This window comes from Spirosoma migulaei, assembly GCF_054776855.1.
Genome location: NZ_BAAHBG010000022.1, coordinates 173,015 through 230,685, shown reverse-complemented (window position 1 = coordinate 230,685; position 57,671 = coordinate 173,015). Strand labels below are relative to the sequence as shown.

54 protein-coding genes (1 of these 54 cut by a window edge) are annotated in these 57,671 nt (G+C 46.6%); 31 read left to right on the top strand and 23 right to left on the bottom strand.

Going from position 1 to position 57,671, the window contains the following annotated elements:
* The 3 genes in view from ACYVGO_RS22230 to ACYVGO_RS22220 are tightly spaced (at most 35 nt apart) and all read left to right on the top strand, a layout consistent with a single transcriptional unit that may run on beyond the window.
* Positions 1-725: the final stretch of a serine/threonine-protein kinase gene (locus ACYVGO_RS22230; protein ID WP_460971152.1), read on the top strand. It extends 1,462 nt beyond the left edge of the window; the window shows 725 of its 2,187 coding nt (coding positions 1,463-2,187); the start codon falls outside the window, past its left edge; its stop codon occupies positions 723-725.
* Positions 726-736: 11 nt separating this feature from the next.
* A complete protein-coding gene (locus ACYVGO_RS22225) occupies positions 737-1,657 on the top strand; it encodes a tetratricopeptide repeat protein (protein ID WP_460971151.1) in 921 nt (306 codons plus the stop codon).
* Between the two features lie 35 nt (positions 1,658-1,692).
* Positions 1,693-3,507, top strand: coding sequence for a LamG-like jellyroll fold domain-containing protein (locus ACYVGO_RS22220; RefSeq protein WP_460971150.1), 1,815 nt, complete (start codon positions 1,693-1,695; stop codon positions 3,505-3,507).
* A gap of 7 nt (positions 3,508-3,514) precedes the next feature.
* Here ACYVGO_RS22220 and ACYVGO_RS22215 read toward each other — a convergent pair whose 3' ends face one another.
* Both ACYVGO_RS22215 and ACYVGO_RS22210 read right to left on the bottom strand, forming a co-directional pair.
* Complete coding sequence (locus ACYVGO_RS22215; protein ID WP_460971149.1) at positions 3,515-4,306, bottom strand: tetratricopeptide repeat protein; 792 nt, start codon at positions 4,304-4,306, stop codon at positions 3,515-3,517.
* The gene (locus ACYVGO_RS22210; protein WP_460971148.1) at positions 4,303-4,890 is read right to left on the bottom strand and encodes an RNA polymerase sigma factor; all 588 of its coding nucleotides are present in this window, start codon (positions 4,888-4,890) and stop codon (positions 4,303-4,305) included. The genes ACYVGO_RS22215 and ACYVGO_RS22210 overlap by 4 nt, the downstream gene beginning before the upstream one ends.
* A gap of 183 nt (positions 4,891-5,073) precedes the next feature.
* Here ACYVGO_RS22210 and ACYVGO_RS22205 point away from each other — a divergent pair, with 183 nt between their 5' ends.
* Positions 5,074-5,904: a hypothetical protein gene (locus tag ACYVGO_RS22205; protein WP_460971147.1), complete on the top strand. Its 831-nt coding sequence runs from the start codon at positions 5,074-5,076 to the stop codon at positions 5,902-5,904.
* 170 nt (positions 5,905-6,074) lie between these two features.
* Positions 6,075-7,394, top strand: a complete 1,320-nt coding sequence (locus tag ACYVGO_RS22200) for a beta propeller repeat protein (protein ID WP_460971146.1) — start codon at positions 6,075-6,077, stop codon at positions 7,392-7,394.
* Here the strand turns inward: ACYVGO_RS22200 and ACYVGO_RS22195 are convergent.
* Positions 7,391-8,725: an Nramp family divalent metal transporter gene (locus ACYVGO_RS22195; protein ID WP_460971145.1), complete on the bottom strand. Its 1,335-nt coding sequence runs from the start codon at positions 8,723-8,725 to the stop codon at positions 7,391-7,393. The genes ACYVGO_RS22200 and ACYVGO_RS22195 overlap by 4 nt on opposite strands.
* Positions 8,726-8,907: 182 nt before the next feature.
* Here ACYVGO_RS22195 and ACYVGO_RS22190 point away from each other — a divergent pair, with 182 nt between their 5' ends.
* From ACYVGO_RS22190 to ACYVGO_RS22150, 9 genes are all read left to right on the top strand, one after another.
* Positions 8,908-9,561 (top strand): metal-dependent transcriptional regulator, encoded by a 654-nt coding sequence (locus ACYVGO_RS22190; RefSeq protein WP_460971144.1) that lies wholly within the window; start codon positions 8,908-8,910, stop codon positions 9,559-9,561.
* A gap of 105 nt (positions 9,562-9,666) precedes the next feature.
* Positions 9,667-10,743, top strand: a complete 1,077-nt coding sequence (locus ACYVGO_RS22185) for an LptF/LptG family permease (protein ID WP_142771915.1) — start codon at positions 9,667-9,669, stop codon at positions 10,741-10,743.
* 90 nt (positions 10,744-10,833) lie between these two features.
* Positions 10,834-11,760, top strand: a complete 927-nt coding sequence (locus ACYVGO_RS22180; RefSeq protein ID WP_460971143.1) for a DMT family transporter — start codon at positions 10,834-10,836, stop codon at positions 11,758-11,760.
* Positions 11,761-11,774: 14 nt separating this feature from the next.
* Positions 11,775-13,217, top strand: coding sequence for a DUF6056 family protein (locus ACYVGO_RS22175; RefSeq protein ID WP_460971142.1), 1,443 nt, complete (start codon positions 11,775-11,777; stop codon positions 13,215-13,217).
* 13 nt (positions 13,218-13,230) lie between these two features.
* Positions 13,231-14,982 (top strand): hypothetical protein, encoded by a 1,752-nt coding sequence (locus tag ACYVGO_RS22170; RefSeq protein WP_142771917.1) that lies wholly within the window; start codon positions 13,231-13,233, stop codon positions 14,980-14,982.
* Positions 14,983-15,653: 671 nt separating this feature from the next.
* On the top strand, positions 15,654-17,345 hold the full coding sequence (locus ACYVGO_RS22165; protein WP_460971141.1) for a hypothetical protein: 1,692 nt from the start codon (positions 15,654-15,656) through the stop codon (positions 17,343-17,345).
* A gap of 34 nt (positions 17,346-17,379) precedes the next feature.
* Complete coding sequence (locus ACYVGO_RS22160) at positions 17,380-18,402, top strand: glycosyltransferase family 2 protein (RefSeq protein WP_210422457.1); 1,023 nt, start codon at positions 17,380-17,382, stop codon at positions 18,400-18,402.
* A 169-nt stretch (positions 18,403-18,571) separates the two neighbouring features.
* Positions 18,572-19,615, top strand: coding sequence for a glycosyltransferase family 2 protein (locus ACYVGO_RS22155; RefSeq protein ID WP_142771919.1), 1,044 nt, complete (start codon positions 18,572-18,574; stop codon positions 19,613-19,615).
* Positions 19,605-21,137, top strand: a complete 1,533-nt coding sequence (locus ACYVGO_RS22150) for an MBOAT family O-acyltransferase (RefSeq protein WP_460971140.1) — start codon at positions 19,605-19,607, stop codon at positions 21,135-21,137. Before ACYVGO_RS22155 ends, ACYVGO_RS22150 begins: the two co-directional genes overlap by 11 nt.
* Positions 21,138-21,208: 71 nt before the next feature.
* Here ACYVGO_RS22150 and msrB read toward each other — a convergent pair whose 3' ends face one another.
* The 3 genes from msrB to prmC all read right to left on the bottom strand — a co-directional run bounded on the left by msrB (position 21,209) and on the right by prmC (position 23,712).
* Positions 21,209-21,718 carry a peptide-methionine (R)-S-oxide reductase MsrB gene (gene msrB / locus ACYVGO_RS22145; RefSeq protein WP_460971139.1) on the bottom strand — a complete coding sequence of 170 codons (510 nt, stop codon included), beginning with the start codon at positions 21,716-21,718 and terminating at the stop codon, positions 21,209-21,211.
* A gap of 57 nt (positions 21,719-21,775) precedes the next feature.
* On the bottom strand, positions 21,776-22,753 hold the full coding sequence (locus ACYVGO_RS22140) for an AAA family ATPase (RefSeq protein WP_142771922.1): 978 nt from the start codon (positions 22,751-22,753) through the stop codon (positions 21,776-21,778).
* A 110-nt stretch (positions 22,754-22,863) separates the two neighbouring features.
* The gene (prmC, locus tag ACYVGO_RS22135) at positions 22,864-23,712 is read right to left on the bottom strand and encodes a peptide chain release factor N(5)-glutamine methyltransferase (RefSeq protein WP_142771923.1); all 849 of its coding nucleotides are present in this window, start codon (positions 23,710-23,712) and stop codon (positions 22,864-22,866) included.
* A gap of 167 nt (positions 23,713-23,879) precedes the next feature.
* Between prmC and ribD the strand changes: the two genes are divergently transcribed.
* Entirely contained in the window at positions 23,880-24,914 is a 1,035-nt protein-coding gene (ribD, locus tag ACYVGO_RS22130) for a bifunctional diaminohydroxyphosphoribosylaminopyrimidine deaminase/5-amino-6-(5-phosphoribosylamino)uracil reductase RibD (RefSeq protein ID WP_460971138.1), read from the top strand.
* Positions 24,915-24,922: 8 nt separating this feature from the next.
* Here ribD and ACYVGO_RS22125 read toward each other — a convergent pair whose 3' ends face one another.
* From ACYVGO_RS22125 to nagA, 4 genes are all read right to left on the bottom strand, one after another.
* The gene (locus ACYVGO_RS22125) at positions 24,923-25,591 is read right to left on the bottom strand and encodes a Uma2 family endonuclease (protein ID WP_460971137.1); all 669 of its coding nucleotides are present in this window, start codon (positions 25,589-25,591) and stop codon (positions 24,923-24,925) included.
* A gap of 134 nt (positions 25,592-25,725) precedes the next feature.
* On the bottom strand, positions 25,726-26,235 hold the full coding sequence (locus tag ACYVGO_RS22120; protein ID WP_460971136.1) for a hypothetical protein: 510 nt from the start codon (positions 26,233-26,235) through the stop codon (positions 25,726-25,728).
* 14 nt (positions 26,236-26,249) lie between these two features.
* Positions 26,250-29,201 (bottom strand): TonB-dependent receptor, encoded by a 2,952-nt coding sequence (locus ACYVGO_RS22115; RefSeq protein WP_460971135.1) that lies wholly within the window; start codon positions 29,199-29,201, stop codon positions 26,250-26,252.
* 908 nt (positions 29,202-30,109) lie between these two features.
* Complete coding sequence (gene nagA, locus ACYVGO_RS22110) at positions 30,110-31,288, bottom strand: N-acetylglucosamine-6-phosphate deacetylase (protein WP_460971134.1); 1,179 nt, start codon at positions 31,286-31,288, stop codon at positions 30,110-30,112.
* 204 nt (positions 31,289-31,492) lie between these two features.
* Between nagA and ACYVGO_RS22105 the strand changes: the two genes are divergently transcribed.
* Together ACYVGO_RS22105 and ACYVGO_RS22100 are read left to right on the top strand one after the other, a co-directional pair.
* Positions 31,493-32,764 (top strand): 3-phosphoshikimate 1-carboxyvinyltransferase, encoded by a 1,272-nt coding sequence (locus tag ACYVGO_RS22105; RefSeq protein ID WP_460971133.1) that lies wholly within the window; start codon positions 31,493-31,495, stop codon positions 32,762-32,764.
* Between the two features lie 196 nt (positions 32,765-32,960).
* On the top strand, positions 32,961-33,764 hold the full coding sequence (locus ACYVGO_RS22100; protein WP_460971132.1) for a phytanoyl-CoA dioxygenase family protein: 804 nt from the start codon (positions 32,961-32,963) through the stop codon (positions 33,762-33,764).
* 13 nt (positions 33,765-33,777) lie between these two features.
* Here the strand turns inward: ACYVGO_RS22100 and ACYVGO_RS22095 are convergent, their stop codons facing one another.
* From ACYVGO_RS22095 to ACYVGO_RS22085, 3 genes are all read right to left on the bottom strand, one after another.
* Positions 33,778-34,161, bottom strand: coding sequence for a DUF1398 family protein (locus ACYVGO_RS22095; RefSeq protein ID WP_460971131.1), 384 nt, complete (start codon positions 34,159-34,161; stop codon positions 33,778-33,780).
* A 77-nt stretch (positions 34,162-34,238) separates the two neighbouring features.
* A complete protein-coding gene (locus ACYVGO_RS22090) occupies positions 34,239-35,012 on the bottom strand; it encodes a helix-turn-helix domain-containing protein (protein WP_460971130.1) in 774 nt (257 codons plus the stop codon).
* Positions 35,009-35,908: a hypothetical protein gene (locus tag ACYVGO_RS22085; RefSeq protein WP_142771932.1), complete on the bottom strand. Its 900-nt coding sequence runs from the start codon at positions 35,906-35,908 to the stop codon at positions 35,009-35,011. The genes ACYVGO_RS22090 and ACYVGO_RS22085 overlap by 4 nt, the downstream gene beginning before the upstream one ends.
* A gap of 231 nt (positions 35,909-36,139) precedes the next feature.
* Here ACYVGO_RS22085 and ACYVGO_RS22080 point away from each other — a divergent pair, with 231 nt between their 5' ends.
* Together ACYVGO_RS22080 and ACYVGO_RS22075 are read left to right on the top strand one after the other, a co-directional pair.
* A complete protein-coding gene (locus ACYVGO_RS22080; RefSeq protein WP_460971129.1) occupies positions 36,140-37,189 on the top strand; it encodes an NAD(P)H-binding protein in 1,050 nt (349 codons plus the stop codon).
* 83 nt (positions 37,190-37,272) lie between these two features.
* The gene (locus ACYVGO_RS22075; protein WP_142771934.1) at positions 37,273-37,617 is read left to right on the top strand and encodes a DUF4260 domain-containing protein; all 345 of its coding nucleotides are present in this window, start codon (positions 37,273-37,275) and stop codon (positions 37,615-37,617) included.
* Between the two features lie 31 nt (positions 37,618-37,648).
* On the opposite strand, the gene ACYVGO_RS22070 is transcribed toward ACYVGO_RS22075, so the two are convergent.
* Genes ACYVGO_RS22070 through ACYVGO_RS22060 form a run of 3 tightly spaced genes read right to left on the bottom strand, consistent with a single transcriptional unit; the run spans position 37,649 to position 39,999 of the window.
* Entirely contained in the window at positions 37,649-38,671 is a 1,023-nt protein-coding gene (locus tag ACYVGO_RS22070; RefSeq protein WP_460971128.1) for an AraC family transcriptional regulator, read from the bottom strand.
* Positions 38,672-39,253: a Uma2 family endonuclease gene (locus ACYVGO_RS22065; protein WP_460971127.1), complete on the bottom strand. Its 582-nt coding sequence runs from the start codon at positions 39,251-39,253 to the stop codon at positions 38,672-38,674.
* Positions 39,250-39,999: a helical backbone metal receptor gene (locus ACYVGO_RS22060; RefSeq protein ID WP_460971126.1), complete on the bottom strand. Its 750-nt coding sequence runs from the start codon at positions 39,997-39,999 to the stop codon at positions 39,250-39,252. Before ACYVGO_RS22060 ends, ACYVGO_RS22065 begins: the two co-directional genes overlap by 4 nt.
* Positions 40,000-40,120: 121 nt before the next feature.
* On the opposite strand from ACYVGO_RS22060, the gene ACYVGO_RS22055 reads away from it, so the two are divergent.
* Both ACYVGO_RS22055 and ACYVGO_RS22050 read left to right on the top strand, forming a co-directional pair.
* Positions 40,121-40,972: a GLPGLI family protein gene (locus ACYVGO_RS22055; protein WP_460971125.1), complete on the top strand. Its 852-nt coding sequence runs from the start codon at positions 40,121-40,123 to the stop codon at positions 40,970-40,972.
* Positions 40,973-41,010: 38 nt separating this feature from the next.
* Positions 41,011-43,989, top strand: a complete 2,979-nt coding sequence (locus tag ACYVGO_RS22050; protein WP_460971124.1) for an outer membrane beta-barrel protein — start codon at positions 41,011-41,013, stop codon at positions 43,987-43,989.
* A gap of 131 nt (positions 43,990-44,120) precedes the next feature.
* Here ACYVGO_RS22050 and ACYVGO_RS22045 read toward each other — a convergent pair whose 3' ends face one another.
* The 6 genes from ACYVGO_RS22045 to ACYVGO_RS22020 all read right to left on the bottom strand — a co-directional run bounded on the left by ACYVGO_RS22045 (position 44,121) and on the right by ACYVGO_RS22020 (position 48,006).
* A complete protein-coding gene (locus ACYVGO_RS22045) occupies positions 44,121-44,369 on the bottom strand; it encodes a type II toxin-antitoxin system HicA family toxin (RefSeq protein ID WP_460971123.1) in 249 nt (82 codons plus the stop codon).
* Positions 44,359-44,568, bottom strand: a complete 210-nt coding sequence (locus ACYVGO_RS22040) for a type II toxin-antitoxin system HicB family antitoxin (protein ID WP_142771941.1) — start codon at positions 44,566-44,568, stop codon at positions 44,359-44,361. Before ACYVGO_RS22040 ends, ACYVGO_RS22045 begins: the two co-directional genes overlap by 11 nt.
* Before the next feature lie 78 nt (positions 44,569-44,646).
* Positions 44,647-45,717, bottom strand: a complete 1,071-nt coding sequence (locus tag ACYVGO_RS22035; RefSeq protein ID WP_460971122.1) for a M42 family metallopeptidase — start codon at positions 45,715-45,717, stop codon at positions 44,647-44,649.
* Entirely contained in the window at positions 45,714-46,394 is a 681-nt protein-coding gene (locus ACYVGO_RS22030; RefSeq protein ID WP_460971121.1) for a DUF3226 domain-containing protein, read from the bottom strand. The genes ACYVGO_RS22035 and ACYVGO_RS22030 overlap by 4 nt, the downstream gene beginning before the upstream one ends.
* Entirely contained in the window at positions 46,391-47,509 is a 1,119-nt protein-coding gene (locus ACYVGO_RS22025) for an AAA family ATPase (RefSeq protein WP_460971120.1), read from the bottom strand. The genes ACYVGO_RS22030 and ACYVGO_RS22025 overlap by 4 nt, the downstream gene beginning before the upstream one ends.
* A 71-nt stretch (positions 47,510-47,580) precedes the next feature.
* On the bottom strand, positions 47,581-48,006 hold the full coding sequence (locus ACYVGO_RS22020) for a helix-turn-helix domain-containing protein (protein ID WP_142771943.1): 426 nt from the start codon (positions 48,004-48,006) through the stop codon (positions 47,581-47,583).
* Positions 48,007-48,140: 134 nt separating this feature from the next.
* On the opposite strand from ACYVGO_RS22020, the gene ACYVGO_RS22015 reads away from it, so the two are divergent.
* From ACYVGO_RS22015 to argB, 10 genes are all read left to right on the top strand, one after another.
* Entirely contained in the window at positions 48,141-48,830 is a 690-nt protein-coding gene (locus tag ACYVGO_RS22015; RefSeq protein WP_142771944.1) for a ClpP family protease, read from the top strand.
* A gap of 290 nt (positions 48,831-49,120) precedes the next feature.
* The gene (clpX, locus tag ACYVGO_RS22010; RefSeq protein ID WP_142771945.1) at positions 49,121-50,353 is read left to right on the top strand and encodes an ATP-dependent Clp protease ATP-binding subunit ClpX; all 1,233 of its coding nucleotides are present in this window, start codon (positions 49,121-49,123) and stop codon (positions 50,351-50,353) included.
* A gap of 152 nt (positions 50,354-50,505) precedes the next feature.
* Positions 50,506-51,102, top strand: coding sequence for a hypothetical protein (locus ACYVGO_RS22005; protein WP_460971119.1), 597 nt, complete (start codon positions 50,506-50,508; stop codon positions 51,100-51,102).
* A 96-nt stretch (positions 51,103-51,198) separates the two neighbouring features.
* The gene (locus ACYVGO_RS22000; protein WP_460971117.1) at positions 51,199-51,798 is read left to right on the top strand and encodes a hypothetical protein; all 600 of its coding nucleotides are present in this window, start codon (positions 51,199-51,201) and stop codon (positions 51,796-51,798) included.
* Positions 51,799-51,964: 166 nt separating this feature from the next.
* Positions 51,965-52,585 carry a hypothetical protein gene (locus tag ACYVGO_RS21995; RefSeq protein WP_460971116.1) on the top strand — a complete coding sequence of 207 codons (621 nt, stop codon included), beginning with the start codon at positions 51,965-51,967 and terminating at the stop codon, positions 52,583-52,585.
* 23 nt (positions 52,586-52,608) lie between these two features.
* Positions 52,609-53,328 carry an alpha/beta fold hydrolase gene (locus ACYVGO_RS21990; RefSeq protein ID WP_460971115.1) on the top strand — a complete coding sequence of 240 codons (720 nt, stop codon included), beginning with the start codon at positions 52,609-52,611 and terminating at the stop codon, positions 53,326-53,328.
* Between the two features lie 153 nt (positions 53,329-53,481).
* Positions 53,482-54,624: an aspartate aminotransferase family protein gene (locus tag ACYVGO_RS21985; protein ID WP_460971114.1), complete on the top strand. Its 1,143-nt coding sequence runs from the start codon at positions 53,482-53,484 to the stop codon at positions 54,622-54,624.
* Between the two features lie 18 nt (positions 54,625-54,642).
* The gene (locus ACYVGO_RS21980) at positions 54,643-55,020 is read left to right on the top strand and encodes a GxxExxY protein (protein WP_460971113.1); all 378 of its coding nucleotides are present in this window, start codon (positions 54,643-54,645) and stop codon (positions 55,018-55,020) included.
* A 49-nt stretch (positions 55,021-55,069) separates the two neighbouring features.
* Positions 55,070-56,032 (top strand): N-acetylornithine carbamoyltransferase, encoded by a 963-nt coding sequence (locus ACYVGO_RS21975; protein WP_460971112.1) that lies wholly within the window; start codon positions 55,070-55,072, stop codon positions 56,030-56,032.
* 100 nt (positions 56,033-56,132) lie between these two features.
* Positions 56,133-56,924: an acetylglutamate kinase gene (argB, locus tag ACYVGO_RS21970; protein ID WP_460971111.1), complete on the top strand. Its 792-nt coding sequence runs from the start codon at positions 56,133-56,135 to the stop codon at positions 56,922-56,924.
* 91 nt (positions 56,925-57,015) lie between these two features.
* Here the strand turns inward: argB and ACYVGO_RS21965 are convergent, their stop codons facing one another.
* Positions 57,016-57,546, bottom strand: coding sequence for a C40 family peptidase (locus ACYVGO_RS21965; protein WP_460971110.1), 531 nt, complete (start codon positions 57,544-57,546; stop codon positions 57,016-57,018).
* Positions 57,547-57,671 lie beyond the last annotated feature (125 nt).

The following is a 57,671-nucleotide window of genomic DNA, read 5'->3' as shown; positions in this document are numbered from 1 at the left end:
ACCCGGGAGGAACTAAGCTGGCAACAGAGCAGAAGCCCGATAGCCTCTCAAGGGCAGGTATTCCGCCCATCGAAAGTACGAAGCTAACAACCCCAAAATCGTCGGAAACGCCGGGTATGGAATTCGTTTCTGATAAATCGAAAGATGCACTGAAGAAACGAATCGATATTGCCCTTGATAAAGCTCGCCGGGCGTATAAACTAACGGATTATGATCAGGTTGTGGGGCTGACTACTAGCGCGCTACAACTCGACCCCACACGCCAGGATGTAGGCGCATTACGTGAGGCTGCACGTAAAGAAATCCAGAAGAATCCGCCGACCGAACAATCTCCGGTTAGTCCTACGCCAAATGATGAGTCAAAGACAGTACCTGAAACCGGAAAGCCAAAGGAGGTTGAACCTGAGATAGATAATAAGGAAAAACACCTGAAAGAGAAGCAGGATGCCTATGACCAGTTGATTGAAGAAGGCATGAAAGCGATCGCTAACGGGAATAACAAAGTGAAAGCTATTGCTTCTTTTACTAAGGCGGAGGAATTGGCAAAAGACCCGGCATTGAGTACCGATAAAGCGAATGCAGCTTACACACTCTACATGAACAAAGCGAATAAAATCTTCGCAACCGACGAGTTTGAAGGAGCGAAGGCCTGGTATCAGGTAGCACAGTCCCTGAAAGATACGGAGGAGGTCAGACGGAAAATTAAACAGTGCACCAATCAGTAACCCCAATTATAATGCGTAAACCACTACACCAGTTCATCCTGTTTCTGTTCGTATCCGTTGCTGTGTTGCCTGGAAAGCAGGCAATAGGCAGGCCATCCGTAACAACAGTTCATGTCGATGATGAATATGATCGGTACAAAAAACGAGGAGACGATTTTTTTAAGGAAGGTAAATACTTCGAAGCCCGCCGACAGTATCAGAACTGCCTCGAAGTCCCCGGTTTCGAAAACGATGCGTATGCGAAAGAACAGATTCAGGAATGCACAGTAGGGCTGAAGCTGCGTCAACAGGCCGATGAAGCCATGCAGCAGGGTAAAGGACCGGAATCTATCCGTTTCTTTGGTCAACTCCTGAATCTCAATCCCGATGATGCGCTGACAAAGGCGCAGTTGGCTGATTATTACGAGCGAGAGGGCAATCAGTTATACGGTCAACAAAAATATGCTGAGGCCAAAGCGCGCTATATAGAGGCCCTTAAGTATACCACGAAGCAGACAACACTGATGTTACAGATTCGGAACTGCGAAGAAAAAATGAAGCAGATTGCGATCATTCAACGTCCCCCTAAGCTCATTGGGCTAAAAGTAGCTGCAGGCGTAGTTGCCATAGGAGCCGGGGCTTATGCCGTCCTCTTACGGCATGACTACCAGTCGAAAATGGATGCGCTGAATCAGATTAGTCAAACTGCCGATCCAACGGGTAGTGGCGTCATTGCGAATCCAGATACCTACCGGCAATACGGTGATGCCTATAAAGCAGCTCAGGCGGCCCAGCAAAAAAATGGCTTGTTCAAAGCCTGCCTGGGTGTTGCAGCCGTAGCCACCATTACCGAAATCTACCTGCTGGTTCACAAACCAAAGTCGCGCATCAATGCACTGAACTGGAAACCGTCCTCACAATCGTGGGGGCTGGCCATTAGCTATACCTTTTGATTTCTCTATCCACCTACTCTTTAATTCTCTTGACAATGAATCGTTTATCTGGTTATATAGCGCTTTTTTATAAAATAAGTCCGGCCTTTTTGTGGTGTCAGATGCTTACATCTGACGCTGCGAGGTTTCTCAAAACCTCATTTGTACATATTGAGTCGGTTTCTCAAAACCGACCCCAGATCAAACCGTTTTATAAAACAGCCCTGGTTGGTTATATAAGTTTTTGCCTGATGATGAGCAGCGGAGCGCTCTTGTTGAGTTGCGGTAACTGGGAGATTCCTACGCGTAAATCACAACGGGAATGCGTGAAACCAGCGGGTACGCTTGTTACGCAAAGCCAACAACTGAAGGTCGATTTTTCAATCAGCGGCAGTACTGGAACCATCGATAAGGTAAGCTGGGATTTTGGTAATGGCAGCACTACGGCTACCACCGGTATGACAGTTAGCTACACCTACCCAACCTCGGGTACCTACACGACCAAAGCAACGTTGACAAATTCGTGTAACCAGGAAACCGTGCTTCAGCAGGTGATTTCGGTAAGTAATGCCAGTTCGCCAACCGTAACCATGCAGCCCCCGACCGATATATTGACGACATCAGCAGCGGTGCGAATGACGATCACATCGACAGGTAATTCAACCATTACCCGCTACGGAATCTGTTACTCGGCAACCAATACTGTACCGGACATCAACAAGGATAATGTAGTTGACCAAACGACGGCTTTGCCTATTAATAGCTCAGCACCATTTTCGCTAACGGCTCTCCTGCCGAACACGCTTTATTACGTGCGTAGTTTTGCCGTTAACTCATCGGTATCAACACCAGGCTATAGTGATGTGCAAACATTCCGGACTGGACAAAACCCCGCCGTTGCTGTTAATGGCACGGCTTCAATTGGGACGACAACGGCTTCGGTCAATTTTGTTGTGACGAGTCCCGGTAGTCCAGCCGCTGTGGAGTATGGAATCTGCTATTCGTCGAGCAGTAGTACGCCTGATATTAAAAATTCATCGACGGTAAAAGTGACCAGCCCGGCTCCCAATGCGAATGTTGTGGTTAACCTGAACGACCTGACTCCGAACAAAACGTATTACTACCGCCCGTATGCCATGACTGCTTCTGGCGATGTTATTTATGGCGATGTGATGACGTTCACAACCCAGATAGACGCAGTTACACAGGATTTAGTTGCCTCCGTGTCATTTACCGATCGGTCATTGCTGGATGCCAGCGGGAATAGCAATCACGTCAAATTGGTTGGTGCGCCTACTTTCGTAACTGATCATAAAGGCAGGGCTAGCTCGGCGATTTCGTTAAATGGGTCGGGTGATTACTTCTATATGGATGATAATAATACATTAAATCCTGAAGCCCTTTCAATTAGCTTATGGATAAAGCCTGTTGCCGCTACTGGGCGGATGCAGATTTATAACAAGGCACGTTTCAGTGATGGCTTGCCGCAAACGTATAGCTCGTTGATAAAACTAGAGAATGATATAGGTCCTGGTCTTACGTTTATAACGGATATTAAGCAAAATAGTAATTGTCAGGGTGGTGTAGGCTGGCAGGATTTAATATTTACCAGCCCCGTTACATTGAACACCTGGTATCATCTTGTATTTACCTACAGTGGCCGGTCGGCCCGAATGTATTTTAACAACGTGCTGGTATTCAAAACGGATAATCTGCCTGCCGATAAAATGGATTCGTGCCCAGGTGGTGAGTTGAAATTTGGGGCGCAATACCAATCGCTTCCCTGGTATTTTAATGGCGCTATGGACGATATCCGGATTTATAAACGTGCGATAACCGCTGCTGAAGTTCAAACGTTATTTAACCAATAAACCCGGGTTACTCTATTTTTTTTACTACTTGTTTTGCCAGCGATTGGAATGGATTGGCCTTGTCGGCACTGATGGTTTTCAGTATCGGCAGGGCCTTTTCTTTTTGCCCGTTCTTCACATAAGCCAGGGCCAGAAACCACTCGGATTTTTGCCGGATTTTTGCGGATGGAGCGCTTAACGCTTTGGTCAATAACGGGATTGCTTCCGTGGGTTGCTTGTTGGCCAGATAGCTTAAGCCCAGAAAATAATTTTTGTAGTAAATGGTCTTTTTGTCGGCAGGCAGCGTGCTTAGTTGGGCAATAACCTGGTCGTACTTCCCTGATTTATACGTAGCCAGCGCATCCAGCAACTGGGTTCGGGCATCCGGTGAAAACGTGCCGGATGGAAAATCTTTGACCAACTCATCCGACGAGTCGGGCGAAAAAGTTTCGGCGTAGGCAACATCAGTTTGCCGACTGGTGGTTTGCTGGTAGGTATAATAACCCAGGCCCAGCACTAAAATGACCGAAGCTGCCGCAGCCCAATAACGCCAGCTGATCAACGGCCGAACAGCGGTTTTTGAGTCAGGCGTTGCTTCAGGCGTGGCTATCGTTGCTTTGTACTGCAATTTCGCCCGTTCCAGTGCTCGTTCGATGCCCAATGCCCGGAGCCCCAGCCGGATGTCGCGCTGGCGGTTAACTTCCGCCTGAAGTTCGGCATCGGCCAGCATATCGCTCTCGAACAAAGCCCGGTCTGCTGCCGATAGTTCGTTGGTGAGGTAGGCTTCAATAACCTCGTATTGTTCTTCAGATAAGTTCATAATCCGTTCTTATTAGCCGTTTTCTGATAAAACCCTTTCAGTTTTTCGGCACAGTCGTATCGTTTCGATTTAACCGAGGACTCTTTCATGCCAAGTCGCTCGGCAATTTCCCGCAAGGATAGTTCTTCCACATAAAACCATTCAAGTAGCTTTCGGCATTCATCTTTAAGCTGCTGTAACGACTGTCGAACCGCGTTCACAATCTCCATTCGTTCTAAATCCTTCATGACATCGGCTGTATCAATCGCGTCGAATGATTCAGGCATGGTGGCCCGATTCCGGAACCGGGCCGATTTTAATTCGGTCATCCACACCCACTTGCAATACTCAAAGACAACCGTAGTGACACGGGTGCCCGCCTGAAACTGGTATTTGCCGGTCTCGATATTGAGCAGGAAATTGAGCAGTCCCTTTTGGAAAGCGTCTTCAGCGTCCATTTCTGTACCACTGTTGGTTAGCACCCAGTAGCGGAAGGAAGGAAATGATTCTGCGTATACATACTGGTACGCCCGCTCATCGCGCCGACGTAAGGCATCGTAAAAATCCTGATCTGTTGCGTAAATGGGTAGTGGTCGGGTTGGCATAAGGTGGTCGAATAGACGAAGATAAAACCCAATAGCACATCATCTTATCCAGCCGCCAATCATTGGTGAATAGGAGATGTACGGAAAAGGTAAGTGATAAAAAAAATTGAAAAGCCACTTACCTTTTCCGGGTTGATGCTATACATACCCGAATCAATTAGTCGCACTCTGAATAACACGTTTATGTTTATTGAATTTTCATGGAAGTGGTTCACTGTCCTTACAATTCCTATTGTGTTTTCTGCTTGTCAGGATCACCAGCTCACGCCTGATCCTGAGCGGTTTCGACTTAAAAAAACGGTTTATACAAATGCAATTAAGTTTAACACACCCTACCGTAAGGAGGTCGTTTATAGCTACAACAGTACAGGTAATCTGGAGAAAGAGGTAGCTACAATCACTAGTACTTATGAGAACAGGGTTATTATTACGCTATCTGCCTTTGTCTATGATGCCCAAAATCGGCTCATTCGCATTAATTCTGAATCTGATTTAGGAGCGAATCTACCGATTAGACGTATCGAATATACCTACGATGCAGATGGGAATATAGCTAAAGAGACTGCCTCAGTTTCATACACAGGCAAGAACACCGGCGACTATACTATTATAGGTCAAAGCGTATTCACCTATGCTGGTTCGCGTTTCCCGCTAAAGCAGGTTTACACCAATTCTTCAACTGTACAGGTATATGACTATACATATAGCAATGGGAATATTAGTCAGTTGGTATCTACGCAAACGGCTGCTACGCCCTATCCAGCAGTTACCAATACCTATCAATACGATGATAAACCGAATCCATACTATGGTGTCATTCGTGGCGATGGCCTAACGGCTGCGGTTATCAATAAGAACAATGTGATTGATGAGATGACATCACCCGCCCCCAAATATAAACGGGTACTCACGTATGATTCGCTGGGTTTACTAACAAAACTCAACATTGTTTATCCCCCCGATCCATACTATAACTACAACTCACAAACTACCTATGAGTACGAAAAGTATTGATTATGTTTGGCTATTTTGTATTCAATAAATTGATTGTCAGTTAGTTGAAATTCTTTGTATTCTTTATATCTAACACCATCCTTATACCACAACCTTCTGACCCGGTAACTGAAGTTAACTCCGACGATAACTATTTCTACCACACCATTTCATCCCAAAACCTACCCTTTATGGACGTTTCCTCAAAATATTTTTCGCTGTTTCGGCATCCCGGTCCCGATACCATAAAGTATGTCTGGTGTTTCTTACTGGACATCCACCGAGTTGGCAAAGTAAGAGAGCTTTGTTCTTTCTTACTCTGGGAAATTATCTACCAATTTCGATTCTATCAAATTGGGAACCAGTATGTTAAATTTACTAATGATACCTGTTTATCAATCGCCGGTGAACATATATGCCTGTCTGAACGTATTACCCCCGATTCGTTTTTCGCGAAAGAGGGACTGTGTTTACAACCCGTTGCCATTGATTGGAAGTATTGTTTTCAGGTAGCTGATGGAGGACTTTGGGGATGCCGCTATTCGCATTTAAATGGTCTGTATTGTAGTAAAGACGAAAGCCAGTCGGCTGTGCTTGTTCATGTGTTTGCACAGCCAATCACGTCTTTGTTTTGCAGTCAGCAAGGCGTATTATTTGTCTGTTCTAATGGCACTATTTATCGAAGTGATGATGAGGGTAATTCATTTACGGCTGTTCTTCAACTCTCTACCCCAATCAGTTATTTCTTGTTCAATAACGGAATGACCGAGCTGCCGGATCATACGCTAATGATTGGCGAGTATGGTTCGCTCTGGCATGGAAAGACCTGGCAAAATCTAGCCTTCCTTTATTACTCGTCCGATGGCGGCATTACCTGGGACGTATCTGATTTTCTGAAGCACCAGGGCGTGAATAAGCACATCCATCTGGTTAAATATTGCACCCGATTAAAGGCAGTTTTACTGACCGATGGTGATAATAAAAAGCAGATGTGGAAGAACGAAACCTTGACTCACTTTGATAAGCAGGCAAAAAAGCAACAGCATGGATGGCAGCTCATCAATAAATACCATCACCAAACGGGCGGATACACGTCGATGGCTGAAACAAACGAGACGGTTCTATTTGGGAGTGATTATTTAGGCGGAACCAATTTTATTGTCAGAACCTCCGACGGTAAACAATTTAAAAAACTGGTATTACTCGATCCTTACCGCCGAAGTCCAGTCATGAACATGGTTGCCCGGCAATCATTGACTGGTCACGAGATTTGGGCTGCCTCCTATAGCTGCCTGTCAGGAGAGGCCAAAAGTTTGCTGATGTGCACAAAAGATGCTGGAAAAACCTGGGCTCGGGTCATTGAATTTGACGGAACAAAGCATGAGGTACGATTACTCAGTTCCTCACACAATCCGTCAAACGCGCTTTATATGTCTGTAACGACGTTTGGGGATCAGGAAAATCAGCACCGGATCTATAAACTGGACTATAAGATACCAAAGGGGTATTAAACAATCGTATCCCAAAGCAAATACCCATTAAGTCCCATAATCAGGGCGGCCACCGCCCACGACAACGTCTTTAGCCAAACCGGATTGACGAACCGACCCATCTTCGCTTTATCGCTCGTGAACTGCACCAGAGGCACAACGGCAAAGCTGAGTTGAAGGGAGAGGATGACCTGACTAAACACCAGCAGTTCGCTGGTGCCATGTTCGCCGTACAGAATCGTGACTACGAAAGCAGGGACAATTGCAACCAGGCGTGTAATTAACCGACGTACCCAGGGCTTTACTCGTAAATTCAGAAAACCTTCCATCACGATCTGGCCCGCCAGCGTACCTGTCAGCGTAGAGTTTTGGCCCGAGGCTAATAAGGCAACTGCAAACAGAATACCCGCCAGCTTAACCCCCAGAATTGGGTCGAGGAGCCGATGCGCGTCCGTAATGTCCGCAACTTGCTGATTACCCGAAAAATGGAACGCTGCCGCCGACAAAATCAGGATAGCGGCATTGATGAAAAACGCCAGAAACAGTGAGACGGTGGAGTCGATAGTCGCGAATTTAATCGCCGACTTTCGCCCCACATCATTACGCCCAAAATCGCGGGTTTGTACAATGCTGGAGTGCAGATACAGGTTGTGGGGCATAACCGTAGCGCCCAAAATCCCGATGGCAATGTAAAGCATGCCCGGATTCGTTATGACATCCGTATGCGGCACCAGGCCCGAAATAACATCGCCTACATTGGGCTGCGAAACCAGCAATTCATACCCGAAACAACCAATGATCAGGAAGATCAGACTGGCCACGATGCGTTCGAGTACCTGAAACCCCTTGTTCTGTAGGTACAGAAGTAATAGGACATCCAGCGACGTAATGAGAACACCAACGGTCAATGGCAGACCAAACAGCAGGTTTAAGGCTATGGCTGAACCAATAACTTCAGCCAGATCACAGGCGGCTATGGCAATTTCGGCTAGTGCCCATAAGCCAAACCCAACCGGGCGGCTGAAGTGGTCACGACAAGCCTGAGCAAGGTCTCGGCCGGTAGCAATTCCTAATTTTAAGGCTAAGTGCTGAAGCAGGATGGCAAACAGGTTGGAAATCAGTACAACCGATAATAGTTTATAACCATATCGTGCGCCCCCTGCAATATCGGTAGCCCAGTTGCCAGGGTCCATATACCCCACAGCGACCATCAGACCGGGACCTGCGTAAGCCCGCAATGTTTTGAAAAAACCCGCTCCTACGGGTACGTGAACAGAGCTATGTACATCGGCTAATGAGTTTTCACTAGACTCCTGCCGCCAGTTTTTCGTTTGCGTATTGGTTGCCTCCATAGATGTAAGCAATGTTGAGTAGGTTACGAATAGTAAAGCTCACCCATAACGTATCAAATATAAGCATTATTGAAATAAAAATTTAGACTAGTCTAAATTTTTAGAAAGTTTAACATAAAAACTACCTTTGTAAGCAAACTGTTTTGATTTCTTTTGCCGTTCTGCATAAGTAGCCCTAGTCCATGCAATCATTCACCGAAGAAAATTACCTGAAGATGATCTATTCACTTGCCAATCGTAGGCAGGGGGAGGTGAGCACGAATGCATTGGCGGAGATGACAGCAACAAAGGCCGCTTCGGTAACGGATATGTTACGTAAACTTGCTGATAAACAGCTGATTCATTACAAAAAATACCAGGGCGTTCGGTTAACGGAGGAGGGAGAACGACTTGCGCTACAGGTAATCCGGCGACATCGGCTCTGGGAAGTTTTTCTGGTCCAGAAACTCGGATTTGGCTGGGATGAAGTCCATGATATTGCGGAAGAATTAGAGCACATACGTTCAGAAGATTTAGTAGCACGGTTAGATACGTATTTAGGCTGCCCACAGTTTGATCCACACGGCGATCCCATTCCAACGCCCGCCGGTCAGATGCCCGAAACGGGGTATCGTAAACTGTCGGAAGTGGAAATGGGGGAGGACGTTTGCCTGATGGCAGTGCTTGAACACTCACCTGAATTTCTGAAACACCTCGATCACTCGAATTTAACCCTCGGCTGTACCGTAACAGTTAACCAAATCAACGTCTTCGACAAATCGGTACTGGTTCAGATCACTAGCGGTCAGACGGTGTTCGTTAGCCACGAAGTTGCGAAAAATTTATTGGTGAATTAGTTTACGGTATTCAATTTGTGGTATTCGGTGGCTGACGCGAAAGCAATACTCATGCGCAAGCCACCGAATACCACAAACGGAATACCGTAAACCTTTAAAAGATTTATGAAACTATTAGACGCTTATATACTCAAACGTTTTCTTCAGACCTACATCTTCGTCGTCATGGTGATTGTGCTGGTGGTTGTGATGATCGACTACACCGAAAAGGTGGACAACTTTCATAAGACGCATGCCCCTGGCAACGAAATTCTGTGGGATTATTACCTGAATTTTGTTCCGTACTGGGCCAACTACATCAGCCCGCTAATGGTCTTTATCGCCACGGTTTTTCTCACCTCCCGCTTGGCAGCCCGAACCGAGATTATTGCTATTCTGAGTACGGGCGTTAGTTTCATTCGCTTCCTGTTTCCGTATGTATTGGGGGCATCGGTATTGGCCGTAGCAACCTATTTTATGGTAAACTATGTGATTCCGAAAGCCAACAAAACCCGGATTGCCTTCGAGATAAAATACATCAATGATTCGTTTACTTACTCTGGCCGGAATGTGCATTTGAAAATTGCCCCTAACACCTATGCCTATCTGGAGAGCTACAATAACCTGAGCAACACGGGCTATAAGTTTACCCTGGAGCGGGTAGAAGGCAATCAACTTAAGCAAAAACTCACCGCTGATCACATCGAATGGGATGCCAAGAAGAAGAAATGGGCCATTGTGGATTACAAAATCAGGGATATAAACGGTCTGCACGAGTCCCTAACTCCTGGTACGCGTATGGACACGACACTAAACCTGAAACCCGACGACTTCAGCTCCGATTTTAACCTTTACGAAACCCTCACCCGTCCCGAACTTAACAAGCGTATCGAGTTACTGCAAAGTCGTGGTGCTGATGGGGTTGAGACTTATTTAATTGAGAAATACAGCCGGGATACCCGCCCTTTTGCCATTATTATTCTGACGGTTATTGGGGTTATTATGTCGGCTCGAAAGAGTCGGCGGGGGGTGGGCTGGCAGGTGGCCTTGGGATTCATTCTGGCCTTTACGTACCTGCTGTTTTTTATGCTGGCCAAAGGCATTGCGGAATCCGGTAACCTCAATCCAATTGTGGCAGTTTGGTTGCCAAACGCTATTTTTGCCTGCATCGGGGTATTGCTGTATAATACCATACCGAGGTAGAATTAATGAATAATGGATAATGTACAATGAATAATGGCCAGTAAGCACCCATTATTCATTGTACATTATCCATTATTCATTCGCTAATTTATGTCTTATAAGCCTTCCATTACAGATTATCTGCAACTCCATTTCATTGTCTTGATCTGGGGATTTACGGCTATTCTGGGTAAGTTATTGGCCCCACTCGATGCATCGGCGGTGGTGTTATTCCGTACACTGCTGGCTGTAGTGGGTATGGGATTCGTATTACTCGGACGTCGACAGAGCTTGCTGGTTTCCCCAACTGATCGCTGGCGATTACTGGCAACGGGAGGACTGATTGGGCTGCACTGGGTTATGTTTTTTATGGCGGCTCGCTTAGCCAACGTCTCGGTTTGTCTGGCGGGTATGGCCACCAGCTCGCTTTGGGCTAGTGTGCTGGAACCCCTCGTATTACGTCGGCGGGTGCGAACCATTGAAGTTATATTGGGGGCTGTGGTCATGGCAGGCCTTTACCTTATTTTTCGTTTTGAGTTCGATAAGGTCGTAGGGTTACTGGTTGCGGTATTTTCGGCCATGTTGTCTTCCCTTTTTACAATCATAAATAGCCGCTTTACCCAGCGATACAACGCCCTGGTTATCTCCTTTTACGAGATGATTGGTGCGTCGGTGGGGGCGCTTATCCTGTGGCTGATTGTTAGGGCGAGTGCTCCACCCGATGTGAATCATGTTGTTCAGTATGTACCAGACTCCCTGATGCAATGGGGCTGGCTGCTGGTATTATCCCTGGTGTGTACCGTATATGCTTATACAGTAGGCGTAGGCCTGTTGCGAAAATTCTCACCGTATATGGCTGTATTAACCGTAAATTTGGAGCCGGTTTATGGGATCTTACTCGCCGTATTGATTTTTGGCGATACAGAACGAATGACCCTTGGCTTTTATGGTGGCACACTTGTGATTCTGGTGGCCGTATTGGCGTATCCATTTCTGAATAGCCGATTTACCAAAACACAAGCCACTTTACCCACCTGACTATACCCGTTATTATGCCCGAATCCATGCCGTTGCTGCGTGTCGTTACTAGTTTGTTACTTGCTTTTGTAGGCGTGTTAATCGTACCACTCATTGCGCTGGCAACCTTTAATCACCCATCCCCAACCGACGATTATTGTTTTGCCAATACGGCCATGCAATATGGTTTCTGGGAAGCACAACAGTTGTATTACGATGGCTGGACAGGGCGTTTCTTTCACAATTTTATTGTTCATACCAATCCACTGGTAATTGGCTGGTTTGGGGGCTACAAAGTCGTGCCTGTCATTTTTTTAGCTTTATTGATGGGAAGCTTCTATGCACTCGCCAGCCAATGGCTGTATCGGGTGGCTGGAACAAGTAGTAGGGTAGCCCTGGCTGCTGGACTGTTTATTGGCTTTATGGCAACGTTGGCCAGTATTCCCGAATATTTGTACTGGTATACCGGCTTGGCTAGTTACGGCCTCTCAAGTGCATTGTTTCTATTGATACTGGCTACTATGCTGGCTCACCAGCGACAGGGATTTAGATTTCAACCGGGTTATTTATTGGTGGAGAGTCTGCTGGTGACTGCCATTATTGGGTCGAGTGAGATGACTATGGTATTGATGCTGTCGGTATTAGGGCTGATAGCATTCGTTGACTTGATTCAGCGTCGGCGGCTGTCCGTGACGATCGTTTGTTTATTTGTAGTAGCTGGTGTATCGGTGTATTACCTGATGAAAGCTCCTGGCAATGCAATTCGGCTGGGAGGCAATCCTAATAGCAGCAATATTCCGTTGACGCTGATTTCTTCATTGCGGTATATGGCTCCTTATATTGCTCAGCAAGTCGTTCGAACACCCTGGTTGCCGCTTTCACTGTTGTACCTACCCCTTGCCTGGCAACTTACAGGGCCGCGGTTGGCCGGGTCATCAACGTCGGGCTTACCTTCTTATCTGCGTGTACACCCTTTACTGGGCATGTTGCACGGCTTTGCCACGATTCTAGCCCTGATCTCATTGCATTTTTACGGTGTTGGAATTGCGCCCATTCCTCGCCTGATCAATGTAGTGAACCTGACCTTTTGGCTTAGTTGGATATATAACTTAACGCTTTGGGTGGCGTTTTTGCGCCCGCGTCTTCAACCCGATCGTTTACTGACAAATGCCCGTTCTGTTGTATATGTCTTGTTGGTCTGGGCATTAGCGTCTGCGTCGGTCGGGCCAGTACTGCCTGTTGTGTACAGTGACTGGCTGAGCGGGCGGGCAGCCCAATACAACCGTGAAATGGAACAACGGTATGCGCAACTAGCCAAGTCCAGTGATCAGACAAGTCTGCTTGCGCCCTTGAGCCACTACCCAGTTTCCTTATTTCTGGAAGATATCCATGCCGATCCCAAGTACCTATGGAATCGTTGCTGGGCTGATTATTTTCACAAAAAAGCGATCATATTGGCGGAGAAGCCCAAACCATAGGCACCGTAATTTTATGAACTTAACGTCTCTACCTAGCTCTCACTTACTACAATCTGATCGGTTGCGAATGTTGGCTTCCGTATTGGTTGGCATCCCCATTCTATGCTTTTGCGTGATTTTGGTAGCCTATGTGGTCAATGTTCCCTGGATTGATGATATAGATGCGTTTTTGAGTTTTATTATCGGTTATATCGATGCGCCTACCCTTAGCGAAAAACTTGACTGGTTAATTCGCCCCAACAACGAACACCGGATTCTGATGGGAAAATTAATCACGCTAGCCCTTTATAAATTGACGGGTATCGTGAGCTATCGTTGGCTGATTTTTGCCGCCTTTACCTTCCTTTTGGGGCTCCTGGGTTTGTTTTACCGCGTATTCCGGTCAATGAATCTACCTCTGATGGCGTTTGTACCTGTCTCATTTCTATTATTTCAACCCCAATATTACCTTACCAGTATGTGGGCCATCACTGCTATGCAGCATCAGGTGGTGATTATGATGTCCTTTTTAACCATTTATTTAGTAGCAAGTGGTGAGCGCAACCGATTTGGAATTGCATTGGGTGTACAGATATTGACATCGCTCTCAATGAGCAATGGGCTGTTTGGGTGGATAGCTGGAGCCGTGTTACTAGCCTTGCAGCGGCAGTGGATTCGGTTGATTATCTGGCTTGTAGTAGGCATCGCCACAATCATCTTGTACTTTCATGATTTCCCGAATGGGCAGGGTAATGAAAACAGTGTTTCTTTCTTTTTAAACTACCCGTATCTGGTATTCTTTGGCTTTTTTACCTTTACAGGTGGCCTATTCGACTTATTTTCCAAAGCCGATATTCTCTGGCGAAGTGTGCTGCCAACGCTGGCGGGTTTCGTTATTATCCTGACTCTACTGGGGCTGCTTTGGAGGATGAATGAACCTTTGCTTGGTAGGCGGATCGGCACCTACGAAACCACAAATCGGGCAACGAAAGCACTTTGGAAACGCCGGTATTTTTTTACAGGCTGCTATATCTTTCTGATGATCAATGCCGTAATCGTAGCCTTTCTACGCCCTCGTTTTGGCTATGATGTGATGCTGATTAGCAACTATATGATTTATCCGGCAGTACTCGTGATTCTGCTCTATCTGAATATACTGAGCGAACGCCGGTCAGAACCAGTAGCCGTGCTCAACCAGTGGGTTTTGCTTAGCCTATTGATTAGTTTGGTGGTCTGGGGTAACTGGTATCTAGTGAATTTACCGAAAATAGCCTATCGGAAGCATCAGTTGCTAACCTATACCTTTAATCAGAAACACAATAAAACAGGACTTGGGCCAAGCTGGGGGAGTCCTTTTTTAGATCTGGCTCAGCGCACGATGAATGAAACGATTCGGAGGGGCATTTATCAGTATCCTGAAGCCTATTATACGCCATACGAATCACAGCTAATGTCGTTGCCACAAATGAAATCCGATCCAGGCCTAAAACTACACATATCGGGTGGTGGATATAGCTACATAGCGGAAACTGACTACAATGTGCTCCCTCAGCCGATTACTGAGGCTGCGATTGTGCTCCAATCAGCACAGCGGACCTACCTTTTTCCGTCCGAACTTCCTTATACGTTTTCTAATTATTATTTGAATCGCCCCATTCGGACTATTAAGGCTGAAATTATTAACCCAACGGTTGCACCGGGGCGCTATCGAGTAGGTATTTTGATTCCGTCGAGTAGCGAACCTGCTATTCGGTTTAGTAACCAAACCCTGACCGTTCCCGAATAAAGGAATGCCGAATATACCCTCAACATCAAGAAACTAAGCTGCTACCGATTGGAAAGTATCGTATAAAGCCTCTATGGACTAGTAAAAAGCACGAGTAAAAACGTCCAGCTTTGTTTCCTTGTGGACACTCTACGAATGAGTAGTTAATTCTCATTAAATTTTGTAGTTACCAATAGTTACTTCACTTGCTTAATGCCTGTTATTATTAACATGAAGCTGGGATAGATATAGTTTATTTTGGCACAGCGATGCTCCTCTGCGAAGATTCTTTAAGGCATTTTTAATCCCGGGGTCAAGTTATTATTAAGTACCTTACTGTTCAATTGAACATCAAGCTCAATTGAACAGGCCTATTGCGTTTATCATACGCTCTAGAGTTTGCCTGGAATCAGTGTTGCCAATTTATTTTTTTTATGAAAATTACATTATGTGGGCAGCTAATCTGAGTCAATAAGCAGACGAAAGTAGTAGTTATTGACAAGGTTAATCATAGACGATAGATATCAATTAATAAACTAAATAGAAAGATTTTTTTATAAATTTGTGCCCTAAAATTTCAATCTTTTTATTCATCTTGCCACTAATGCATGAGTTCTCTACTTAGCATTGAAATGGTATCCAGTTTTGGAAAATGGTCATTCAAGTAGGCTGACTACTATCCTTTCAATACTATGACGTACAAATCCAGGTCGCTTCAGCAAAGTGCCCCTTTTTTAATTCTCGTACCAATTGTTTGTTTTTGGGCTTTTCTCTTTGCATATGCGGCTGATATTCCCTGGATGGATGACATGGAATCGTTCATCTACTTTCAGTTTAGCTTCCTTCATGCTGATTCCCTATTGACTAAACTAGAGTGGCTACTTAAACCTAATAATGAACATCGCATCCTGTTTGCTAAATTAGTAGCGGCTGGAATGCAAGCTCTGACGGGAAGTGTCAATTTTCGCTGGCTGATTTTGATAGCGTCAGTATGGCTTGTAGGTACTCTCTTTATTTTCTACCGTGTCTTCAAAACCATAAAAGTACCACTCATCGCTTTTTTGCCTGTGGTACTATTGCTGCTACATCCTCAGTATTACCTGATTACGCTGTCGGCAGTAACAAGCTTTCAACATCAAACGACTGTTGCTTTGGTGTTTGCGGTGGCTTATCTGTTAGCTAAGCCGGGTGCCGGGCGATTAAGTGGGGCGTTATGTATCGAAATACTTGCGTCTTTTTCTATGAGTAGCGGCCTGTTTGGATGGGTAAGCGGGGCTGCAACGCTACTTGTACAACGTCGTTTTAAAGAAGCTGCCTTTTGGATAGGTTTCGGTGCTGTTACTATACTTCTGTATGTACATGGTTTTGCCAACTCACAGGGCAACGACACCAGCATGTCATTCTTTTTGCAACATCCGCATCTGGTGTTTTTAGGCTTTTTTACATTTTCAGGTGCACTGCTCGACTTTTTTCCTTCTGCGCCCATCTTACCCAGAAGCATTCTCCCCACGTTAGCCGGATTTGGACTGACCGGACTATTGCTATGGATGCTAAAACGTATGCTGTTGCCATGGCCCCAGGCAACTACTCAGCCGGATGCAAGGGCTGTTCGCCGTAATTTTCTGGTTGGCGCTTACGGGTTTATCTTGATCAATGCCGTCATTATTGCCTTTCTGCGCCCCCGATTTGGGTACTCGGTAATGCTGATCAGTAACTACACCATGTATTCTTCACTGTTCGCTATTTTGCTATATCTGAACGCATTGAGTGAGTTTAGTGCCTGGGAAATTCAGCGAAAATGGATAACGGCCGGACTAGCTCTTGGGATCACGGTGTGGTGCGCCATGTATTTTCAAAGCTGGACCCGCGTGGCCGAACGGAAGCAAATGTTTGAGGCCTTCTCCTTTAACCAAAAACACAATGGCGTAGGCTTAGGGGCAACCCTGGGAACGCCGTTTGCCCCTGCGGCAAAATGGTGGATGGACAGTGCCGTTGCCATAGGATTCTATAACTATCCTCCTGCGTTCTATACCCCATACGAACAGGATTTACTGAAACCGGCTGCTGGTCATCCCATTCACTCAATTAACCTGCTTATTGATGAACAGCCTGACTTCTTTTCCGTTCAGACAGAGGGATTGCCGGTACCAGAACACCTGACGAATGCCTGTTTTATTGCAAAATCAACTGAACGAACGTACCTCTTTCCAGTTCCAACATTATTTAACCCTACGTCTTTTTTTCTGGGGCGTAAAGTGCCTACGTTGAGAGCACAGTTATTGAAAACCTCGCTCTATCCTGGTACCTATCAATTAGGTATTTTAATGACTCCCGTGTCTGGCCCAGCTATTCAATACCTTGATCAACATATTACGATCCGGTAGACTGGGAAACTTACTTAGATAAACTTGTACCATCATGAACGAGATGCCGATGTACTCTTCCTTTGTCTCCGTTATCATTCCCTGCTATAACGAACAGCAGGTACTTAGCGAGACGTATACCCGGCTGACGCAGGTGATGCAAGCCCATTTTACGCGTTATGAATTGATCTTCATTAATGACGGAAGTCGTGATGCGACTCTGCCCATCCTGAAAATCATGGCGGCAGAAGATCCCAACATCTGTATTATTTCGTTTTCCCGAAATTTCGGACATCAACCGGCTGTTTCGGCAGGCATTGCTAACTGTCGGGGCGAAGTGGCTGTGATTATTGATGCAGATTTGCAGGACCCTCCCGAGCTGATTCCTGATATGGTGAAGCTTTGGAAAGAAAAAGACTGTAATGTAGTCTATGCGGTACGGAGCAACCGGGAGGGGGAAACCTATTTTAAAAAACTGACTGCCAAGGCTTTTTACCGGATCATCAATTATTTAGCTGAAGTGCCCTTGCCAGCCGATACGGGTGACTTTCGACTTATCGACCGCAAAATTATTAACGCCTTTAACCAGCTATCCGAGCACAATAAATACATCCGGGGGCTGATTAGCTGGGTAGGTTTCAAACAGGAGCCCATCTATTACCAGAGAGCAGAACGATTTGCTGGAAAGACAAAATACTCGCTGGGCAAAATGTTGAAGTTTGCTCACACGAGTCTACTCTATTTTAGCCATAAACCACTTAGAATGGCTTCATCGCTGGGCGTAATCAGCGTTGGAATAGCTATGGTGCTGTTGGGTTGGGTAGTGTATAATATTATTTTTCTGCCTAATCAGCTTGTACATGGATGGGCATCATTGCTCATTGTAATTATGTTTTTTGGGGGAATACAGATGCTTACGATCGGTGTACTGGGTGAATATATTAGTTCGATTTTTGATGAAATTAAAAACCGGCCAGAATTTATAATTGACGAACGCATCAATTTTTTGCCTGATACGGTAGAAGAAAAAACGCTGGGTTTGCTAAAAAACCAACCAACAAACTGGCAAGCCATCTAAATCTGGCTATACAAAAATTGACTCTAACCTACTTATCGCTTCAGAGTAGCAAGCTGATTGGTATGCTATTGGGTGAATATTCTGGCTGATTTTGAGAGTAAGATACCTGGCTAATTTGGCGATCAGATCGTGACCGCTCCTTAAGAAACTAGTGAGTTTTCTCCCCCCAATGTCAAAAAAGCTTACTTTTGCTAATTCTGCCACTGACTCACTAGCTATTGTTTTGCCAAATCCTCAGATTTCAATTATTGCTCCGCTGTTCAACGAAACCGAGTCGTTCCCGCGGCTTGTTGCGCGGCTGAATGCCGTGATGGAGAATTCGCCCCTGACTATTGAAGTCGTACTGATTGATGATGGGAGCCGAGATGATACGGCCGTACAGATGCAGCAACTGGCCCTGACCGACAGCCGGTATCAATGCATATTTCTGTCCCGCAACTACGGTCACCAGATTGCGCTCACCGCAGGTATTGCCAGAGCCTGCGCTACCGAAGCTCTATTTATTATTGATGGTGATTTACAGGACCCTCCTGAATTACTGACGGATTTCTACCAAAAATACAAGGAGGGTTACGATGTAGTGTATGCCGTTCGGAAGAAGCGGAAGGAAAACTGGTTTAAACGATCAGCCTACGCCTTGTTCTATCGGTTTATGCGATCAATTTCCTACGTTGATATGCCGCTGGATAGCGGTGATTTTTCACTCATCAGTCGCCGGGTGGCCGATGTATTGAACCAGATGCCTGAAGAAAGCCGGTTCATTCGGGGAATGCGAAGCTGGATTGGGTTCCGGCAGACGGGCTTCGAATATGAACGGGATGCCCGCCAGGCGGGGGAGTCGAAATACTCCTTCAAAATGCTCCAGCGACTGGCCTATAATGGAATTTTTAACTTCAGCGAATATCCCGTCAAGATCATCACCCGGATGGGTATGTTTACCTTGGGAATTGCCGGGCTGTATTTGATTCAGACGCTCATCAAACGATTTGTTTACCATGATGTGCCACAGGGCTTTACGGCCCTGTTATTCTTCATTATTCTGTTCAGTGGAATACAGCTGATTGCCCTGGGGCTGATTGGCGAATATGTATTGCGAATATTTTTTCAGGCCAAAGGTCGTCCGCTCTACGTTGTCCGTGAGGTTATTCGCCAGCAACAACGTCAACCCATTCAAGGCTTAAACGGTCAGAAACCGCAGGAGAATGTTATTTAATTCACTACAATTTTTACTGTTCTTTATTGTCGTTACCCTGAGCTACTTCAGCCTGAAGTGGCAAGGCCGGTGGATGTTGTTGTTAGTAGCCAGTTGCTATTTCTACATGGTATTCCAGCCGACCTATATCCTGATTCTGTTTCTAACCATTGTCATAGATTACATTGCTGGTATCTGGATCGAGAAATCAAGCGGAAAAGCCCGCCGATGGCTGTTAATTCTATCGCTGATATCCAACCTGGGTATTCTGGCGTTTTTCAAATACCTCGGTTTCTTTACGGAAAACATTGCGGCCTTGTTCGATGCGTTTCAGATGCCGCACATTGCCGAAACCGTTACAAGGCTGGTAAACCGGGTATTTGTACAGGTACTGCATGTGTTCGGACAAAGTGGCATAGCGTCCTATAAAGACAACATGAGTATTCTCCCCATTGGTCTGTCGTTCCACACATTTCAGGCTATGAGCTATACTATTGAAGTGTACCGGGGGAATCAGAAAGCGGAGAAACATTTCGGCATATACTCCCTTTACGTGATGTTCTACCCGCAGTTGGTAGCTGGTCCGATTGAGCGGCCTCAAAACGTACTGTGGCAGTTTCACGATTACTTCAAGTACGATGTTGAGAATGTAAAGGCTGGGCTTATGCAGATGGCCTTTGGGCTCTTTAAAAAGCTCGTTATTGCCGACCGACTGGCTATGCTCGTTGATTATAGCTACGGCAATCCGTCCGAGCAGAATGGCCTGACACTCCTGGCCGCTACGTTTTTCTATACGTTCCAGATTTACTGTGATTTTTCGGGTTATTCCGACGTGGCAATCGGGGCTGCACGGGTTATGGGGTTCGATCTCATGGAAAACTTCCGAACGCCCTATATTGCGCAATCTATTTCGGAGTTCTGGCGACGCTGGCATATTTCGCTCTCGACCTGGTTCCGGGATTACCTGTATATTCCGCTGGGCGGAAACCGCAAAGGTGAATTTCGGCAGTACCTCAATATGCTGATCGTGTTTCTGGCCAGCGGCCTCTGGCATGGTCCCAACTGGACGTACGTGATTTGGGGTGGCCTGAATGGCCTCTACCAGATTCTTGCCGTTCTGCGCGACAAGCTATTGGCAAAAATGGGCTTTTCAACAACACCCCCGAGCCTGGTAACCTCTCCCGTTAATGATACCCTAAGCCGAAAATCGCCGGTGCGGGTGGTTGTTAACACGCTCATCACCTTCGTACTGATTATGCTGACATGGGTGTTCTTCCGAGCCCGCAGCCTGAGCGATGCATTCCTGATCCTGAAACAAATTGCCACCTTGTCTATCCGTGACCAGATTAATAGCCCGATGAATTCGGTGGAAATGTGGTTCAGTATTTTCCTGATCGTATTCCTGTTAGTGAAGGAATATTTTTATCTGACCATCCCAACACGCAGTACCGCCCGATTCGCGATTTTATTCGCGCTGATCACGTTCATGACCTACCTCTTCGGTGTTTTCTCCTCGAACCAGTTCATTTATTTCCAGTTCTGATCATAACAAACAGGGCACGCAGAATTTGCAATTCGCGAATTGGAAATCTGATATTATCAGCTGGTATGGCTTTACTTCCCAGGCTCAAACACCAACGCCACGCCATTCATGCAATAGCGAAGGCCGGTAGGCTCCGGGCCGTCGTTAAATACATGACCCAAATGCGCGTCACAGACCGAGCAGCGGACTTCTGTTCGATTGCCATCCGCTTCATTATAAATCGCATTTGGGACGATTGGTGCGTAGAAACTCGGCCACCCTGTGTGCGAATCAAATTTGGTAACAGAGCGAAATAACGGGTTGTGGCAGCAGACGCAGGCATAAACGCCCTGCCGGTGTTCATCGGTCAACTCGCTGCTGCCCGGCCACTCGGTACCCTGCTTTCGGGTAATGGTATACACTGATCTGGGAAGGATTTTCTTCCAGTCCGCATCCGTCTTTTCAACGCGACGGTCGCCGGGTGAGGTTGCACCCGCAGGGCGTTTGTGAGGAGGGCGGGGTTTCGCTACATAAGCCCCGTAGAGCCAGAGCGTTCCGGCTACGAAGGCGGCAATAAGAAGGAAGAGGTACGTTGGTTTCATGAGCGGTTAAAGCATCAAAACCAAAACACCGGACAGGATTTCTCCGTTCATTTGCCTTTACCGACCAATCGCTACTTTACGCAATATAGAGTCGATGATCTGTAAGGTCGTAACCCCATCGGCTTCGGCTTCGTAGTTGAGCATGATTCGGTGGTTGAATACATCTGGGGCCACTTCTTTGATATCTTCGGGTAGTACATAGTCCCGCCGGTCGAAGTAAGCGAGCGCTTTCGCTGCCAGATTCAGATTAATGCTGGCCCGGGGCGATACACCGAATTGAATATACCGGGATTCATCGCGGAGGTTATATTCCAGCGGTCGGCGGGTGGCGAAAACCAACTCGATGATGTAGCGTTCGAGCGTTTCGGAGATAGTGATACCATTGATTTCGTTGCGAATGGCTACCAGTTCTTCTTTCCCCAGTACGGGCTGTACTTCGTAATCGAAATTCATGTTCGACATCCGGCGCATGACTTCCAGTTCATCGTCTTTGTTCAGGTAATCGACAAAGACTTTCATCATGAATCGGTCTACCTGAGCTTCTGGCAGCGGATAAGTACCTTCCTGCTCCACAGGGTTTTGCGTGGCTAGTACCAAAAAAGGGCGATCCAGTACAAAGGTTTCTTCGCCGATGGTAACCTGCTTTTCCTGCATCGCTTCGAGCAGAGCCGACTGAACTTTGGCAGGAGAACGGTTAATTTCATCTGCCAGAATCAGGTTCGCAAAAATAGGCCCTTGTTTTACCTCAAATTCAGCTGTTTTCTGATTGAAAATCATCGTGCCAATCAGGTCGGCGGGTAGTAGATCGGGGGTAAACTGAATGCGTTGAAAATCTAATTCAAGAACCTTGGCCAGCGTGTTGATCGTCAGTGTTTTTGCTAAGCCAGGAACGCCCTCCAGTAAGATGTGTCCGCCTGTAAACAAGCCAATGAGTAACCGATTGAGCAGGCGTTCCTGCCCAACCACTACCTGGCTCATCTCACTGAATACCTCGCGGATTTTTGTATGGTAGGTGAAGGAAGTGGTTGGCTGCATTAGTTTTTGGTCATTAATAGTCATTAGGTGTCATTTTTGGTCATTAGATGGTTAGTCAATGCTGAAGTAACGAATGACCGTAAATGACACCTAATGACTACCAATGACGTTTAAAACGTTGCCCGGATGCTTCGATCCTTGCCGTGAATATCTTTATAGACCTGAATTTTTGTGAAGCCCCGATCGGCAAACACCTGCCGGGTTGCATCACCGAACCGCTCATTGATTTCAACGTAACAGGACCCATCTTTGGTTAGGTGACGAACGCAGAAATCGGCAACGGCTTTATAAAACACCAGCGGGTCGTTGTCTTCCACGAACAGAGCGAGATCGGGCTCGTAATTCAGTACATTACGATGCATATCAGCAGCTTCTGAACGGGTTACGTAGGGTGGGTTACTCACCACACAATCGAACCGACGACTGAAATCGGTCGGCACATTCAGGATGTCCTGAATCTCAAAGGTAACGTCGGCGTTCAGATGTTCTGCATTTCGTCGGGCCAGTGTGAGGGCTTCATCGGAAACATCCCAGCCTGTTACAACCGACTGTGGCAGGAAACGAGCTAAGGTAATGGCAATGCACCCACTGCCCGTGCCGATATCAACAATGGGTACATCGTCGGTACGGTCGGCAAAGTCGTGCATAATGAGCCTTACTAAATCTTCGGTTTCGGGCCGGGGAATCAGCACATCGGGCGATACCTCGAATTCTAAGCCGCAGAAAATGGTTGTGCCAATAACATGCTGAATAGGCTCCTGGCGGTTCAGTCGCTCCAGAATCTTAAACCAATCGGGTTCGGTACGATTCGGTGGCAGCGGTTTGTCTGTCAATATATCCGTTTTGCGTAGCCCGAAATAATGATCAAGCAACATAAAGGCCATTTCCCGTGCTTCTTCGGGTGGGTAGGCTGTAATATTCTTACTTAGGCGATCGTATAGAGGTTTGGCGGTGGCCATTGGGTTCTGTCGAGTAATTTTGTCAAAAATAGGGAAGTTTACGGTATTCAGTTTACGGTTTGTGGTTTATGGTAGCTGGCGCATGAATAAAAGACGCGTGCGTGCATCGTAGCAATAGCCCAGCGTAAACCATAAATCGTAAACCATGAACGAACTCGCTACAAACTATGAACCAATTCATGCGTCGTGCTCTCGAATTAGCTACCCTTGGTCGGGGTCATGTTAGCCCAAACCCAATGGTTGGCTGTGTGATTGTACACGAGGCTGCGGGCAAAACACCCCGAATCATTGGGGAAGGCTGGCACCAGCGGTATGGTGAAGCACATGCGGAACGAAATGCACTACTGTCGGTTCGACCTGAAGACGTACATCTGCTGCCCGAGAGTACGGCCTACGTAACATTAGAACCCTGTTCTCATTACGGCAAACAGCCTCCCTGCGCGGATCTGCTCATCGAAAAACAGATTGGACGCGTAGTTTGCTGTAATGACGACCCGAATCCGCTGGTAGCGGGCAACGGTTTTGCCAAATTACGAGCAGCTGGCATTCCTGTTGAAACTGGTGTTCTGGTCGAAGAAGGTCGTGAACTGAATGCACGATTCTTTACCTTCTTTGAAAAGAAACGCCCTTACATCATCCTGAAATGGGCAGAAACCGCCGATGGCTTTATTGGCGCAGAAGGTGGAATGCCCGTTAAAATATCTGGTGATTTAGCCAATCGACTGGTTCACCGTTGGCGAAGCGAAGAAGATGGTATACTGGTTGGCACCAACACTGCCCGTGCCGACAACCCCCGGCTAAATACGCGCCTATGGCCGGGCAAGAATCCGACGCGTATTGTGATTGATAATCAGCTTTCGCTGGATAAAAGCCTAAATCTGTTCGATGGCTCTCAACCTACCATTGTGTATCATCAAAGAGAAGGTCAGGTAATAAAAGAGCGCCCCAAGGTCATTCACTCATTCACTCTTTCGCTCGTTCACTTATTACAAGACCTTCACCACCGCCAGATTCAGTCGGTTTTGGTGGAGGGCGGGGCTACGCTCCTGGAGTCGTTTATCGAAGCTGGTTTGTGGGACGAGATGCGGGTCTTCCGCAGCCAGCTGATGCTGGGTAAGGGCGTGAAAGCACCTGAAGTACAGAGTAAATTGATAAGCCGGGAGATGGTGGGAGAAGACGAGTTAACGATTTATAAGCCGTAAGCTGAGCTTTAAACAGGGGGTTGGCTTTGAAAAATAGAGGCCATTGTTTGCATATTTGTCTCTTCATCAAAAGCCGCCTGAACGGGCATCGTAAAGCCGGGTAGGGCAAAACTTCGGATGCTGCCTTCACTTGCTTTTAGGATCAATTGGTACTGCCCATTTACTAAATGATATTGCTCAATGAAGGACTCATCGGCATCAACAATCCAGTACTCCTCCACACCGTGAGCCTGATAGTCCTGAAATTTGACTCCCCGGTCACGCTTGGCTGTTCCGTCTGACAATACTTCAATGACTAAATCTGGTGCCGGGAATAAGGTTTGCTTACGATCAAATTGATCAGCTTTCTGACGACTGAAGAAACAGATGTCTGGCTCATAATCATTTCGGGTAAGCGCGGTCATGATCTTTTCAATGCCAACAAAGCCAAGCTTATGTTGAATCACATATACATTAAGTAATTGATACAACAAACCAGTGGCCTCATTATGCATTTTCTTGACCGGTGAATGCATCACAATATCACCATTGATGAACTCAACCTTGAATTCATCGGTGATGTCGTTATAAAACGCTTCGCGCTTTTTACGCTCTTCATTTAACACAACCTGGATTTCCTGCATGATAAGATAGGCATCAGGGTATTCTAGAATTTGTTCAACAAGGGTACTATGCATGATACGGTGGTAATGAGCAACTAATGTACGAACTTGTTGGAAAAGTAGAAAACTTCGACAATGTACTCCAAAACAAAACGCCCTGACCGAGCCAGAGCGTTTGTTTTGGAGTACAGGCGTTCTCTAAGTAGTTGCTAATTCGACTGGGCAACGGGTGCTGCATTCGCCCCAATATCCCCATTGGCCACTACGGTTGTGCCGGATAGTATTTTTACATTGGCGCTGTAGGTAGCAAGCTTGTCATAGAAGCCAGCTTCATTAATTGTAAAATACTTATTACTGGAAAATGATCCTGTAGCTCCACTAATGGCATCCAGTGGTTTGAGGGCAGTAGTCAATTTATCGGCGAGTTTGCCCTGATAAATAGACGAGGTGTAGGATGCTCCTAATGTTGTGTTATAAAGCCCCATCTCTACCAGTGTAATGGAAGAGTTGTATTTATAGAACACCACACGCCCATACACTGTGGCACCGGTTGCCGATGTTAACGAGTATGATTTATAGGTCGATACAGTGCCACCACCCGGTGCTGCTGTTGTATTAGGTTCGTATTTGTTTTGCTCACACGAACTTAAGAAAACGACTGCCGATAGAATAAGACCCAGGAGGGGGAGAATGCTTCTTTTATTGAAATATCGATTCATAGCTGGGATTGCAATTAGAAGTTGAACATCACACGACCGTAGTAATAGGCACCGTTAGACCCTTGCTGATTGTTGGAGTATAGATAAAAGCCCTGATTCTCCGGGCGGAGGATTTGTGGGTATTTATCAAGAATGTTGCTGCCACCAATCGACAATTTTAGAGTACGGTTTACCGCATAGCCAAAGCTTAAGTCAAAAATTGCCTGTCCCGAAAACGTCTGATCATAATAATTGCCGTCGTTATCCGCAGAGGTAGACCGCTCAGTAACCGATCCAAAGTAGGTGCCACGCAGCATCGCATCAAATTTGTTAAACCGATAGGCTACAGAAGCGATCAGTTTTGTTCGTGGGGTTCCTGTTTCAAACTGACCAATTACATTCCGGCTCAGGTATTTTTCAACCACCTGATCTTCGGACAAATTCGCTACGTTCAGATTGAGCGACTTCCGATTGAGAACCGAGTTTTTACTGAGAATAGCAGCAAGGGTGAACGTCAGGCTTTTTGACTTGGGCAGGTCAAGGGTATAGTTTCCAACAACCTCGATACCTTTAGAGCGTACATCGGCTCCATTGACGAAAAACTGAGCCTCCCCATCGCCAATTACTTCCTGATAGTTATTGCCAACTTCTGATGCGTTGAAATAGCTGGTTTGGAAAATACGGTTGTCCACATCGATCTGGTAGGCATCTACCGTTACTTCAAAACCACGAACGGGCTGATAGGTAAGGCCGAAACCATAGGTGCGGGACTGCTCCTGCTTTAACCCCTTGATGCCTAATACGCGGGCCGCTGTGCTGTTGGTTGGATAGGTTGTTACATCCAGAGGCTGAGGAATGCCGTTTGCATCCGGTACGAAAGCAGTGGCCGTATGCGTGTAGTTCAATTCCTGTAGCGAAGGAGCCCGGAAGCCACTGGCTATCGATCCACGAATTGAGAGGGTTTTCGAGATTGAATAGCGGGCAGCCAGTTTACCAATGCTTACGCCACCAAAGTCAGAGTAATTCTCCAGTCGGAAAGCACCAGCCAGTAAGAAATTACGAGTCAGTTCCAGTTCGGCATCCAAATAAGCCGCCATGGTCGTTCTGAACTCATTACGCTCGTTCTTGGGACCAAATCCGGAAAAGCACTGGCAGTTAGAGGATAAGTTCTTAACGGTCACTTGCTGGCCAGCATAGACTGATAATGGATTGCCGTTGGCATCAACAATAGGCGTACTGCTTTCATTTTCCAGGGGTTTTCCATCTGGACCAACCAGAAGCCCGGCTTGTGGTACGGTAAGAATACCGGCATCACCATAGATGTAACTTTCCTCCTGGCCTTTCATGATTTTGTAATTTTCCACGCGCATCTCAGCACCGAAAGCGATGTTCAGCCCATTCATTATCCCTTTGAAATAGCGGGAAAAGTCGAGGTTGGTTGAGTTTTGAGTGAACTGGTGCGTGCCGATATTCATGTTCACGGGCGAATTGGAACCGAGCGACGCATTGATTGTATTGACCATACCGATTCGCATGGTGTTTTTGCCGAAGGTATTGCTGAAGTCAACGTTAAACTCCCCGATCTTACTTTTAATACCAACCGTACTGGAAATGTCGGAAGTATTTGACGTCATCTGAGGACGATAGCCGTTGGGATAAAGCAGGTAGTTCGTACGGTCGGTTTGGGCGGGCCGGCGGAAGTAGCAGGAGAAGCCTTCCAGATATTTATACGACGCACCACCAAAACTGTAGAATGTAGTAGTTGGGTTGATTTCGTAACCAGCATTGTAAAATGTACTGCCAAGAGTAATGGCTGGCATACCGGCGTAGACCGCAAAGTCAGCTTTCGTCAGCCCGCGTGCGCTCATCAGCCCATCTTCTGTTTTCAGCGATGTCATCAACGAAGTGTTGCCTGCTACCTGGGCGTTTATCAATTCAGGGTTCGTGATGACCGGATTTCCGTTTTTATCAGTTCGGAGGTTGTTCAGATACGTATTGTCGAAGAAACCCCAATCATTTACGAACGGACGCAATGTGGGTCGGCGCTGAGTGATCTGGCCTGAAATATTAATGAACCCTTTATCGGCAATTTTGAACCCGTAGTTCGCATCAAACTGGTAATTGAATCCATCCGGTTTGCCGTCTTTGGTCAACGCTCCCGCCTGTCCACCCGTATTGGCGTACCCGCCACCCGTCAGGCTGGCCGTTAATTTATTCGTGCCTTTCTTCAGGATGATGTTCACCACACCCGCTACCGCATCTGAACCGTACTGAGCCGCAGCGCCGTCGCGAAGAATCTCCACCCGATCAATGGCTGACACAGGAATCGTCATTAAATCAACCGTAGTAGACGGACTGCCCACCGCCGTTTCAGTAATAAGTAGGGCCGATGTATGGCGTCGCTTTCCGTTAACCAGAACCAATATCTGGTTGGGAGCCATATTCCGTAACTGCACAGGGTCAACGTGTGAGTTCAGGTCTCCTCCCTGCGAGCGGACCGAGTTGAAGCTGGGGGCCACAACGGCCAGCATTTGGGCAAGGTCCATTTGAGGAAGGGACCCCATAATATCCTTAATCGAAATAACATCTACCGGCACCGGCGATTCAATGATGGTACGCCCCACGTTTCGGGTCCCGGTCACAACCAATTCACTTAATTGAGTGGCATCTTCATCCAGCGAAATCGTGAAATTAGTTTCATTCCCAACTTGTATCTCCTTCGATTTAAAACCGATGAAGCTGATCACAAGGACATCGGTGGGCGATGCTTCCAGTGAAAATAGTCCCTGATTATCAGTGACCGCCCCTTTTCGGCTATTGCCTTTTACCAGCACATTGACACCCTGTAATAATTCAGAAGTGCCTGTCTGTACCTTACCGGTAATTTTCCTGGCCTGAGCCAATGCGTCCGTTGGAAGCGCAATGGCCAATACAAACAAGGTGACTAGTACTGGTAGTACGTCATGTTTACGTAATTTTCTTTGCATGTTGATTGGGGGAGTTATAGTAGAGAGATTAGTTTATAGATTGATAATCAGGTAAATATGGAAAAAGGGGTGCTTTTAATTGTTGGTAGAATTGCGGCCATACAGCTACAGAAGTAGTGTACAGCATAGGTAGATGCTGGAAAACTACCTTTCCGAATACAGTAAATTGTTTTGGTTAAATGGTTCAGTGCTGGCTCCCTGGCTGAGGCCTTTCTGTATGATGTTGACGCCCGTTTGGAGCGTAGTGTCGGCCCACTACCGTACGTGTTCCAAACTTGTTTTTTGAGGAATAAATGGGAGAAGTATACAACATAATACCTGGCGTAAAACGCCCTCTTACGGAATTTGTGCTGCTAGTTTCATACTGGTTCATGGCGTAAATGAGATTGATGTTGGATATATATGAATACAGATAAATTTGGGCAATAGCTTAGCTAAAGCCGGTCCTCGGCCTTTGAGTAATTACCCCGTGTATTTGCTTGTAATTGCGTTGCATCCGAGCCCAACTATCGGAACTTGCGGCTTGCAATCTTTCTGAATAGATGAACTCTACTACTTATATTTGCCACTAAGAATAGAGAGTATTATTTGTTGTACTTTGTTGAAATAACAGATTTAAATAATGAAAAACAAATTATAAATAAAATATTATACTGATATATTTGAAAAATTCAATATATTGAAGACTATATTCTATTCTCTATAATATACTCCAATGAGATACGACAAATAAAGGCCTTTTTGAGTAATTACATCAAAATCAATTTGATGTAATTACTCAAAAAGGCCTTGCAGGGAAATGCGCCGTGGATTTATGCCTTTCAGAATAGATTTTCTTGAGTTGGGTGGTTAACTTTTGGGATTCACCCGACTCAAACAGACCCTCAAATCTCTGATTGAGTCAACCGTTAGGCTAGCTGTTTGCCTGATGCCCAGACGCCTTTGGTATGTAGTGCTTTATCTGCTCGAACCAGATTGGCCAGATAACCCGGCTGGATTTTTCCTAATAAGTCACCCAATCCAATAATCTCCGCCGGAATCGTGGATGCCATCCGTAAGGCGTTTGTTAGGGGAATACCCGCCTGCTCAACTGCAATCCGAACGCAATCAATTAGGGTGATTGCCGAACCCGCCAGATTTCCCTCATTATTAACATAACGTCCCGGCCTGGATGGGTCCGGCCCGTTAGGGTCCGGCTCAAAATGGACAACAAACTGCCCTAACTCGAACGTTGGACGAGGTGGATTAGCGAACAACGCGTCTGAAATAAGGAAGAGCCGCTCCCCCAGTAGCCGATAGGCAATGCGGATGGTGGTTGGATTGCAATGGTAGCTATCGGCTATGATGCTGGCCCGAACTGTTGGATGATCAAAAACAGCACCCACCACACCCGGTTCACGGCTTTCGTACCCACGCATCGCATTATAAAGATGAGTTGCTAATGGCATACCATCATTGAAAGCCGCTGTGGCCTGTTGATACGTAGCATTACTGTGGCCAAGTGACAATAGCGTATTAGGGTGTTTGAGTTTCTTTAGCGTTTGGAATTGCTCAGGCGTCAGAATTTCAGGCGCTAGTGTCAGAATCCGAATCACGTCGGCGTTGGTACTGAATAAGGCTTCCAGTTCACCTTCGGCGGGCGTTCGGACGTAGGCCATGCTGTGTGCCCCACGTTTGATAGGATTGAAATAAGGGCCTTCGATATGAATACCTGGAAGGCCGAATGGGTTTTCGCTGCGTACAACCTGCACAGCCGCCATCGACTCCTGCATAATAGCCAGCGATGTCGAATGAATGGTAGGCAGTAAGGTGGTGGTGCCATTGCGCGCATGCGAGTCGTAAATATGCCGAACTGTGTCGGGCGTTGGCTGGTCGTTCAGAAATAGATTCGACCCGCCGTACAACTGCAAATCCACAAAGCCCGGAAGGAGGTAATCACCGTTGAGGTCAATAATCGTTGTTCCATTGGGCACAGATGTTGTTTCTGCTGTCGATATTTCCTGAATGCGACCGTTATCAGTACGTACCGACGCGTTCGAAAGCCATTCATCGCCGGTAAAAACGGTGGCGTTAATAAACTGATTCATACGAAAAAAAGCGTTTTCATGCGGGCTAACCAGCCAATGATGACCGGAATCTAGCAGTAATTTCGTTTTTTTGCGAACTATTTCTTTTAAGGATTTTTGGTTTTTGGTATTCGGTTTACGGTAGGCTGGCGCGTTAACAATTCATGCGTAAGCCTTTCGTAAACCGAATACCAAAAACCAAAAATCCTCTAATCTGTTTATCTCTTGAACGCTGTTCGTTTATCTCCTCCCGCTACGCTGACGAAGCCTGGTATTATCCAGGCCACGATTCCCCTCGCTTCGTCGAAAAGTGAAAGCAACCGTGCCCTTATTATCGACGCCCTGACCGGCTTTCAATGTGACCTGAAAAATCTATCGACCGCCCGTGATACACAGACGATGATCCGGTTGCTAAAGTCAGAAGACCAGATCGCCGATGTGCTGGATGCGGGAACGACAATGCGTTTTCTGACGGCCTATTTCGCCGTAACGGGTCAGCAAAAAACAATGACAGGCACTCCTCGAATGTGTGAACGTCCCATCGGCATACTGGTTGATGCGCTACGATCGCTCGGTGCTGATATTACGTATCTTAACAAAGAAGGGTACCCACCCCTACAGCTTAACGGCTTCACTGCGGGAAGCTCGAACCGGATCAGTATTCGGGGCGATGTGAGCAGTCAATATATTTCTGCCCTGGTGATGATTGCTCCGTTGTTGCCGAATGGGTTGACACTGGAGCTAACAGGTGCCATTGGGTCAAGACCTTATATCGAAATGACGCTGGAACAAATGGCTTATTTTGGGGCTGATGTTCAGGCGGATTGGGAGACAAAGACGATCACTATTGCGCCAAAACCCTATACGCCCAAACCGTATGCCATTGAATCCGACTGGTCGGGGGCGAGTTACTGGTATAGCGTAGCCGCATTAGCTAAAGACGAAACGGCCGAAATTACGCTACTGGGGCTGAAAGCCAAATCGTTGCAGGGCGATAGTGCGATAGTCGATATCATGCGTTCCTTAGGCGTCGCGAGTACCTTTACCGAATCCGGTGTTCGGTTAACCAAGGGTAAGGTTAGTGAATCCTTAGCCTGGGACTTTACCGACTGCCCTGATCTGGCCCAGACGGTTGCTGTGTGTGCCGCAGTAAAAGGTGTAATCTTACGGCTTACAGGAGTCGAGAGTCTGAAAATTAAGGAAACCGACCGAATCGCTGCGCTACAGGCGGAATTGCAGAAAATTGGGGCTGAATTAGTGGAGATTGAGCCAAACCACCTCTACGAAGTTCGTCAATTGCCAACGAGTCATTCGCTGCCTCCTACCATCAAAACCTACGATGATCACCGGATGGCCATGGCGTTTGCACCCGTAGCGATGCGTGAGGAAATAATTATTGAAGAGCCAAGAGTTGTGGATAAATCGTACCCAAGTTTCTGGGAGGATATGGCACGAGTGGCCACGGTTAATTTTATACAGGAAGAAGCTATTCGTTAAAATGGGGGTGCACGTGATGTCGGTTTCTAAAAACCGACGTCGCAAGGTTTCTTAAAACCTATACATACTAATTAGAGGTTTTAAGAAACCTATACATACTAATTAGAGGTTTTAAGAAACCTCACTAGGTCAGGTTTAAGAACCTGACCTCACAGCAAGATGCGAAAACCTTGAACCTGAAACAATAGAACTAAAAATGACACGCCGGGAGCAATTTGAACAGCAAGGCTATCTTATCGTCCGCAACGTTTTTACACCAGACGAAGTGACTCAATTGCGGCAATCGGCCTACGACTATCGCGATCAGCAGCAGAAACTTGGTTTGGTGGCGAAAGTAAAACAGGCGGCTTCCGTAAAAGGCGATTTACTCAGTAAAGAGAAGCTGGGCTGGGTAATTTACGATCCGCGTATTGTTGCCATTGCCACTGAATTATTGGGCGATACGCCCGTTTACTTCTCGGATAGCACTTACCAAATTGGTACTGGCACCCGAGGGTTTCACCGCGATAATATCGACCGTTACCAGTTCGGCCAGGGTGCCGATTGGGATGGACATTATCCATTAATCCGTTTTGGTATCTATCTTCAGAACCACGATACCTACAGTGGAGGTATCCGATTTAAAAGGGGAAGCCACGAGGCCGCCGACGGTGCCGACGTATTTGCGGACACCCGTGCGGGCGACATTGTGGTCTGGAATATGCGGACGCTCCACAGCGGCAACGCCCGTCGGATGAAAGTGCTGAATAACCTACCACTGCACGTTGGTCTGGAAAATCGTCTGCCCGATTTCCTGTTCCGCGAACAGCAGGGCGAACGTGTCTCCCTATTTTTTAGCTACGGTCTGGAAGGCAAACACCTGGATCGTTATCTGGAGCAGCATATTCAGAAACGGGCTGATATGCAGGAAAACGTACGCTTGTCTGTCTATTCTCCCGAAACGCTCAGAAAAGCTGAGCAGAATAAGGTGAAAGTGCTGGACGTGAAAAAGCTGGTGTAGGTTGGCTAGTGAATCAGACGATTGGAATTTTCTCTTCATAATGCCCGCCTATACCTACGTAAATAACCCGTTTATTGCTACCGGTCAGGATAGCGTCGTAGAAGCGAATACCTGATTGAGCAATTTCATTCATAAATTGTGGGTAATCTGTTTTGCCTTCCTGATTGTCCCGAATTGCCTGAATTGTTCCTGCCTGGTCGAAGCGGGTTGCAATGGCTCTGGGTTCCATTATAGTTGGATGAAGTAAGGTCTCACCATCGGCTGATCGGTAGATCATGTTGCCGGATGATACCTCAACAGTGTACGATTGTACACCAGCATCAACGAGTTTCTGGGCTAAATCCGGGTAATTTTGGGCGGTGGCGTAGGCTGCTCTAAGTGATTCTTCGCTTAACATCTTCTCTTTGTTTTGTTCATCACAAAGGTCCGATTTGAGTTTGTGGCACGATTGTAAAAAATCGTTTTTTACTCCTGTTACAAGTCGGGAGAAGCTCGTAGAAATTCAGTTGGGGTGACACCTGTGAAGGTTTTGAAGTCCTTAATAAAGTGGGCCTGATCAAAATAGCCAGATTCTAAGCTGATGCCGGTCAGGCTCCTGGTTGTCGAAAAAGCGGCAATAGCCTGTTTCATTCGGACAATGGAGGCAAACCGTTTCGGAGAAGTGCCAACTAGTTGACGAAAGCGCTTTTCAAGTGGGCTTTGGCTAATGCATAATTTATCCGCCAATGAAGTCATTCGGATCGTTCCGTTTGACTGATAGATGTGCTCTAGCGCCAGTGATACAAGTGGATCGACTTTGGGCTTCTGGAGTCTGGAGAGGAGAAAGTGCTCGACAAGTTGAATCCGTTCCTGATCAGTTGTTGCGGCTGCTAACTGGTCTTCGAACAAATCAACATGGGAACGAAGGGCAAAATTGTCTAGTGCCAGACTAGCGTTACCTAGTTCGTACAAGGGTACATCAAAATACGATGCAGCGCCTGTTTCCGTGAATACAACGAGTAGTGAACTAGTAGCTGGTGAGTTTTTAAACAGACGAAATCCAGTTTGAATACCTGTAATCCCAGATGTGGCTAAGGGCACTTCGGTCGTGTTGTCCAGATACGCTAATCGTCCCCGATATTGAAATCCCATCACTACTGACGTGTCAGGTAGCACTTTATACGTCTGCTCATCGCTCACGTCCGAAACGATGAACCGCTTAATGTAAGGCCTTAACTGTTTACCAGGTAGATACTGTTGAAATGTCATGGCTTTTTTACTTCCTGCTGTCGCCCATAGATATAGCGTAGAGCAATGCCAAAGCCCCAGCCTGTTCCATTTGCTGTGATAGACGATTGTGTGTGGGCAGTGCTGTTGACCGTGTAGGCCAGATCGGAGCGTATGGCCTCGCCGAGTCCCCAGTATTTACGCGCATAAACGCCTAGTTCTAACGACGAGGACAAACGGGCAGAATAATCAATTCCAAGCTCCGCAACCCCCGATATAGTTTTGGTTGTGGTGGTATTGTTCAGGTGGAGTGTATCAGCTGTTCGAGGTCTGGTATTGGTATAGTTGTAGCCAATTAACCGGAAATCATCTGCGTTTGCACTACCATTTGGCACAAGCCAAGCGCCTGCCGAGACCCAGAAGCCCGTTCCGTTTTTAGCACGGCTTGCGGAGCCAATACGTCGTTTTACACGTAAAGGTATACCATAGCCGCTATTCTGATAATTGTAAACAAGGGGTCTCGATCCGTTTGCAATCGTGATATTCAGGTGAACAGGCGCAGCGATATAGCCTGTTTCAACTGCCCAGACATTATGGTAGGTATAGCCGAGTAAGGCACTCCAGGTTGTTTTTGTCGATGACGGGTTACTCACCAGTCCATTGAGTGAATTTGTTAGCACACTACCATCATTACGAAATCCACCTTCAAGACTCACATACCAGGTTTGTACCTCTTTGAGCTGATAGGTTTGCAGGTAATCGGATTTGCGCTCCCTCGCAGACCGACGCTCCATGGGGCGCTGATCTGGGTCTTCTGTGAGTACCCGTTGGCGAACAACAGGTGGGGGTGCATAATAATTAGTATCAATCACGATTTCCTGAGCCATTGCTGATACACATAGGCTAAAAAAAAGAGAAAAAAGTGAGATGTGTTTCATGGTAAACGATTGATATGCAAGGATAAGCAAACAGTACGGTTAAGACTATACCAATTACGCAGATTTTTTCGTTTGCGTTGCTGCCCGCCAGAAAGTTCTGACAGAGTTGAGTAACTGGTAGCCAGCTTACCCCACTTTTTCGTAATTGGTCATTCGATTTGCGTAGTTCGTCAGCAACCACCCGGCTGATTCGCCAGACCTTTGTTACGTACTAATTGACGAACAGATCTCATGAATACTACGCCAACAATTCTTGTTCTGGGTGCTACTGGAAGCATCGGTTATGCCGTAACCGCCAATCTGCTGGCCCGCCAGTTGCCGGTAACCATCCTCGTTCGAAACCGGGCTAAAGCCGAAGCATTATTCCCGAATCAACCTACGCTGACGTTGGTAGAAGGCGATGTACAGGATGCCACGCTGTTGAATCGAATTGCTGTAAATCAGGATTTTATCTTTCATGGCATCAATTACCCCTACAATAAATGGTTTGGCAACATGGACACGGCCACCCAAAAGGTGATTGACGCTGCCACTCAACAGCAAGCGACTATTATTTTGCCGGGCAACGTCTACAATTTTGGGAATACCAAAGCCCCAATCCGGGAGGATAGCAAACCGAATCCCTGCACCCGAAAAGGCCAGTTGCGTGTTGAGATTGAAGCCATGTTAGAGCAGGCTGCCACTGCCGGCAACTGCCGGGTCATGAACGTTCGGTTGCCCGATTTCTGGGGCCCAAACGTACTGAACGAAGGCGTAAAGCCCATCTTTGAAAATGCATTCAATGGCAAAGCACTACCCTGGATTGTAAATGTGGATATTCCACACCAGGCCGTATATACGAAAGACGCGGCTGAAGTTATTGTCCGATTAATGTTGCGGGATTGGGCTACGAAAACACAGTCTTCGGGCATTCAATCGAAGCCGTACGAAGTCTGGAACTATGGTGGAACAACGGTGCCATCCATTCGGTGGTGGTTTGAGCAGATTAGCGCCCTAACTGGCAAGCCGTTAAAGGTACAGGTGTACAGTCGCTTTATTGTCAGTGTTCTGGGACTGTTTATGCCTGTGCTACGTGAAGTGAACGAGATGCTCTATCTCTACGAAAATACAATCGTGCTCGATGATCAGAAAGTGCTTTCGCTATTCCCCGATTTCCAGCCTACACCCATGAAACAAGCCTTGATCGAAACATTGACATGGTTCTCTGAGCACGAATTAAAACGGTCGTTTACGGCAGAAGGAGTTTCGGCTTCAGAATTGACACAACTGCCTATAAATTGAATCACCACATCTGTTCTTACAGATTATAAAACTTAGCCGATTCTCTGGAGCGATACTATCAACTCTTGTAAACAAATACGCAAATGAAAACCTTACTAAAATCCGAAGAACTGATCCAATTTCTAGGCGCTATTTACCTGTTCTCCCGCCTGAATTTTGCCTGGTGGTGGTTTCCCGCTCTGATTCTCGTACCTGACCTGAGTATGATTGGCTATATTATCAATCCAGCAATTGGGGCAGTACTATATAACATTGTGCATCACAAAGGACTGGGTATTGTGATTGGTTTGCTGGGCCTGATGACGGGTAATCAGGCGTTAATGCTGGCAGGAGTTATTCTTTTCGCTCACTCCAGTATGGATCGTATGATGGGCTATGGCCTGAAATATTTCGACAGTTTCAAGCACACGAGCTTGGGAGATTTGTGATTAAAGTAGCGTGCGTGGCGTCCTACTTTAATCACGCTACCAGTGCCATTCGGTATGCGCCTGGTGTTTGGCCTGTCCATTTTTTGAACGACCGGAAAAAGACACTAGGTTCGGCAAAACCCAGCAAGTAGGCAATGTCGGTTGTACTTAGGTAAGGTTCGCGTAGGTGGCTGACGGCCAGTTCTTTTCGGGTTTCGTCAAGCAATTGCTGGTAGGAGGTACCTGCCTCTTTTAAATGAAGCTGGAGCGTTCGGATTCCCATGGCCAGCCGGTCGGCAATGATGGCCAGTGTGGGTTCTTCCCCCTTCATCATCGAAATAATTTCCGATTTCACCCGAGTACTCAACGATGGTAACTTGAGCTTGCTGAGAATGTCGTTCGCATGTTTTTCAAATAGGACCGACAACGTAGGGCTGGCGTTCAGAACGGGCAAATCGAGCAAGCTGGCATCAAGAACAAGTGTCGTTTCGGGTGCATCGAAGGTTAGGCGGGCGGGGGCAAATACGCGCTCATGTTCCCGCGTATCAACCGGACGTGGGTAGGCAAAGTGAATCTCGCTGGCTGAAATACGATGCCCTGTCAATGCCCGCATTGCGGACAGGTAAATCGACAATTCGGAGTTAAGTGCATATTGCGGATAAATAATATCGGCACTGATTATCTGGATCGATAAGGCAAACTGCTTTCCCGAATTCACAAATTGCCCTGTTGTACGAATACCTTCGCAAACAATATCCTGGTACTGGCACAGTTTATCAAAGGCGCGACCCAATGTAGGGCTGTGCATCATTACATAGGCTAACACACCGATAGCAACCGGATTCACCATTTCACCAAGTTGCAGGGCAATATTGGCATCGCCCGTGGCCGCTATCACCTCGCGCCAGAGTGCCTGCACCTGCCGGACCAGCACGCGCCCATCGGGATCACGCAGTTGCTCGGGGCTGATGCCTACCGCACGAGCCAGCGCATCAGGATTGGCCCCACGCTGCTGGGCGGCAAATAGAATCAGGTTGATGGAGGCAATGGAGAGGGTGTCGTTGGAGGTTGGCATCTAGCGAAAAATACGTTCGTGGGAAACAAGGAGATCGGGGAAAATACAACTGGGGATTTCGCCCGATTCGTAAACGTCTACTAACGCATACGTACCATTTTCCAGCACATACACGTTGACAGCCTTTTCTTTGGGTTGAACAATCCAGTACTCACGTACACCCGATTCTTCGTAGAGATTGAACTTTTCGCTAAAGTCGTTCTTGGCTGTTCGGGGCGAAGTAATTTCAATAACCCAGTCAGGCGCACCTAGACAACCACTGTCGTCTAATTTAGTTGTATCGCAGATGACACAAATATCGGGTTGGACAACAGTATGTAGTTGATCTGGTTTGCGCTCATTTAGAATTGGTAAACGCACGTCAAAGGGTGCTGTGTAAATCTGATAACCATTGTTGCCTAGATATATGCTAATATCTACCAATAAATGGCTTACTGCTAACTGATGCGCTCGTTTCGGTGCCGGAGACATCCGATATAATTTCCCTTTGATCAGTTCAACGCTTTCCTCAAACTGCCATTTCAGATAGTCGGCGTAGGTGTACGTTCCGTTGGGGTCGAGTTGGGAGATGTCGGTAATCATACGTTGTTCAGTGCAATTTCGTTACGCAAGTTCCTAAAATAGTCCGACGAGCGCAACAGTCGGCTACCGTACCAGGAAAATAGCTCGCCATCCACGACCATCACCCGTGCCAATGGGCAAATCGCGTTAAACTCTGCCTGGTGTTTTTCTGTGAATGGATACGGTTCCGATGATAGGAAAATCAGATCGGGCTGGGCTGCCCGAAGGTCATCTGTAGTGATTTCAGGATAGCGCGTCTGATCGGCGAAAACGTTGCTAAATCCTGCTATTCCGAGCATTTCGTGAATAAACGTGCCATTGGCCGCTACCATATAAGGCTTTCGCCAGATGAAGTAGGCCACAGAAAGGCGTGGATTCTGGAGTAGAGGGATTAGGGAGTCAGTTAGTTGCAAAGCCATCTTCTCCGCTTCTTCATTCTTTCCAACCAGTGCACCCACATCCCGGATCATCGCCAACGCATCTGGCAGTGTTATGATGTCCGTAACATAAACTGGATAGGTTTGCTGAAGTTCTTCTACTTGCTCCCGGTTATTCTCTTCTTTGTTCGCCAGAATAAGATCAGGATTTAATGCCTGTATTTTACTAAGATTCAGGGTTTTAGTGCCACCTACTATCGCCTTATGCTTAACTTTAGTAGCCGGATGGATGCAGAATTTTGTGATGCCAACCAGTTGTTCGTCTACACCTAGATCGAAGAGTAATTCGGTCTGCGACGGAACGATCGAGACAATGCGTTTGGGGGTCATAACGTAGTCATTCGGATGGTAAAAAAACCGACTCAGCGCCGATTTAGCTGCTTTTAACGAGATTTTAGTCGTGAGTTGGAAAATTTGTGCAACGTTTACATCAAGAATTTCTCATTTCACCATGAAACAAGCCATTTTCACCTGTCTCATTACTGGCCTGGTTGCTACGGTATCCGTTGCACAGACCCCTGTATCCGGTAAAATTACGTACGAAGGTATGCGTCAGATTGACCGGTCGCAGATGCGCATGGTCATTAATGGACAGGAAGTTCGACCAGGTGCCCCTGGCGCTCCTGATGCGCCGGAAGGGGCACCTGAAGTGATGTCGTTTACGCAGAAACTTGTCTTTGCTGGCACAATGGCCAAAGAAGAACGTGATCGGCCGCAGGGAGGTATGATGTTTCGCCGACAAGGTGCCGATGGTAGCCCCGATGGCGCGGGCGGACCTGGCGGTGGTGATCGGCCCAATCGGGGTGGTGCTATGCGGGCGAATTTCCCATTCGAACAACAGACGTATCTGGATTTAGCCAATCGGCAACGGATTGATGTACTGGTGGTAAAGAAAGATTCTGCCAGCCAGTCATACCGCTCTGAAAAACCCATGCCAGCCGCAACCGATTGGCAGGAGAGTGAAAAGACTAAAAAGATTGCAGGCTATGTCTGCCACAAGGCCACTGCTACGCACCGAAAATTGCCTTATACAATCTGGTACACCACTGATCTGCCCTTTACGTATTCGCCCGTTGCCGATCTGACTCCACCCAAAGGTGTGGTATTACTAATTGAATCGGACACGGAATCGTATAAAGCAACAGGAGTTTCGATGGAAGCTGTTGCCGAAGCATCCGTGCAGCCACCTAAAGAAGCGAAAGCTATATCGGCCGACGAAATGGAACAGATCCGGCGAAAAGGCATGGCCGATTTCCGGCAGAAAATGATGCAGAACATGAATATGTCTGCCCCCCGGAATTAAGTAAATACGAATGAATAATGTACAACGTATAATGCAAAATGAAAAACTTACTGACTGTGAAGCCCTTACTCCGAGTTTCGTTATTCATTATTCATTGTGCATTATTCATTAATTTCAGTGCCTTCGCCCAATCTCCGGGTACTATCAAGGGAACTGTAGTCGACTCGGTGACTCGGAAGCCCTTGATGGAGGCATCGGTATCCTTATTACTAGCCCGCGATTCGTCGCTGGTAACCTTTGGGATTACGGATGGGGATGGGAAATTTGAGTTTCCTAAACTGGCCGTAGGTCAATATCGGGTGTTGGTAACGTATGTTGGTTATCGTGGCCGCTCCCGCAGTGTTTCTGTGACCCAGAATGATCCTACGGTCGATGCTGGAACCATTGATATAGTTGCCCAATCACAGACTCTCATGGAAGTGTCGGTGCAGGGCGAACGGGCTCCAATTGCCGTGAAAGGAGATACACTGGAGTTCAATGCAGGCTCGTTTAAAACCCGCCCGAACGCACAGGTAGAGGATTTGCTCAAGAAACTGCCGGGCGTGGAAGTAGACCGGGATGGGAATGTAAAAGCGCAGGGGCAGGCAATCACCAAAGTACTGGTTGACGGGAAACCGTTTTTCGGGAATGACCCCAAAATGGCCACCCGCAACCTTCCCGCCGACATTATCGACAAAGTACAACTCTTCGATCAGGCATCTGAACAATCTACTTTTTCGGGTGTGGATGATGGCGATCGGGAGAAAACGATTAACATCACCACCAAAAAAGATAAGCGTAAAGGCTCGTTTGGCCAGCAAACGATTGGTGTTGGCCCCAAGCCAGGAGACGATGCCCGTTACTCGGGTCGGGTCAGTTATAACCAGTTTAATAATGGTCGCCAGATTTCGATGCTGGGTATGGCTAATAATATTAACCAGCAGGGCTTTACGGCGAGTGATTTAGGGCTTGGTAACAACTTCGGTGGAGCGGGGCAAGGCCAGGGGGGCGGAGGTGGGAGTAACGTGGTACGTGGTGGAGCTGGTGGTGGAAGCGGTAATGGTGCCGGGCAGGTTGGTAGTAATGCCATCACGCAGTCGTGGGCTGCCGGTATTAACTATCGGGATGGCTGGGGTAAAAAGATTGATGTGGTGAGTAGCTACAACGCCAGCAATACCAACACCCTCACCAGTCAGCAAAGCCACCGCGAGAACGTAATTCCCAGTGGTACATCGGGTACAGTGGCTACCCGCGCTGATGCTGGATTTGTTCGTGATCAGGCCAATGGTTCGGATAATACCAATACCAATCACCGCTTTAATCTCCGGCTCGATTACCGACTCGACTCAATGACGACGATTCGGGTGATTCCGAGCTTATCCTGGCTAAACTCAAATTATAATAACAATAGCCAATCGCAAACCTTTACCAATGAGGGTGTTCTGGCCAATTCAAGCCTGACCAACTATAACTCTACCGGTACAGGTTTTACGGGGAATAACTCCTTACTGCTGTTTCGTAAATTTAAGAAACAAGGACGCAGCTTTTCGGTAAACTGGACCATAGGGGCTAATAACCAGGACAATGAGGGTTTTAATAACTCCGTCAATACGTTTAACGGATCATCTACCAGTCTGACATCTGGTGTTATTACGAAAGATACCGTAACGGGGATAACCACACAGAAAATAAATCAGCGCAATAATCAGGAGACGCATTCGATGACCAATACGGTTAACGTTAGTTATACTGAACCGCTATCGCTTCGACAGACGCTTGAGTTTCACTACAACCTGTCGGATAATCACAATACATCAAACCGGGCCGTAAATGATTTTAATGGCACTACAAATCAGTATGATCTGGTGAATTCCAGCTTGAGTAACAACTTTGTAAACGACTACGTGACCAATCGGGGTGGATTGACCTGGCAAACCAAACGACTGAAGTATACCTATGCGTTTGGTGTTGATGCTCAGCAGGCGAGCCTTAACTCACAAAACCTAAGTCGGGAAACAACCTTAAACCGAACCTATTCGAATTTACTGCCCAACGCCTTGTTCACGTATAATTTTGGCAAGAGCCGGCGATTACGACTGAACTACCGCACCCGGCTCAACGCGCCATCGGTGAATCAGTTACAGCCTGTAGCGAACAATACGAACCCGCTTAACATCCAGCTTGGTAATCTCGATCTGCAACCTGAATACAGTCATACGGTATCGTTGAATTATAACCGGTTTGATGCTGCCACGTTCCGGAACATGTTTGTCTTTTTGAATGCGAGCCGGACGGATAACAAAATTGTTAATTCAACTACATTCACACAATCCGGTGCGCAGACAACCATACCGGTGAATACCAATGGGTATTATACTGTCAATGGATCGCTGGTATTTGGTCGTCCGCTCAAATTAGGAGCGCAGAAAACGAACCTGAACTTATCGACAAACCTGACCTTTAATCAGGGAACGAGTTTTATAAATAATCAATCCAATCAGGCGAAAAACTGGCTGATTGGTCAGGGAGCCACGATAAGTTCAAATTTTACGGAGAAATTAGACCTGAACTTGTCGGGTAACATTAACTGGCAATCGGCTAAGTATTCGCTACAACCGCAACAGAATACGACCTTCCTGAATCAGTCCGTAACGCTCGACGTCTATTACCAATTGCCGCTCAAGTTTACGTTCTCAACCAACGTTTACTACAACCACTACGGAGGTAGTTCGGCGAGTTTCAATCAGTCGTATACACTCTGGAATGCAACGTTGGCCCGGCAGTTGTTCAAGCAAAATCAAGGTGAAATCCGGTTCCAGGCATTCGATTTGCTGAATCAGAATCAGAGTATCGTGCGGAATGTAACGGACACCTATACCGAAGAAGTCCGGAGCCGGGTACTGAACCGCTACTTCATGATCAGCTTCGTGTATAACCTGCGTAAATTTAGTGCGGGCGTTACAGCACCAAGAGATCCATTTCAGGAGCGGAATGGGGGAGGCCAACGGGGGCAGGGTGGCGGCTTCCGGAGGAATTAATTTAACCACAGAGCCACGGAGGACACAGCGATTTAACCTTTTTTTCTCTGCGTCCTCCGTGGCTCTGTGGTTAAAAACTTTGCTTATTTAATATACCGAAAATCCTCCCCGCCTTTCAGCGCCAATAGGGTTTACTCAAACAACTGCTTTGCCAATTCTTCTTTTGTTAAATCGAAATGCTCTGCGATATTTTTCAGGATATTATTTAGAGTGCCTATCTTAATTGGGTCGTGACGCGGAATGGTCTCATAATGTTGACCGTTTTGCATCGTCTGAATTCGGATATGGCTACCCGTTTGCCGAATTACTTCATAACCGAATGGTTTTAGCAACTTTATGAACTCCAGACCTGTCAGATTACGGGGAACTTCATAGCGCAAATACTTCGTCCTTCACAAAGTGCAGTCGAACCAGTTGCGGCCACTGCGACGGATTGTCGTAGTGACAGTCGACGGCATCCCTAATCATTGTTTTTAGTTCAGCCATTGTATCGCCTTGCGTGAATATGTTCTCACCAACGGCTTGCGCGGTATAGCCGCCTTCGGGATCTTCCTCAACTAAAAAGATTAGTTCTTTCATACGCTTGGCCTGAAAATATGATACAATATAGACAAAAGCAGCTGAATTCTTGTATGGCTGCTTTTGTCTGTTTTTCGGCTATTTAATATACCGGAAATCCTCCCCGCCTTTCAGCGCCAACAGGGTTTCATACATGAGCTTGATGACATTCTGCACATCATCCATATGAACGGTCTCAACGGTTGTATGCATATACTTAAGTGGCAACGAAATCAACGCTGAAGCGATCCCCTCGGTTGCATAGGCGAAGGCATCGGTGTCTGTACCCGTCGAGCGGCTAACAGCCTGACGCTGGAAGGCAATCTCCTGTTGGTCAGCAACAGCAATCAGGAAATCGAGAACGTTGTTCTGTACGGCAGGGCCGTAGCATAAGACCGGGCCAGCGCCACATTTGAGGTCGCCCTGCTCTTTTTTATCGTACTTCGGCGATTGCGTATCGTGGGTTACGTCGGTGCAAATGGCGAGGTCGGGTTTAAGCCGCCGGGCAATCATTTCGGCCCCTCGAAGGCCAATTTCTTCCTGAACCGCATTGACAATGTAGAGCGTGAAAGGCAGGGTTACATTGTTTTCTTTTAGCAACCGGGCCACTTCAGCAATCATGAAGCCACCCATCCGGTTGTCCAGGGCCCGGCCAACAAAATACCGGTTATTCAACTCCATCAGCCCATCGACGAACGTGCAGACGGTACCAACATGAATGCCCATGTCGAGGACTTCCTGCTTGGTTGCCGCACCCACGTCGATGAATAGATCCGTTACTTTAGGGGCCGTATCTTTTGCCAGGTCACGCACATGAATAGCTGGCCAGCCGAATACGCCTTCTACCACACCCTGCTTCGTGTGCAGGTTTACCCGCATCGATGGGGCAATAACCGCATCGGAGCCCCCGTTGCGCCGAACATAGAGGTAGCCATCGTCGGAAATGTAATTGACAAACCACGAAATCTCGTCGGAGTGGGCTTCGATTACGACTTTGTAGTCTTTGCCCGGTCCGATAACCCCAACAGCAGTGCCGTAGGTATCCACCATGTATTCGTCGGTATAGGGTTTGAGGTAATCCAGCCAAATCTGCTGCCCTGAGGATTCAAAGCCAGTTGGTGAGGCATTGTTAAGGTACTTGTACAGGAAGCTTTTACTTTGTTCGTTCATTGCGTACTAAAAAAGGGGTCTAAAAATTCTTTTAACGGTTTGAGCGGTGGGTGAGTTGGATCGAGATTCCAGTGTTTAGAATTTCGATAATCGCGATTCTCTTCCTTTATTTTCGCTTTCTGCTTTTTTGATTCACCTAGTAAGGCCTCCAAATAGGCATATATTTTTGTCTTACGAGCGGGTAATGTGAATTTTCCTGATGCGGTAGTACTTGCTGGTTGACCAGTTAGGCACTGCTCGTAAGCTTGCCAGCAATCAAAAATAATCTGATTATCTGCGCAGATTATTTCTTGAAGTAGGGTTTCTAAATCACCATCATTTTTGTCGGATTCAGGGTGCGTACCATTGTAAGGTAATAGGAAATAATAGAAATTGTATGTTTGACTTAGTTTTTCTAAAACCACTTTCTCCTCGCTAAATGTATCGGCATCAAAAATGACTAATGACGTACTTCCGTTTGCTCGTAGAATTCGAAGTATTGGATCAAGTAGGCGCATCTTGGTGGCATCTTCAAATGTATTTTTGCCTCCTAAATTCAAAATATCACCGGGTTCTATTCGAGCATTTTTATCTACAAATCCACCTCTGGTTAGTTGAATGCCATACCACTCTGCAATTAAATCCTGTAAAAATTTCTGATCAGCAACACCTTCTACAAAAATCTGAACATTATTCATCTTGCGCCACCCCGTGTATTAAAACCAATATTCAAAGCATATTCCAATTGCTCAAAATCAAATGTAATAGCCTCAACTATACCTGCTTTATTTTCAATCAGTGAAATATTTCGAGCGTCTTTTTGATACTCCTGCATTTCCGGATCTTCGAGGGCTTCAACGAACGCTTGCTGGCATTCAAGACTATGGGTGGTGGCGAAGAGTTGAACGTTATATTTCGCACAGAGTTGGATAATTGATTTCCAATAGCTTGTTAAGCGGGTAAAATGAATGCCTGAGCCGATTTCATCCACCATTAGACGACGATCTTGAGTGAGAAATATTTCTAATAAAAATCGAGTGTATTTTACTGTACCTTCACCGAAATAAGGAAGGGGTAAAATAGAATTACTATTTACTAGTGTTACGCCAAGCACCTCCTGATTGGCAGAAAGTTTGTGTGGACGTAATTCTTCCAAATTAGGAATAAATAATTTTAAATTACTTTCAAATTCTCGCCTTATATCTTTATTGGGATTTACATACGAATAATAAACATTTAGTAAGTCAATACCATAATTTAAATTTGTCGGTATATATGGAATATAAGAACTAATTAAGTCAGCTTGTATATTTGGGTTAGAGCCTTCTGAATAAGCAGGTATTACTTGACTATGTAAAGGCTGGTTTTTATTATTTATGTAAGATACTTTTAACCATTGATTAGGAATAACTGGTACAATAGATCTATTAATAATCTCCTTTTCTTGAGCTGATAAGTCAGTATGTGGCCGCAACTCAATAATTAAATTAAAGGTATCAAGCGCATTAATGGTAATTTTTATTGGAGAACTAGGGTTCTTGAAAAGGGAGTCCCAGAATTGGGATTGTTGTAAATCTTCTGAAGTGACTTTTGCTTTTTGAAATTGATAAATATTTCTTATTGCAATACTCCACCAGAAATTATTTGATAGTTTTCTTGCATCCTCATCAAACGTCAATGCTTCCAGAACCGACGTCTTCCCCACGTTATTATCCCCCACAATCAAATTGAACTGCCCGAGATTACTCATCTCGAAGGAGTCGAATCGTTTGAAGTTTTCGATTTTGAAGTAGGTGAGGTGTTGCTTTTCCATAAATAGGCTTGCTTAGCCACTAAAGCTATGCGGACAAATGTACTAAACGAGTGAGTATCTACGGCGGCTCACTAAAACCCAATCCGTTCGCGCTTCTGCTCAACGCCCATAGAGCGGAGCAATTCCATCGCTATCCGCTCGTCGTATTTGCGTTTCCAGTAGTCCGCTTCCAGGCGAAGTTTGTCTAGCTCGACTTCCTGTTTCTCGACTGTCAGGCGGAGGGTTTCGAGTTCGTGGCTGACGACTGCGTCTGATTTTGGCTCGATGACCTGGGCGGTTACGGCTTCGTCGGAGAGGAGCGTTAGGGGCGAAACGTCCAGAACGCTGGCAATTTGGCTCAGTCGCGAAAGGGTCAGGTCGGTTTTGCCGCGCTCAATATCACCATACGCTGTGGTAGACAGATTAAGCAGATCGGCCATGTTTTCCTGCGATAAACCGCGTTGAAGCCGTTCTAAACGTATTTTTTCGGCCGGGCCACGAGAGGTGATGGTGCTCATATCAAGTAACAACGATAAATTCTAAACCAAAACTGACAGGGTTTTTCGGTAGGATAACGCAATTTTGTAACGAAACGATTCTCGAACTTACACCAATCATTATTGGTTTTCAAATTAACGAAGTAAACCCCATTATGAATAACGAAAAAGAATTCCGCAATTTCGCGGTGCATCACATGGGCCTCAATGGCCTGACAGTAGATGGTTACGTAAAACACACTGTCGAAAATCAACAGGTTGAAAACATGACCCGTTCGGTTATTGAAGAACGGCCAATGAATTTCCGGGAAGTAGACGTGTTCTCGCGCCTGATGGCCGACCGTATTATTTTTATGGGTCTGCCAGTTGATGATAATATTGCCAACATCATTGTGGCTCAGTTATTATTCCTGGAATCGGCTGATCCGAAAAAAGATATCCTGATGTATTTGAACAGCCCTGGTGGTTCGGTCTACGCTGGCCTGGGTATTTACGATACCATGCAGTACGTTCGGCCCGACGTGGCTACGGTTTGTACCAGCCTTGCTGCTTCCATGGGTGCTGTGTTACTGGCTGGTGGCGCTGCCGGAAAGCGTTCTGCTTTACCACACGCCCGGGTCATGATCCACCAGCCATCGGGTGGTGCTCAGGGAACCTCGAAAGATATGCAGGTGACCATGAAGGAAATGCTTGAACTGGAAAAAGATCTGTATCGGATTTTGGCCAGCCATTCAGGCCGTACCTACGAAGAAATCGAACAGGCCTCTGACCGTGATAAATGGTTCCGGGCCGAAGAAGCCAAAGAATATGGCTTGATCGACGAAGTTCTTCGCCGGGAAAAGTAAGCTGAGTTACGAGCTACGGTTTACGACCGCGCGGGCGGCCCCGTTACGATTTTTTGCTGACGCCAGAGTCAAACCGTAAATCGTAGCTCATAAAGCAATAAGTTTGACCGTTTGCTTGCCAGTTAATAACTTTGCTATCGACAAATGGCTCAGGTTCGCCTGAGTCATTTTTTTTCTGCCGAAATTTAGGGTAACAAAGTGTCTTTACGATCTGTTAATTCAAATCGGGTTATAAGCATACCGCTCTTATAAATCCGCTAACCCCCAACTTATTCACACTGCAAACGTTCATGCCACAAATTAGTTGCTCGTTCTGTGGACGGCGCAAAAACGAGGTGATGCTGCTACTGTCCGGCATCGACGCACACATCTGTAACTACTGTATCGAGCAGGGGCATCAGGTGGTACTGGAAGAAATGCGCCCCAAAAAGAGCGAACCAACCGAGGTGAAGATCAATCTCATCAAGCCGGTTGATATGAAGCGTCACCTTGACCAATACGTAATTGGGCAGGACGACGCCAAGAAATCCATCACTGTTGCCGTTTACAATCATTACAAACGATTGATGCAGCCAAAAACCGATGATGACGTGACGATTGAAAAATCGAATATCATCATGGTGGGCGAAACAGGTACGGGTAAAACATACCTTGCCCGATCTATTGCCAAAATCCTTGAAGTGCCCTTCTGCATTGCCGATGCTACGGTAATTACAGAAGCCGGTTACGTTGGCGAAGATGTAGAAACGATTCTGACCCGATTGCTGCAAGCTGCCGATTACAATGTTGAAGCGGCTGAACGAGGTATTGTTTATATTGATGAGATCGATAAAATTGCCCGTAAGTCAGATAATCCCAGCATCACCCGTGATGTGAGCGGAGAGGGGGTTCAACAGGCGTTGTTAAAACTTCTGGAAGGGTCGGTTGTGAATGTGCCACCACAGGGTGGACGTAAGCACCCTGATCAACGACTAATCGCGTTGAATACCGAAAATATTCTGTTTATCTGCGGGGGGGCGTTTGATGGCATCGAGCGGCATATCGCCAAACGAATCAATACGCGCCCAATAGGTTTTTCCGGGGATCGTCGTTTGAATGACACACTTGAGAAAGGACATCTGATGCGGTATATTTCGGCCCTTGATCTGAAATCGTTCGGGTTAATTCCAGAACTGATTGGCCGATTACCGGTCCTTACCCACCTCGAACCGCTCGATCGTTCGGCGTTGATGCAGATTTTGACTGAACCCAAAAATGCTATCACCAAGCAATACGACAAGCTCTTCCAGATGGAAGGCATTACGCTTCACTGGGACCCAACGGCATTAAATTACATTGTTGATCAGGCCCTGCAATATGGACTTGGTGCACGGGGACTGCGCTCTATCTGCGAGTCTATTATTACCGACGCTATGTTTGAGATGCCTTCGCAAACGGGTATAAAAGAGTTAACCGTTAGTCTGGAATACGCTCGTGAAAAATTTGGTAAAACCAGCACGTACCAACTTCGCTCGGTAGCATAAGTACATACAGATAGCCTCAGAAAACCCGCTACTTCTATTCTGAAGTGGCGGGTTTTTTTATGGAATACTGTTTTTTAGAAAACTTGCCTGTCAATGGATAGTTAGTATGTTTATTACGAAAGATTTATTACTTACCATCGACTACATTTCCTATGAGAATTACTACCTGCCAACTTCCTGGAAGTTTGCTATTACTCGCGTTGATTACTTCGTGTAACCGACCAGTTGCCTATTTTCAACCAAACCTTCGTGAGCACAGTGTGGCTACACATACGGCTGCTGAACCTCCGGTTGCCGACCCGACTTCATTGGAACAGGCTCCGGTTGTGGTGGCTAGCCTTGCCCAACAGCCCAGTCAGGCCAACTCTACGCCAAACAGAGTTAATGTGCTAGCTAGCACGAACAAACTAGCTGCCCCTAAAACTAGTCAACTGCGACTATATAAGATGCGTACATTATTGGCTTCCACGTCAAGTAAAACCAGCGTTGGACCTAATGAAACAGCAGCGCCCAGGAAGATGACATTTGTAGAGCGGTTGATGGTGAAGAAATTGAATACTAAAATCAGAAGACAACTCGCCCCCAATAACCCCGAAAAAACGTGGGCTAGTAAGAGTATTCTGGCTATAGGAGCGGTCCTATTGCTGGGTGGTATTTTGCTGTTGGCCTTTACAACGGGAAGCGGGTTTGCCCTTGGTGCTATTGCAGTAGCTGCGGGTTTAGTTCTCCTATTGGTTGAGCTATTGTAGAGCTGATTTTACTTATTTTCAATAACCTCCCAACAATCGAATAAAGTTGTAGTTGTTGAAGATGATATCTTAATCGTTCACGTTAATTCTCACCTTATGAACACATTCTCCAAACAACTTTTCACGGCACTTTTTGGGTTAGTTATTCTGGCTTCGTGTAGCCGTCCTGTCGCTTATTTCCAGCCCACTGCACGTGAACATAGTGTGTCTACAGTTCCTCAGGCGGCCCCAATTGTTGCCGATCAAACTCCTGCCGATCAGACCCCTGCTGTGGCTGTTAGCCCTGCCCAACAACTTGCCCAGGCAAATTCGACACTAAACGAGGTGGATGCACTGGTAAGTACCAACAACAAACTGGCTGCTAACAAAACAGTGCAGAAACGTCTGAATCGCGTTCGTGCCCTGTTGGCTTCCGCGTCCACTAAAGCCAGTCTGAATCCTACTGAGGTAGCCGCGCCCAAAAAGATGAATTTGATGGAGCGGCTGATGGTGAAAAAAATGAACAAGAAAATCAGCAAGCAACTCGCGCCCAATAATCCTGACAAAACAATGATGAATTCCGGCACGCTGGCCACGGGTGCTGTACTCGTTATTGTTGGTTTGCTGCTAATCTTATTGACAACGGGTACGGCCTTTACCGTCGGTGTGATTGCTTTATTAGCTGGGGCTGTTCTACTGCTGGTGGGTCTGCTGTAACTGGTTTATAATCAGAGTCGCTAGTATAGACTTTTTGCTGTTAATCAACTAGTATCGCAAAAATTTTTGTCTGTAAGCGATTATTTTTTCTTACTTAGTACAACAAATACAAAAAGCTGTAGTTGTTGGGATGATACCTCAATCGTTCAAATTTAACCCCTTTTCTATGAGAGCGCTTTCCAAGTACCTCTTTGCTGCCTGCATGGGCACTGTTATTCTTTCGTCTTGTAGCCGTCCTGTCGCCTATTTTCAACCTAGTGCGCGCGAACAGTTTAAATCGACCCAACCTGAAGCAGTTGCTACTGTAACGCCTGTTGAAGCGGTAAAACCTACGGAAGTGGTGCTCTCGACTCCTGAAGCAACGCCCGCTCCAGCCTCGGCTGAACAGCTTGCGCAAGCTAAACAAGCGGTAAGTCAGATTGAAGCCTACGTTCGGAATGACAGCAAATTGGCTTCAAACAAAAAACTGACCCAACGGGTGGCTCGTTTGAACCAACTAATGGCCTCAACCAGCGAGAAAGCACTAACGTCGACCAACGTAACGTCTGCCAAGAAACTAACGTTGATGGAGCGGACAATGCTTAAGAAAATGGATAAAAAAATCAAGAGCCATGTTGCTCCTGACCAAACCAAGGTCATGAATTCTAATGTGCGGCTTGGGCTTATTATCGGTATTATTGGCCTATTGTTGCTGTTATTAGGTGGTGGTACTGCTCTAGGAGTTATTGGCCTTATCGGCTTTATCGTCGGTCTGGTACTTATTCTGCTTGGCGTGATTAACGCATAAAGGAAACAAATCAATTTTTTGGAATGAGCCAATCATCGTCAATTTGTCTCATCCACGGTCACGGCGTAGATGCTTCCATCTGGGATAGCGTCTACGCCGATCTGATTTTGGATGTTCCAGTACTCAAGCCTGATTTCTCCAGAGTAACCAATCATCTGACTATTGAAGCCTATGCGGAGGATTTGTATGGGCACATCAGGGCATTGCAGGTTGAAAAAGTGGTGCTGGTGGGCCATTCGATGGGTGGCTATATGGCACTGGCCTTTGCCGAGCAACATCCCGAATTGGTACAGGGACTTGTTTTATATCACTCCACAGCCACTGCCGACGATGATACCCGGAAGGAAGCGCGTCAACAGGCGATTGAGGGTCTAAAAACACAGGGTACGGCTCCATTCATTCAGAAACAATTGCCGAAGATGGTGGCCCCGGATTATCCGCCAGAAAAAACGCAGGTCTTGGTGGAGCAATTTCTGAGTTTACCGGCCGATGCATTGATTGCCGGTATATCGGCTATTGCCAGCCGCCCCGACCGAACACAGGTGTTACGGGATGCCAAATTTCCGATTTTACTCGCTCTTGGTCGGGAAGATCAACTGATACCCTATCAAAAAACGGCTCAGTTAGCCAGTTTGTCGGATCGTATCCGTGTAGCAACTATTGAGCAGGCTGGCCATTTGAGTATGATTGAGCAGCCCGCTGAATCTGTCCGTGTCCTTCGGTCATTTTTGGATCGACTCTGAGCGTACGGCAACAAATCATAAAAATGAGGGAGTCTACGGGCTCCCTTTTTGTGTTTTAAGCCCATTTTAAACCGATTATCCGTAAACTTGCAACTCGTTTATGGTCAGGCCCTGATTGAACGAAATGACTCAGGGTATTTAAGCATCAAAAGAATGGCAGAGCTTTTTAACGTTTATCCGTTATACGATATTGAACCTGTTCGCGCGCAGGGTAGCTACCTTTGGGATGTCAATGGCACCCGGTATTTAGACCTTTACGGCGGTCATGCCGTAATTTCGGTTGGGCATACACATCCTCGGTATGTACAGGCGCTGACCGATCAACTGCACAAAATTTCGTTTTACTCGAACTCCGTCCGGATTCCGCAGCAACAGGAATTAGCTGATAAACTGGGCGATCTGTCTGGCCACCCGGATTATGCTTTATTTCTGTGTAACTCGGGGGCGGAGGCTAACGAAAATGCACTCAAACTGGCATCGTTTCATAATGGACGGACAAAGGTAGTTGCCTTCACGAAGTCGTTTCATGGTCGTACGGCGGGCGCTGTTGCCGTTACCGATAATCCGGCTATTGTTGCTCCGGTCAATTACAACCAGCACGTCAGCTTTTTGCCGTACAACAATGCCGAAGCTGCCAAAGCGGGCATTACGTCCGATACCTGTGCGGTCATCGTGGAGGGGATTCAGGGTGTTGGGGGTATTCAGGTAGCAACGGATGAGTTTTTACAAGTGCTGCGTCAGCGCTGCGATGAAACGGGTGCCGTACTTATTCTGGATGGTGTTCAGTGTGGTTATGGCCGGTCGGGTAAGTTCTTTTCGCACCAATTCAGTGGCATCGAAGCTGATATTATTTCGATGGCCAAGGGAATGGGCAATGGTTTCCCAATTGGGGGTATTTTGATCTCGCCCAAGTTTAAAGCCAGTTACGGGCTGTTAGGTACTACGTTCGGTGGAAACCACCTGGCCTGCACTGCCGGTATTGCTGTGTTAGACATCATGAAGGAAGAAGGGCTCCTGGAAAATGCGACCCGTATGGGGAACTACTTCATGGAGGGTATTCGGCAGATTGGTGGCTACAAGGAGTTACGTGGCCGGGGGCTGATGATTGGGATTGAATATGACTTCCCTGTTGATTCGCTACGAAAAACGCTGTTGTTCGAACACAAGCAATTTACGGGAGTGGCTGGTAAAACCATCATTCGCTTGCTACCATCACTGGCTATTGGTGTTGATGAAGCGGATATGTTCCTGGAAGCGCTGGAGAAATGCCTAAACACAGAGAAAACTGAGGCATAACAGAGCGTACAGAGGAATATGAATGATAACCAGATAACAGAGTCTATTATTGGTTGTGCAATGAATGTACACCGTCGTTTGGGGCCTGGATTATTAGAGTCAGCTTACGAAGAATGCATAGCCTATGAAATGGATAAAGCTCGTATGTTTTTTGAGCGTCAAAAAGCTATGCCAATCGTTTACGACGAAATAAAACTGGATACTGGTTATCGAATAGACTTACTAGTTGAACATAGAATAGTTGTTGAATTAAAAGCAGTTGAAACGCTAACGGATGTTCATGTTGCTCAGATTATGACGTATCTACGATTATCTAATTGCAGATTTGGTCTTCTAATAAATTTTAATGTTACACTACTAAAAAATGGCCTTAAGCGAGTGGTTAATGGATATTGACCTCCGTTTTCTCTGTATTAATCTCCGTTTCTCTGTGTTTAAAAAATAAATGACCAATTTTCTCTCCCTTGCCGACGTCAGCAATATTGACGCCCTTATCCAGTCTGGCCTCGATGCCAAAGCCAATCCTTTTGCCGATCAACTGCTCGGTAAGAATAAAACCATTGGCCTGATTTTCTTTAACTCCAGTCTGCGGACGCGGATGAGCACTCAGAAGGCGGCCCAAAACCTTGGCATGCATGTAATGACCATGAACGTGGGTCAGGATAGCTGGGGGCTGGAAATGGAAGAAGGCGTACTGATGAATGGCGATAAAGCCGAACACGTTCGTGAAGCTGCTGCTGTAATGGGACGCTATTGCAACATCATCGGGATTCGGGCTTTTGCTGAACTTAAAGATCGGGATAAAGACTATCGGGAACAGGTGATGCATCAGTTCGCGAAATATGCCAAAGTGCCTATTGTAAACCTGGAATCGGCTACGCGCCACCCTTTACAATCGCTCGCCGACTGTATCACTATTGAAGAAGCGAAACAGAAGTCTTCACTTATACCCGCTCGTCCGAAGGTGGTGCTGACCTGGTTGCCGCATTTTAAACCGTTGCCGCAAGCAGTAGCCAACTCGTTTGCTGAATGGATGAATGCCCGCAACGTTGAGTTTTTCATTACACACCCGGAAGGCTACGAACTAGCTCCTGAGTTTGTTGGGAATGCCCGCGTAACGCATAACCAGAGTGAAGCCTTTGAAGGTGCTGACTTCATTTATGGGAAAAACTGGTCGTCGTATACGCACTACGGGCAGGTACTCACACAGGACCCATCCTGGGCGGTAACAATGGACGACCTAAACCTGACAAACAACGGCCGATTTATGCATTGCTTACCCGTTCGACGTAATCTGAAAGTATCGGATGCGGTGCTGGATAGCCCTCAATCACTCGTCATTGAGCAGGCTGCTAACCGGGAATGGTCAGCGCAGGCAGTTTTGAAAGAAATTTTAAGAAAAATGTAAACGCAAAGGCGCAAGGGTAAGCGCAAAGATCGCAAAGAAGGCTCTCTACAACTTTGCGATCTTTGCGCTTACCCTTGCGCCTTTGCGTTTTATAAAAAACATGGATAACCTCACAGTAATTAAAATTGGCGGAAACGTCATTGATGACCCGACTGCCCTTAAACGGTTTCTAACGGCCTTTGCAGGTCTGTCGGGCTCAAAGCTTCTTGTACATGGCGGGGGAAAGATAGCTACGCAGGTTGCTGATAAACTTGGCATTGAAACCACTATGGTTGAAGGTCGACGCATAACTGACCAGCCTATGCTCGATGTGGTAACCATGGTGTATGGCGGTCTTGTTAATAAACAGATCGTGGCTAAGCTCCAGGCATTAGACATTAATGCTATTGGCTTAACGGGTGCCGACGGTGGTACGGTTTTGGCCAAAAAACGCCCGGTAAAAGATATTGACTATGGCATGGTTGGGGATATTGAGGAGGTTGATTCCGGTCAGATTCAATTTTTCCTGCGCCAAGATTTAACACCTGTGTTTGCCCCAATCACCTACAGCGCTGCTGGTGAGTTACTGAACACCAATGCCGATACAATGGCTTCGGCAATTGCTGTTGATATGGCCGTGCATAACAACGTAACACTGATTTATTGTTTTGAGAAAAAGGGTGTCTTGAGAGATCCTACAGATGACAATAGCGTTATCCATGAGCTTACGCCTGCCCTTTATGCTAACTATAAGACGGCTGGGGCAATTAACAAAGGCATGATTCCAAAATTAGATAATGCCTTTAACGCATTGGTCAACGGGGTGTCGAAGGTAATCATCTGCCATGCGGATGAACTGGCCAAAGCGGTAAATCAGGGAGCAGGGACTACGTTGATACTAGGTAAATCCTAATAAGTGGAGTGGGTGGAGTAAGTGTAATAGGTACATTATCCGTACTACACTTACTCCACCCACTCCACTTTTTTTTTACTTACTCCACCAATCACCTTTCCAACAAATGAGCAACGCGCCGGATGCCCATAAAACGTCGTTGATAATAACTGGCGTTTAAGTAGTCGTAGCGAACACCACCATTCCAGGCAGAGTGAATGAATTTAACCTGATCGCCAATTACTTCGGTAATTAAACCGACATGGCCAATCCGATTGCCTCCTGCGCTGTGCCCTTTAAAAAGGATCAGGTCACCAGGCTGGGCGGCCTCTTTATCAACAGCTTCGCCTACGTTACCTTGAGCAGCACTGGAGTGGGGAAGCGAAATGCCGAATTTAGTGAAGCAGAAACGCGTGAAGCCTGAGCAGTCGAAGCCGCGGGTAGTTGTGCCGCCCGAGCGATAGCGAATAGAAAGGTGCCCTTTAGCGTAGTTGATGACGTCATTAACGAGCGGAATCTGCTCGTAGAAACTCGGCTTGCTTGAAGTTACGGTGGGTACCTCTGTTACGGTAGGTACGGTTTGAGCTTGAACGATGCCAAACGAGACAGTACAAACTACTGCCAGGAGCATTTTTCTCATCATAGAAGTAGGTCAAATCCAAGTTACATAGCATAAAAGTATCGATATAGGGGCAAACTACCTATTCAATGAGGAATATTTTCCACATTTTTTTTTCAACTTTTTTTGTGCCAGAGTTAACAAGTAAC

Excerpts from the sequence above, each read along its gene's own strand:
- ACYVGO_RS22225 (WP_460971151.1), top strand. The coding sequence starts at position 737 with ATGCGTAAACCACTACACCAGTTCATCCTGTTTCTGTTCGTATCCGTT.
- ACYVGO_RS22220 (WP_460971150.1), top strand. The coding sequence starts at position 1,693 with ATGAATCGTTTATCTGGTTATATAGCGCTTTTTTATAAAATAAGTCCG.
- ACYVGO_RS22215 (WP_460971149.1), bottom strand. The coding sequence starts at position 4,306 with ATGAACTTATCTGAAGAACAATACGAGGTTATTGAAGCCTACCTCACC.
- ACYVGO_RS22210 (WP_460971148.1), bottom strand. The coding sequence starts at position 4,890 with ATGCCAACCCGACCACTACCCATTTACGCAACAGATCAGGATTTTTAC.
- ACYVGO_RS22205 (WP_460971147.1), top strand. The coding sequence starts at position 5,074 with ATGTTTATTGAATTTTCATGGAAGTGGTTCACTGTCCTTACAATTCCT.
- ACYVGO_RS22200 (WP_460971146.1), top strand. The coding sequence starts at position 6,075 with ATGGACGTTTCCTCAAAATATTTTTCGCTGTTTCGGCATCCCGGTCCC.
- ACYVGO_RS22195 (WP_460971145.1), bottom strand. The coding sequence starts at position 8,725 with ATGGAGGCAACCAATACGCAAACGAAAAACTGGCGGCAGGAGTCTAGT.
- ACYVGO_RS22190 (WP_460971144.1), top strand. The coding sequence starts at position 8,908 with ATGCAATCATTCACCGAAGAAAATTACCTGAAGATGATCTATTCACTT.
- ACYVGO_RS22185 (WP_142771915.1), top strand. The coding sequence starts at position 9,667 with ATGAAACTATTAGACGCTTATATACTCAAACGTTTTCTTCAGACCTAC.
- ACYVGO_RS22180 (WP_460971143.1), top strand. The coding sequence starts at position 10,834 with ATGTCTTATAAGCCTTCCATTACAGATTATCTGCAACTCCATTTCATT.
- ACYVGO_RS22175 (WP_460971142.1), top strand. The coding sequence starts at position 11,775 with ATGCCCGAATCCATGCCGTTGCTGCGTGTCGTTACTAGTTTGTTACTT.
- ACYVGO_RS22170 (WP_142771917.1), top strand. The coding sequence starts at position 13,231 with ATGAACTTAACGTCTCTACCTAGCTCTCACTTACTACAATCTGATCGG.
- ACYVGO_RS22165 (WP_460971141.1), top strand. The coding sequence starts at position 15,654 with ATGACGTACAAATCCAGGTCGCTTCAGCAAAGTGCCCCTTTTTTAATT.
- ACYVGO_RS22160 (WP_210422457.1), top strand. The coding sequence starts at position 17,380 with ATGAACGAGATGCCGATGTACTCTTCCTTTGTCTCCGTTATCATTCCC.
- ACYVGO_RS22155 (WP_142771919.1), top strand. The coding sequence starts at position 18,572 with ATGTCAAAAAAGCTTACTTTTGCTAATTCTGCCACTGACTCACTAGCT.
- ACYVGO_RS22150 (WP_460971140.1), top strand. The coding sequence starts at position 19,605 with ATGTTATTTAATTCACTACAATTTTTACTGTTCTTTATTGTCGTTACC.
- msrB (WP_460971139.1), bottom strand. The coding sequence starts at position 21,718 with ATGAAACCAACGTACCTCTTCCTTCTTATTGCCGCCTTCGTAGCCGGA.
- ACYVGO_RS22140 (WP_142771922.1), bottom strand. The coding sequence starts at position 22,753 with ATGCAGCCAACCACTTCCTTCACCTACCATACAAAAATCCGCGAGGTA.
- prmC (WP_142771923.1), bottom strand. The coding sequence starts at position 23,712 with ATGGCCACCGCCAAACCTCTATACGATCGCCTAAGTAAGAATATTACA.
- ribD (WP_460971138.1), top strand. The coding sequence starts at position 23,880 with ATGAACCAATTCATGCGTCGTGCTCTCGAATTAGCTACCCTTGGTCGG.
- ACYVGO_RS22125 (WP_460971137.1), bottom strand. The coding sequence starts at position 25,591 with ATGCATAGTACCCTTGTTGAACAAATTCTAGAATACCCTGATGCCTAT.
- ACYVGO_RS22120 (WP_460971136.1), bottom strand. The coding sequence starts at position 26,235 with ATGAATCGATATTTCAATAAAAGAAGCATTCTCCCCCTCCTGGGTCTT.
- ACYVGO_RS22115 (WP_460971135.1), bottom strand. The coding sequence starts at position 29,201 with ATGCAAAGAAAATTACGTAAACATGACGTACTACCAGTACTAGTCACC.
- nagA (WP_460971134.1), bottom strand. The coding sequence starts at position 31,288 with ATGAATCAGTTTATTAACGCCACCGTTTTTACCGGCGATGAATGGCTT.
- ACYVGO_RS22100 (WP_460971132.1), top strand. The coding sequence starts at position 32,961 with ATGACACGCCGGGAGCAATTTGAACAGCAAGGCTATCTTATCGTCCGC.
- ACYVGO_RS22095 (WP_460971131.1), bottom strand. The coding sequence starts at position 34,161 with ATGTTAAGCGAAGAATCACTTAGAGCAGCCTACGCCACCGCCCAAAAT.
- ACYVGO_RS22090 (WP_460971130.1), bottom strand. The coding sequence starts at position 35,012 with ATGACATTTCAACAGTATCTACCTGGTAAACAGTTAAGGCCTTACATT.
- ACYVGO_RS22085 (WP_142771932.1), bottom strand. The coding sequence starts at position 35,908 with ATGAAACACATCTCACTTTTTTCTCTTTTTTTTAGCCTATGTGTATCA.
- ACYVGO_RS22080 (WP_460971129.1), top strand. The coding sequence starts at position 36,140 with ATGAATACTACGCCAACAATTCTTGTTCTGGGTGCTACTGGAAGCATC.
- ACYVGO_RS22075 (WP_142771934.1), top strand. The coding sequence starts at position 37,273 with ATGAAAACCTTACTAAAATCCGAAGAACTGATCCAATTTCTAGGCGCT.
- ACYVGO_RS22070 (WP_460971128.1), bottom strand. The coding sequence starts at position 38,671 with ATGCCAACCTCCAACGACACCCTCTCCATTGCCTCCATCAACCTGATT.
- ACYVGO_RS22065 (WP_460971127.1), bottom strand. The coding sequence starts at position 39,253 with ATGATTACCGACATCTCCCAACTCGACCCCAACGGAACGTACACCTAC.
- ACYVGO_RS22060 (WP_460971126.1), bottom strand. The coding sequence starts at position 39,999 with ATGACCCCCAAACGCATTGTCTCGATCGTTCCGTCGCAGACCGAATTA.
- ACYVGO_RS22055 (WP_460971125.1), top strand. The coding sequence starts at position 40,121 with ATGAAACAAGCCATTTTCACCTGTCTCATTACTGGCCTGGTTGCTACG.
- ACYVGO_RS22050 (WP_460971124.1), top strand. The coding sequence starts at position 41,011 with ATGAAAAACTTACTGACTGTGAAGCCCTTACTCCGAGTTTCGTTATTC.
- ACYVGO_RS22040 (WP_142771941.1), bottom strand. The coding sequence starts at position 44,568 with ATGAAAGAACTAATCTTTTTAGTTGAGGAAGATCCCGAAGGCGGCTAT.
- ACYVGO_RS22035 (WP_460971122.1), bottom strand. The coding sequence starts at position 45,717 with ATGAACGAACAAAGTAAAAGCTTCCTGTACAAGTACCTTAACAATGCC.
- ACYVGO_RS22030 (WP_460971121.1), bottom strand. The coding sequence starts at position 46,394 with ATGAATAATGTTCAGATTTTTGTAGAAGGTGTTGCTGATCAGAAATTT.
- ACYVGO_RS22025 (WP_460971120.1), bottom strand. The coding sequence starts at position 47,509 with ATGGAAAAGCAACACCTCACCTACTTCAAAATCGAAAACTTCAAACGA.
- ACYVGO_RS22020 (WP_142771943.1), bottom strand. The coding sequence starts at position 48,006 with ATGAGCACCATCACCTCTCGTGGCCCGGCCGAAAAAATACGTTTAGAA.
- ACYVGO_RS22015 (WP_142771944.1), top strand. The coding sequence starts at position 48,141 with ATGAATAACGAAAAAGAATTCCGCAATTTCGCGGTGCATCACATGGGC.
- clpX (WP_142771945.1), top strand. The coding sequence starts at position 49,121 with ATGCCACAAATTAGTTGCTCGTTCTGTGGACGGCGCAAAAACGAGGTG.
- ACYVGO_RS22005 (WP_460971119.1), top strand. The coding sequence starts at position 50,506 with ATGAGAATTACTACCTGCCAACTTCCTGGAAGTTTGCTATTACTCGCG.
- ACYVGO_RS22000 (WP_460971117.1), top strand. The coding sequence starts at position 51,199 with ATGAACACATTCTCCAAACAACTTTTCACGGCACTTTTTGGGTTAGTT.
- ACYVGO_RS21995 (WP_460971116.1), top strand. The coding sequence starts at position 51,965 with ATGAGAGCGCTTTCCAAGTACCTCTTTGCTGCCTGCATGGGCACTGTT.
- ACYVGO_RS21990 (WP_460971115.1), top strand. The coding sequence starts at position 52,609 with ATGAGCCAATCATCGTCAATTTGTCTCATCCACGGTCACGGCGTAGAT.
- ACYVGO_RS21985 (WP_460971114.1), top strand. The coding sequence starts at position 53,482 with ATGGCAGAGCTTTTTAACGTTTATCCGTTATACGATATTGAACCTGTT.
- ACYVGO_RS21980 (WP_460971113.1), top strand. The coding sequence starts at position 54,643 with ATGAATGATAACCAGATAACAGAGTCTATTATTGGTTGTGCAATGAAT.
- ACYVGO_RS21975 (WP_460971112.1), top strand. The coding sequence starts at position 55,070 with ATGACCAATTTTCTCTCCCTTGCCGACGTCAGCAATATTGACGCCCTT.
- argB (WP_460971111.1), top strand. The coding sequence starts at position 56,133 with ATGGATAACCTCACAGTAATTAAAATTGGCGGAAACGTCATTGATGAC.
- ACYVGO_RS21965 (WP_460971110.1), bottom strand. The coding sequence starts at position 57,546 with ATGATGAGAAAAATGCTCCTGGCAGTAGTTTGTACTGTCTCGTTTGGC.